Consider the following 55,565-nt stretch of genomic DNA (forward strand, 5'->3'; position numbering starts at 1 on the left):
ATCCGCCCGCCGAGCGGCTCTGCCAGCATGGCTCCACGAGTACAACCACCACCGGCCCCACACCGCACTCGGCAGGTCAGCACCCATCACCAGGTTGACCAACCTCACCGATCAGTACAGCTAGGTCAGCTGCGGGCGAACGTGTCGGTCGACACGCGCGCCCGCAGCCCCGTCGACACCGCCGCACGGCGGTAGGCGTCCAGGGCCTCTTCGGCGAGCCCAACGCCCTCGAGGAGGTCGGCGAGGTCGAACCACATCTGTGCAGCACTCTGGTCGGCGCCGATGGCCGAGAGCCGGTGCACGGCCTGCTGGTAGGCGAGCGCGGCCTGGTCCGTCGAACCCTCTGCCGCGTGGGTGCGGCCCTGGAGGGTGAGCGCCTCGGCCTCGGCCAGCGGAGCGTGCCCGCCGGCGGTGGTGTGCACCTGCGCGATCAGCTCGCGGCTGGCGGCCAGGTCGCCGGCCAGGAAGGCCACCCGGGCGAGCCCGAGCAGGGTCCATGCCCGGTCGACGGGAGTGGCGCTGCTCCACTCCATCTCGGCGGCCGCCTGCTCGAGGTTGTGCCGCGCCTCGACGAGGTCGGGCGGGTCCAGCTCCAGCTGCAACCGGCCGACCTCGGTGCGCAGCCGCGCGAGGTTGCGGGTGTCCTGGCCCTCGCTGAGCAGCGCCAGGGCGCGCTCCGCGAGCGGCACGGCGGCCGAGACGTCGCCGCGGTTGGCCTGCATCACGCTGGCGTTCCAGTAGGCCGAGGCCCGGGCCATGGACGAGCCGAGGGACTCGGCGCGGGCGATGGCCTTGCGGCACAGGCGTACGGCGTGCGCGGTGTCGCCACGCTCGAAGTGGGCGGCGGCCACGGTGACCGCGAGCTGGACGGCTTCGTCGCAGCCGTCGAGCCCGGTCTCCTCGACGCGCGCCATCACCCGCTGTCCCCACTCGATGGCGCGGCCCAGGTCGCCGGTCTCGCGGTAGATCCGGCTCAGGGCGATGCCGGCCTTGATCTGGGTCAGCCCGTCGATCGACCGGTCGTCGATCAACGACTCGAGCTCGAGGACGGCGTCGTCGTGCTGGTTGGTCGCCTCGAGGGCGCGCGCGTGGAGGAGCCGTGCGCGCTCGCGCAGGCCGTCGACGCGCGCCACGGCCAGGTGGTCGAGCGCCAGGTGGTCGAGCGCGTGCTGCAGGTGCTTGCCGGCGTCCTCGGTCTGGCCGGACTCCAGGGACAGCTCGGCGTAGTCGAGCGCCAGGCGGATCTCGTCGACCTCGCGGCGGTCCGCCTGGCCCAGCAGTGACTCCACCGACACCCCGAGCCGGAGCGCGAGGGCCTGGAGCGCGGGCGGGGTGGGCCGTCGGTGCCCGCTCTCGATGCGGGAGAGGTAGGCGACGGACATGACGTCCTTCGCCACCGCACCCTGGGTGAGACCACGAGCCTGCCGGGCAGATCGCAACCGGAGGCCGAGCTCTCCCCGGTCGATCTGCCCGAGCAGCTCGGCGAGACGTGAGTCCATCGGCCCATTGTGGGTCACGTTTGCCACCGACGTGTCGATTTCAGGCAACTGTATTTTCAGGGGTTTCGGTTTGGGGGTTTGGCCTGCGGGTCAGGTGCCGCTGTTGATCATGCCGGCACCGACGGTGACGCCTGTGGCCTCGTCGATGAGGATGAACGAACCCGTCGTCCGGTTCTTGGAGTAGGGGTCGCACAGCAGCGGCACCGTGGTGCGGAGCTGGACGCGACCGATCTCGTTGAGCCCGAGCTCGCCGGCCTCCTGGTCGCGGTGCAGCGAGTTGACGTCGAGGCGGTACTGGATGTCCTTGACCATCGCGCGACCCGTGCGGGTGGTGTGCTTGATGGCCAGCTTCTGGCGCGGACGCAGCGGCTCGTTGGTCATCCAGCAGATCATCGCGTCGATGTCCTGGCTGGGCTTGGGGGCGTTCTTGGGCCGGGCGATCATGTCGCCGCGCGAGACGTCGACGTCGTCCTCGAGGTGCACGGTCACCGACATCGGCGGGAACGCCTCGGAGATCTCGGTGTCGAAGAGCTCCACGCGCGAGATGGTCGACGTCATGCCGCTGGGCAGGACGACGACCTCGTCGCCCTTCTTCAGCACGCCACCGGCCACCTGACCGGCGTAGCCGCGGTAGTCGTGGTAGGCGTCGGACTTGGGACGGATGACGTACTGCACCGGGAAGCGGGTGTCGACGAGGTCGCGGTCGGAGGCGACGTGGACGTGCTCGAGGTGGTGCATCAGCGTCGGCCCGGAGTACCACGGCGTGTTCTCGGAGCGGTTGACGACGTTGTCGCCCTGGAGCGCCGAGATCGGGATGACCTCGAGGTCCGGGATGTTGAGCTTCGTCGCGAAGGAGCTGAACTCCTTGTGGATCTTCTCGTAGACCTCCTCCGACCAGTCGACGAGGTCCATCTTGTTGATCGCCAGCACGAGGTGCGGCACGCGCAGCAGCGAGAGCAGCACGGCGTGACGGCGCGACTGCTCGGTGAGGCCCTGGCGGGCGTCGACGAGCACGAGGCCGAGGTCGGCGGTGGAGGCACCGGTGACCATGTTGCGGGTGTACTGGATGTGGCCCGGGGTGTCGGCGATGATGAACTTGCGGGTCGGCGTCGCGAAGTAGCGGTAGGCCACGTCGATGGTGATGCCCTGCTCGCGCTCGGAGCGCAGCCCGTCGGTCAGCAGCGCCAGGTCGGTGTAGTCGTAGCCCTTGGACTGGCTGGTCGACTCGACCGCCTCGAGCTGGTCCTCGAAGATCGACTTGGAGTCGAGCAGCAGGCGCCCGATGAGAGTCGACTTGCCGTCGTCGACCGAGCCGGCGGTCGCGAACCTGAGCAGGTCCATCTCGTCGGGGTTGTGGGACTCGGTGCTGGCCATCAGAAGTAGCCTTCCTTCTTGCGGTCTTCCATGGCGGCCTCGGAGAACCGGTCGTCGCCGCGGGTGGCGCCGCGCTCGGTCACGCGGGCAATGGCGATCTCGTCGATGATGGCCGCGGTGTCGGTCGCGACGGACTCGACGCAGCCGGTCTGGGTGCGGTCACCCACGGTGCGGAACCGGACCATCTTGGTCTCGACGGTCTCGCCGCTCTTGGCCTGGATCTCCGGGCCGATCGACAGCAGCATGCCGTCGCGCTCGACGACCTCGCGCTCGTGGGCGAAGTAGATCGAGGGGATCTCGATCTGCTCGCGGTGGATGTAGTGCCAGATGTCGAGCTCGGTCCAGTTGGACAGCGGGAAGATCCGCATGTGCTCGCCGGCGTGGATGCGCCCGTTGTAGAGGCTCCACAGCTCGGGGCGCTGCATCTTGGGGTCCCACTGGCCGAAGTCGTCGCGGTGGGAGTAGACGCGCTCCTTGGCGCGGGCCTTCTCCTCGTCGCGGCGACCGCCACCGAAGGCGGCGGTGAAGCCGTTCTCCTCGATGGCGTTGAGCAGCGCGCCGATCTGCTGGCGGTTGCGGCTGGTCTTGCCGTCGTCGACGACGTGACCGGCGGCGATGGCGTCCTCGACGGAGGCGATGATCATCCGCGCGCCGAGCCGCTCGACCCACGAGTCGCGGGTGGAGAGCACCTCGTCGAAGTCCAGGCCGGTGTCGACCTGGAGGAGCGGGAACGGGAGCTTGGCCGGGAAGAACGCCTTCTCCGCGAGGCGGAGCATGACGATGGAGTCCTTGCCACCGGAGAACATCAGGACCGGCTTCTCGAACTCGGCGGCGACCTCACGGAAGATGTGGATCGACTCTGCCTCGAGCTGGTCCAGCTGACTCAGCTGGTAGTCGACGTGGGTGTTGGTCATGGCGCAGCAGGGGCCTCTCTAGGGACAGCAGCCATCATCGTAGCGACGGCGGTCGCCTCGGAGAATTCGCACACCCGCCTCGCGTCGGACAGACTCGCCCGAATGAGCCGCACCTCTCCACTCGTCCCCTGCTCACGACCGGGCCAGCGACTGCTGTCCGGCCTCCTCGCGCTGGCCTTCGTCACGGCCGCCTGCTCCTCCACCGAGGACGCCGGGACGCCGTCGTACGAGCCGAGCGACGCCGTGGAGGTGCAGGTGCTGCCCCAGATGGCTGCCACCGGTGAGGACGTCGAGGCCGCCGACGACGCCGCGTGGGTCGTGGACGCGACGGTCGCGGACGCCGAGGAAGGCACCGCCGTCACCCTCTACGCCACAACCGCGGACGACGGCTGGGAGGCCGTCTCAGAGGGAGAGACCGACGAGGACGGTGCGGTGGCCCTGACCACGCGGACCGCCGGCCGGCTGCAGGTGGTGGTGGGCGAGGGCGACGACGCGATCGGCGCCGAGGCCTCGACCGACGACGCCCCGGAGGCGACGTTCACCGACGACTTCGACGAGGACACCGTCGACGAGGCCGACGGCAGCTGGACCAGCCGCACCCAGGGCCACATCGGAGTGCGCACCTGCTCGCGGGCCGACCCCAGCGGCGCCGAGGTCGGCGACGGCGTGCTCGTGCTGAGCGTGCTGGAGGACCCCGACAAGGACCTGTGCCAGCCCAACGGCAAGCGCAAGAAGTTCCCCTTCCGGCTCAACGGCCACGTCGGCACCGAGGGTCGCTATGGCTTCACCTACGGCTTCGCGGCCGCGCGGATCAAGACGCAGTCGGCCCGCGGCCAGCACGCCGCCTTCTGGATGCAGGCGGTCGGCGGCCAGTCGGCGGGCGGCGCGAAGAAGGGCGGCGCCGAGATCGACGTCATGGAGTACTTCGGCGACGACCACCCCCAGGGCGGTCTGACGAGCTTCACCTACTTCCTCGACGAGGACGGCGAGAAGCAAACCGTCGGCGGCTGGCTGCCCGACGTCAAGGAGTACGACGACGACTGGGCCAGCGCGTACCACGTCTACTCCGTCGAGTGGACTCCCGACGAGTACGTCTTCCGGATCGACGGCCAGGTCACCCAGCGCCTCGAGGGCGAGACCTCGGGACGCGAGGAGTTCCTCATCCTGAGCCTGCTCTCCTCCGACTACGAGCTGCCGCGCTTCAACGGCGAGCTGCCCGAGCAGATGGAGGTCGACTGGGCGCGGGTGTGGGAGACCGGTCCGGCTTCGTGACGGCGCCGGTGCGCCTCCTCAACCCGCGACCGGCGAGTCCAGCACGAGGGTGATCGGGCCGTCGTTGACGCTCTCGACCCGCATGTCGGCCCCGAACCGGCCACGCTCGACGTGGGCGCCGAGCCGCTCGAGCTCGGCGCACACGGCGTCGTAGAGGGGCTCGCTCACCGGGCCGGGCGCCGCCGCCTGCCAGGTGGGCCGGCGGCCCTTGCGTGCGTCGCCGTACAGCGTGAACTGGCTGACCACCAGCACCGGCGCACCGACGTCGCTCGCGCTCTGCTCGTCGCGCAGGAGCCGCAGGTCCCAGACCTTGCGTGCCGTCCAGGCGACCTCGGTCGGGCCGTCGTCGTGGGTGACGCCGAGGTAGACGAGCAGGCCGGGTCGGTCGAGCTGCCCGACCACCTCGCCGTCGACCCGGACGCTGGCGGACAGGACCCGCTGGATGACGGCACGCATGGTGCAAGGATGCCGCCATGTCCACCAGCACTCCCGCCGACGCCCTCCTGGTCACGGTCGCCCCCACCGGCGCCGAGACCGCCAAGGCCGACTGCCCGCAGCTCCCCACCACCCCCGAGGAGATCGCGCGCACCGCAGCCGAGTGCGAGGCTGCCGGCGCGGCGATGATCCACCTCCACGTCCGCGACACCTCGCACCAGCCCACGCTCGACCAGCCCCTGCTCCGCGAGTGGGTCGACGCCGTGCGCTCGTCCTCGTCCCTGGTCGTGCAGCTCTCCACCGGCGGATCCGTGCACGACCCGCTGGACGAGCGGCTCAAGGTGCTCGACGCCGCGCCGGACTCCTGCTCGCTGACGATGGGCACGACCAACTTCGGTGACGACGTCTTCCTCAACCCCTGGCCCTTCGTGAAGGACCTCTACCAGCTCGCCCTCGAGCGCGGCGTGGCCCCGGAGTTCGAGCTCTTCGACCTCGGCCAGGTGCACGCGCTCGGTCGCCTGGTCCGGGAGTACGGCGTGCCGGCCGGTGGCAAGGTGCACGTCGACTTCGTGATGGGCGTCCCCGGCGGCATGCCGGGCACCGCCCCCGCCCTCGTGGCGGGCGTCTCGGCCCTCCCGCCGGAGGTGACGTCGTGGTCGGCGACCGGCATCGGCCGCTCGACCCTCGCCGTGGCGATGGCATCCCTGTCGATGGGCGGCCACCTGCGCGTGGGCATGGAGGACGTGCTCACCATCAGTCGCGGCGTGCCGGTCGAGTCCAACGCCCAGCTCGTCTCACGCGCGGTCGACCTGGGGCGGATCGCGCAACGTACGCCGATGACGCCGCCGCAGTGCCGGGAGCTGCTCGGCCTGGCCTGAGGCCTGTGGGGAGCCGCTTCACCTCTCGCGCGTCGGCTCCGCGAGTCCGGATCGAGCGAGGTCGTGCTCGCCACCCTGCTCGTGACCGGACCTACCCGCCCACCCAGCTGGACCACGAGGGATGGTCGCGCTGGGTTCCCGGCGACGACCTCGAGCTCCGGGACACACGCGCCTGGATCGCCTGCCTCGCCGTCGCCACGCACGCCGCACGCGCGGGGTGACGAGACCTGACCGCTGCCCGCAAGGACTCGTGCAGACAAACACGGGGCCTCGCCCGGTCGATCGAAAGTTCTCGCGCGAGCCCCGAGCCGTCATGTGCCGCGTGCACGCAAGTTCTCGATCGCAGGCCGGGGGTCTGCGGCCTGCGTGCACCACACCTTGCGGCCTCAGGAGCCGTCGATCTTCTTCATCCCGACCACGCCCGGTTGATAGGAGGGGTCCTCGAGCTCGGCGATGGTCGGGGAGCCGAACATCGGCAGCCCTTGCCGCTTGCGCAGGAAGCCCCACACGATCGGCAGCACCAGCAGCACGGCGATGCCGACGCCCGCGATGAGCATCGGGTGGGTCTCGTCGTCGCCGGCGCCGAGCGGCGCCCAGCCGGCCTTGTCGAGCAGCGCCACGCCGCTCATCGTCAGCACGACGACGATGCCGCGGCGGATGAAGGACTGCGGCACGCGCGGGGCGATGGCCGAGCCGAGCAGGGTGCCGGGGACGGAGCCGATCACGAGGGGGACGAGGATGCCCCAGTCGAGGCCGTGGAGGGCGATGTTGGAGATGGCGGCGGCCAGGACGAGCGGGACGGCCTGGACGAGGTCGGTGCCGACGAGCTTCACCGCGGAGAGGCCGGGGTAGAGCATGAGCAGCGCGATCATGATGACCGACCCCGAGCCGACGCTGGTGATGCCAACCAGCAGGCCACCGAGCGCGCCGACGAGGATGGTCGGGACGGGGCGGATGGTCGGGTGCTCGTCGGGGTGGTGACCGCCGCGCACGCGCAGCAGGTTGAGGTAGAGACGCAGGGCGTACGTCGCTGCCGCGAGCAGCAGCGCGAAGCCGATGCAGAGCTTGAGGGTGTCGTCGATGTCCTCGGGGTCGACCACCCACGAGACGAGGTGCGGCCCGAGGAGCGCCATCGGGATCGACCCGATCATCAGCCAGCCGGCGAGCTGCATGTTGGGCGAGCCCTCGCGCTTGTGCACGATCGCGCCGCCGGTCTTGTAGATCGCGGCCGCGGTGAGGTCGGCGGTCACGACCGTGGCGGCCTCGCCGACGCCGAGGAAGATCAGGGCCGGGGTCATGAGGGCGCCGCCGCCCATGCCGGTCAGGCCGACCACGACGCCGACGAAGAAGCCGGCCGCGAGGATCGAGAAGAACGTGACGGTGAGGAACTCGAGCATCAGCGGTCTCCCACGAGTCGTGGCACGATCAGGCGCAGCATGTCGGTGATTGTGCCGGTTGCCTTCCGGGCCGCCGCCTTCCCGCGCCGGTAGGGGTCCGCCACGTCGTGCTCCGGGGCCGCGGGCGTACGCCGTTGGCCCGCGGCGACCACGAGGTCGGCCCCGGTCAGGTCGGGGATCTCGGCGATGGTGGCGGCGAACTGCCCGAGCGTGAACACCTGGCGGTGCAGCTGGGGGAAGTCGTCGAGGATGTGCTGACGGTGCGCCTGCTGCGCGGTCAGCACCAGGTCTGCGTCGGCGAGCAGGGAGGAGTCGAGGTGCCGGCTGCGGAAGGCGTCGTACGACAGCCCCGGGGGCAGGGTCGGGACCATGTCGGGGTTCATCCGCTGGCCCTGACGTGCGTGCGTGCCGGCGCTGCTGAAGACCACGCCCGTCGACCCGGCGAGGTCGCGCGCGATCAGCTCCATGGCGGGCGAGCGACAGATGTTGGCGGTGCACACGAAGAGCACCCGCAGCGGCTCGGTCATGCGGTGGCGGTGCCGCGCCGGGCGAGGTGGAGGAAGCCGGCCTCGTCGAGCGCGACCAGCACGTCGTCGAGCGCGTCCTCGATCGTGCGACCCGTGGTGTCGACGCGCACGGCCGGGTCGTCCGGCTCCTCGTAGGGCGAGGAGATGCCGGTGAACTCGGGGATCTCGCCGGCCCGCGCCTTGGCGTACAGGCCCTTGCGGTCGCGGCGCTCGCACTCCTCGAGCGGGGTCGCGACGTGAATGAGGAAGAACGCGCCGCCGGCGTCCTCGACCATCTCCTGCACCTGCTCGCGCGTCTCGGCGAAGGGCGCGATGGGCGAGCAGACCGCGACACCGCCGTGGCGGGCGATCTCGGCGGCCACCCACCCGATGCGGCGGATGTTGGTCTCGCGGTCGGCCTTGGAGAAGGTCAGCCCGGCCGAGAGGTGCCGGCGTACGACGTCGCCGTCCAGGCTGGTCACGGAGCGGCCGCCCTGCTCGAGCAGCAGGTCCATCAGGGCGCGGGCGAGCGTGGACTTGCCGCTGCCGGACAGGCCGGTGAAGAACAGCACGAGCCCCTGTGACTCGGGCTCCGGCCGGTCCGCGGCAACGATCGCGGCGACGGCCTCGGGGAAGTCCCCGCCGATGGTCGGGTCGCCCAGCGCATGGACCGGGTCGGGCCCGGCGTAGGTCGCGACCACCTGCGCGCCCAGCTCGTGGTCGACGTCGGCGTCACCGTGGGAGGGGAGGGGTACGGCGACGACGCCGGCGTCGTCGAGCAGGTCGGCGGCGGCGAGCGACGCCCGCACCAGCGCCACGGGGGAGAGCGAGGCGGTGCCGGTGCCCATGAGGGCCACCAGGACCACGCGACCGAGGCCGCGGAGCTCGTCGAGCTCGGCGTGGGTCAGGGCGTCGACCACCGGGACGAACGTGGCCCCCGCGTGCTGCTCGCGCACCTGCGCCGGCGTGAGGTGCAGGCGGCGGAACGGGCCGTACTGGGCGTGGGTCAGCGGCTCGAGCGTCCCGTCGGCCGCGACCCGGGCCAGCGGCAGGCCCTCGGGGTCCACCAGCTCGGCCTCGTCCACCCCCTCGGGCAGGTCGAGCGTCACCGCGCTCCCGGGCTCGTTGAAGCGGGTGAGCGGCGCATAGGCCCCGGAGACGAGGAGCTCCAGGTCGTCGAGCTCGGTCGGCGTGGGGCAGTGCTGGATCACCGGCTCATCTTGGCAGACACACCGGCTGGGTAGCCTGCCCGCATGTCTGCCCCGTCCCGCCCTGGCCTGCCCGTCGTCGCCGAGATCGTCCGCTCCGGATTCGTCGAGGGCCACCACTACGGCTCGATCGTGGCGCTGGCCGCGGACGGCTCGGTCGACTGGTCGGTCGGTGAGGTCGTCGCCCCGGTGCTGCCGCGCTCGAGCAACAAGCCGATCCAGGCGCTGGCGATGGTCGAGCTCGGCCTCGACCTCCCGCCGGACCTGCTGGCGCTGGCGTGCGCGTCCCACTCCGGGGAGCCGTTCCACGTCGAGGGCGTACGCCGCACCCTGGCGTCGGCGGGGCTGGACGAGTCGGCCCTGCAGACGCCGCCGGACTACCCGCTCGACGACGCGGCCCGCGAGGCGGTGATCCGCGAGGGGGGCGCGAAGTCCTCGATCCTGATGAACTGCTCGGGCAAGCACGCGGCCATGCTGGCGACCTGCGTCGCCCGGAGCTGGGACACCGACTCCTACCTCGAGGCCCAGCACCCGCTGCAGGTCGCCATCCTCGAGACCTTCGCCCGACTCACGGGCGAGCCGGTGACGACCGTCGCGATCGACGGTTGCGGAGCGCCGCTGCTGTCCACCTCGCTGACCGGGCTGGCCCGGGCGTTCTCCTCTCTGGCCACCGCCACCGACGGACCCGAGCAGCGGGTCGCCGAGGCGATCCGCCGGCACCCCGAGCACGTCAGCGGCACGACCAGGGACGAGCTCACGCTGCACCGGGCGATCCCGGGCCTGATCGGCAAGGCCGGCGCGGAGTCCTGCTACGCCGTGGCACTCCCCGACGGCCGTGCCTGGGCGCTCAAGACCGACGACGGTGCGCCCCGCGTCCGTCCCGTCCTGATGGCCGAGGCCCTGCGGCGCTCCGGCGTGCTGACCGAGGCCGGCGTCGATGCGGAGGCGGTCGAGCGCACGGGCCGACTCGAGCTGCTCGGTGGCGGCACGCCGGTCGGAGAGATCCGTGCTGCCTTCTAGCTAGCACCTACAACAGGCGTAAAATCGGTGGTTGTGAAGCCTGTCACGTGCCGAGCGTTTGCGTTTTGCTAACTCGTGTTAGCACAATGGAGACATGGCCAAGGACAAGAGCACCAAGGCGAGCAAGGCAGTCGCCGGTTCCCTGGGCTCCTTGGGCTCCCTGGGTGACTACCTCAAGGAGCAGCGTCTCGCCGCCCAGCTCTCGCTGCGCCAGTTGGCCGACCAGGTCGGTGTCAGCAACCCCTACCTGAGCCAGATCGAGCGCGGCCTGCGCAAGCCCTCCGCCGAGGTGCTCCAGCAGCTCGCGCGGGCGCTGCGGGTCTCCGCAGAGCAGCTCTACGTCCGCGCCGGCATCGTCCACCCGGACTCCGGACAGGTCGGCTCCGTCGAGCTGGCCGTCCTCGCCGACGCGGGACTCACCGAGCGGCAGAAGCAGTCGCTGCTGGACGTCTACGCCTCGTTCCTCGCGCTCAACGAGCGCGACACCCCGACCCAGACCTGACAGCACACCCCACCAGAAGGAGCACGACATGGCCACCGCCAAGTTCGACATCAAGACCGAAGCCCTCAAGCCCGTCCTCGCCGGTGTCGGCGTGACCGACCTCGCGGTCGAGGTCGTCCGCGACGCCGTGGCCGACGTGCAGAAGCGCGTCGCCGCCGCCCAGAAGCGCGTCGCCGCCGCCCAGAAGCGCGCCACCCGCACCGCCGCCGACCCGAAGGCCGTCGTGAACGCCCGCGTCGACGCCCTCGCCAAGGACGCCCAGGCCCGTCGCGCCGCCGTCGAGGCTCGCGTCGCCGAGCTGCAGGCCGAGGCCAAGGCCTACCCCGCCAAGGTCTCCACGCTGGTCGACGAGAACGTCGCCGCCGCCAACGCCGCCTACACCGAGCTGGTCAAGCGCGGCGAGTCCCTCGTGGGCCGCATCCGCCGCCAGGAGTCGACCACCGCCACGGTGAAGTCCGCCAGGACCACGGTCGCCAAGGCCAAGACCACCGCGACCCAGGCCAAGAAGGCTGCCGACGCCAACGTCGCTGCCGCCGACAAGACCGCCGCCACCAAGGTCGCCCCGAAGCCGAAGCCGACCGCCAAGAAGGCCACGCAGATGGCTGCCGGCAAGAAGGCCGCCGCCACCACCGCCCGCAAGACCGCGGCCAAGAAGTCGGCCACCGCCCAGAGCAGCGCCAAGGCCACCGCGACCGCCGCCACCAAGACCGCGACCACCGCGGTCAAGGCCGCCGCCGACGCCGCCGAGAAGGTCGGCGACTGAAGAGCCGACGCACCGGACGCGGAGCAGCTGACCCTGTTCTGAGCTGGACCAGGACCCCCGTCCCCTCCGGACGGGGGTCCTGTTCGTCTGCGTCCCTTACTCTGGAGCAGTGAACATGTACGCGCTGCAGGGCAATCTCATGCTCGTCGTGCTCGTGGTGCTGCTCGCGATCAAGGGATTCGCGTTCGTCAACGCGATGACCTACTCGTCCGAGGCCTACGACGCCGCGGGCAAGCTCACCAAGCCGGCCTGGTGCGCGATCACCGGTCTGGGCTTCGCGGCCCAGCTGATCCTCATCGGCTCGCCGCTGGGGCTCATCAACCTGGTCGCCACCATCGCCTCGCTCGTCTACCTCGCCGACGTACGACCCGCGCTGGCCGAGGTGACCTCGCGCCGCTAGGCCAGGTAGCGCTCGAGCGCGACCAGCGCGTCCTCGGGCTCGAAGCCCGTGGCCCGGATCTTGTCCAGCGACATCGCGGAGCCGAGCGGTCGCGGCGCGAACGGGTTGCCCTTTTCCAGCACCCCTTCGGCGTACGCCGTCGTGCTGGTGCCGGAGACGTCGTCGGCGCTGCGACCCGAGCGCTCGAAGACCGCCTGCGCGATCTCGCGCCACGACATCGCCGGGCCGGCGTTGGTGACGTTGTAGGTGCCGAACGCGGCTCCCGAGTCGAGCAGGTGGCGGGTCGCACGCACCAGCTCCTCGGTGAAGGTCAGCCGACCGACCTGGTCGTCGACCACGCTCGGGGACACGCCCTTCTCCGCCAGTGACTGCATGGTGCGGACGAAGTTCTTGCCCTCGCCGATCACCCAGGACGTGCGCAGCAGGTAGTGGCGCGGGGCGAGGCCGACGGCGACGTCGCCCGCGGCCTTGGACTGGGCGTAGACACCCAGCGGCGACAGGGGCTCGTCCTCGGTGTGGCCGGGATCGAGCGGTGCGGTGCCGTCGAAGACGTAGTCCGAGGAGTAGTGCACGAGCGTGAAGCCGTGCTCGCGGGCGAGGCCCGCGAGGATCGCGGGCCCGGTCGCGTTCGTGGACCAGGCGGCGACCCGGCCCTCGGCGGTCTCCGCGGCGTCGACCGCGGTGTAGGCGGCCGCGTTGAGCACGACGGCGTACTCCTGCCACGGGAAGCCCGCGACGGCGTCAGCGTCGGACACGTCGAGCTCCGCGCGGGTGCGGGTGTCGGCCTCGGGGAACGCGGCCGCGAACGCCCGGCCGAGCTGGCCGCCGGCGCCGAGCACGAGGGTCTTCTTGGGCTTCATCGGCACGACGTGGCCCAGGCGCGGGGTGGCGAGGTCCTTCTCGGAGATCTCGGCCTCGTCGAGCGGGATCGGCCACGGGATGGCCGACGTCTCGTCGCGCAGGTTGAGCGCGGGGTAGGTCACGCCGGGGCGCCAGTGGTCGTTGACGAGGTAGGTGTAGGCGGTGCCGTCCTCGAGCGCCTGGTAGGAGTTGCCGACGCCCCGCGGGACGAAGACGGCGATGGACGGGTCGACCTCGATGTGGAAGGTCGCGCCGAAGCTCTCGCCCTCGCGCATGTCGACCCAGGCCCCGAAGATCCGACCGGTGGCGACCGAGATGAACTTGTCCCACGGCTCGGTGTGGATCCCGCGGGTCGCGCCGCGCGAGGCGTTGAAGGAGATGTTGTTCTGCACGGGGCCGAAGTCGGGCAGCCCGAGGGCGACCATCTTCTCGCGCTGCCAGTTCTCCTTGAACCAGCCGCGCGCGTCGCCGTGCACCGGCATCCGGACGACGAGCAGCCCGGGGATCGAGGTGGTCTCGACGCTCAGGTCGGCCATCACTGGCCCTTCTGGGCGTACGTCGCCTCGGTCGCCTCCTTGTGGGGGCGCCACCAGTCCTCGTGCTGCTGGTACCACGCGATGGTGTCGGCGAGGCCGGACTCGAAGTCCTGGAACTGCGGCTGCCAACCCAGCTCCTGGCGCAGCTTGCCGGACTCGATGGCGTAGCGCAGGTCGTGGCCGGCGCGGTCGGTGACGTGGTCGAAGGCGTCGGCGGGCTGGCCCATGAGGGTCAGGATGAGGCGGACGACCTCGAGGTTGTTCTTCTCGCCGTCCGCGCCGATCAGGTAGGTCTCGCCGATGCGGCCCTTCTCCAGGATCGTGAGCACCGCGGAGGAGTGGTCCTCGGCGTGGATCCAGTCGCGGACGTTCTCGCCGGAGCCGTAGAGCTTGGGGCGGATGCCGTCGATGACGTTGGTGATCTGGCGCGGGATGAACTTCTCGATGTGCTGCCAGGGGCCGTAGTTGTTGGAGCAGTTGGACACCGTCGCCCGCACGCCGAAGCTGCGCACCCACGCGCGCACGAGGTGGTCGGAGCCGGCCTTGGAGGCGGAGTAGGGCGACGACGGGTTGTAGGGCGTGTCCTCGGTGAAGCGCTTGGGGTCGTCGAGCTCGAGGTCGCCGTAGACCTCGTCGGTCGAGACGTGGTGCAGCCGCTTGTCGTGCTTGCGCACGGCCTCGAGGATCGTGTAGGTGCCCAGGATGTTGGTGCGGATGAACGGGCTCGGGTCGTTGAGCGAGTTGTCGTTGTGGGACTCGGCCGCGTAGTGGACGACGGCGTCGTGCGCCGCCACCAGCGGGTCGACGGTGTCCTCGTCGGCGATGTCGCCGACGACGAGCTGCACCCGGTCCTCGGGCAGCCCGGCCAGCGACTCCTTGGAGGCGGCGTAGGTCAGCTTGTCGAGCACCGTGACCTTCAGGTCCGTGTGGTCGACGAGGTGGTGCACGAAGTTCGACCCGATGAACCCCGCGCCTCCGGTCACAAGAAGGCGTTCCATGGCGGGGAGTCTAGGGCGAGGAGGTCGCCGCGGTGGAGCCGGTGAGGCTGAAGCTCGGCTGGGTGACCAGGCCCGGATCGACGTACGACGCCACGCCGCGGCCCGTCCGCGTCCAGCCCTCGGGCAGCTCGGAGACGTCGTAGCCCTTCGGCCACCGGACCGTGACGGTGAGCTCCTCGGGGATGACGAGGCCCTGCGGCGTGGCGTCGAGTCGGTAGGTCAGCGTGCCGTCACCGGGTGCGGTCGCGGCGGCAGGGACGTCGTACTCCAGGACCGCCTCCTGGGTCTCGCCCGGCGGCAGGGTGAGGCGGAGGAGCTTGTAGGGGCGGCCGTAGTAGTCGAAGACGCCGGTACCCAGCGTCTTGCCGGCGGTGGTGGCGCTGGAGATCGTGACGCCGTCGGGCAGGAAGACGCCGAGGGTCATGCCGTTCCAGCGGGTGCGGCTGCTGCCCCCGCGGGGATCGCCGTAGAGCTGGTCGGCGTACGGCGGCGAGTCGTTATGCACGCTGATGGTGAGCCGGACCGAGGCGGAGCCGTCCTCGCGCAGCCTGACCCGGCTGGTCAGCGTGCGCCGCTGCCAGTAGTCGGCCTTGCTGGCGTTGGTGTTCTGGTTGAAGACCGCGAGGTAGTCGTGGTCGGTGTCGGAGAGCTGGCCGGCCAGCCCGATGTCGGCCACGGCGGCCTGCAGGTCGGGGTCGCGCATCCAGAGGGCGAAGTGACGGCCCCGGGCGGAGTCGCGCAGCGAGGTGATCTTGTCGACGCCGTCGCCGGGTGAGAGGAGCCGCTCGGCGAAGACCGGCACGACGGCGAGGTTGAGGTCGTGGCGGGCCGCGTTGTCCGGGAAGGCGTCGTAGTCGCCGACCATCTTCTGGGTGAAGTTGCTCGCGTCGAGCTGGCCGTAGACCGGCGCCTCGACGGGCCCGGTGATCCGCAGCAGGTCGGCCAGGGCGATGACGTCGACCGCGACCAGGCCGTCGACCTCCTGACCGGTCCGGCGCTCCCAGCCGCGCAGGAGCTCCTCGCCGGAGACCGACCAGTCGGGGGCGAACGTCGCCGTGGAGAGCCGGAGCTTGCCGTTGTGGAAGGGGTTTCCCTCGACGCGGGTCCACCGTCCCACCCGGTAGAGATCGGGGTCCGAGGTGTCCCGCGCCTCGCCCATCGTGAGCCTGCCGTCGGCCACGTCCATGGGCACGACCGTCAGCGGCGCGCCGCCGGAGAAGCGCTGCTCGCTCGGGTTGAGCAGGGCGAGCAGGTAGGTCCGGTCCTCGTCGGCCCCGAACAGGCTGGGCAGCACCTCGGCGAGCGGCTTCGCCCGCCGCGCGCTCGCCGCCAGCGGGCCCAGGACGGCCGTGGCCTCGTCGCGCGCCTCGGCCAGCCGGGTGCCGACGCCGAGGGAGGAGTCGTTGACCTGGCCGAGCTCGAGCTGCGCGGAGTCGAGGTTGACGCTGACCTCGTCGACCGCGCCCACGAGCTTCTGGAGGGTCGGCACGTCGACGGAGCGGTCGCCGAACAGGGTGGCCCGCTTGCCGTTGACGGCCGGCCACGTGTCGACCGCGACCTCGGCGGCCGTGGTCAGGTGGTCGAGGGCGTTGCCGAGGTGGCGTACGTCCGAGACGGGCTCACCGACGATCGGCACCAGGCCCCAGATGTCGCCGCCGATGCCCTGCATCGCGTCCTGCACCTGGTCGGCGTGGCGTCGCGCGCTCTGCACGCTCGTCTCGGCAGCGTCGACGTCACCGGCCGCGAGCGACGTCCGCGCCGCCTCCAGGTCGGTGCGCGCGCCCTCCGCCTGGCCGGGCGCCTTGAGGAACGGGATCGCCAGCAGGGCGAGCCCCAGCAGCAGCAGGACGAAGGCGCCGATGACGGTCGCGGGCCGGATCAGCCGTCGCGTGGACGTGCGACGGGAGGGCGGCATGGGCCCATGGTGTCAAACCGGGCCGAACTGCGTGGTGCAAATCCCCGGGCCCCTAGGGTGGCCCCCATGCGCGGAATCATCCTGGCCGGTGGCACCGGCTCCCGGCTGCACCCGATCACCCAGGGCATCAGCAAGCAGCTGGTCCCGGTCTACGACAAGCCGATGATCTACTACCCGCTGTCCACGTTGATGCTCGCCGGCATCCGGGACGTCCTGATCATCACCACGCCCCACGAGGCCGAGGGCTTCCACCGGCTGCTCGGTGACGGCTCGCAGTTCGGCATCGACCTGACCTTCGCCGTGCAGCCCAGCCCCGACGGGCTCGCGCAGGCGTTCCTCATCGGCGCCGACCACATCGGCGGCGAGCGCTCGGCGCTGGTGCTGGGCGACAACATCTTCTACGGCTCCGGCCTCGGCTCGCAGCTGCTGCGCTTCTCCGAGCTCGACGGTGCCGCGGTGTTCGGCTACCACGTCGCCGATCCGCGGGCCTACGGCGTCGTGGAGTTCGACGACCAGGGCCGTGCGCTGTCGCTGGAGGAGAAGCCCGAGCACCCCAAGAGCGACTTCGCGGTGCCGGGCCTCTACTTCTACGACAACGACGTGGTCCAGTACGCCGCCGAGCTGAAGCCGTCGGCGCGCGGCGAGCTCGAGATCACCGACCTCAACCGCCGCTACCTCGAGGAGGGGCGCCTCCACGTCGAGGTGCTGCCCCGCGGGACCGCCTGGCTCGACACCGGCACCTTCGACTCGCTCAACGACGCCTCCAACTTCGTCCGCACCATCGAGGGCCGGCAGGGCTTCAAGGTGGGCGCGCCGGAGGAGGTCGCGTGGCGGATGGGGTGGATGACCGACGACGAGCTCGTCGCGCGGGCCGAGCCGCTGCTCAAGAGCGGGTACGGCGAGTACCTGCTGGGGCTGCTGCAGCACGGCTGATCAGCCGAGGTCGGCGGCCACCATGCGCGCGACGATCTCCTCGAAGGTCACGGTGGGCGCCCAGCCGAGCAGCTCGCGGGCCCGGGAGGCGTCGCCGACGAGCTCGGTCGGGTCAGCGGGGCGGAAGAACGCCGCGTCCTGCCGGACCAGCGGCTCCCAGTCGGTCACGCCGGCGGCCGCGAACGCCGCGGCCACGAACTCGCGCACGGAGTGCGCGCGCCCGGTCGCGATGACGTAGTCGGCGGGCTCGTCGGCCCGCGCCGCGCGGACCATCGCGTCGACGTAGTCGGGGGCCCAGCCCCAGTCGCGGCGCGCATCGAGGTTGCCCAGGACGAGCTCGTCGGCGCGGCCCTCGGCGATCGCGGCGACGGTGGAGGTGATCTTGCGGGTCACGAACCGCTCGTGGCGCCGCGGCGACTCGTGGTTGTAGAGGATCACGCTCGAGACGTGGACGTCGCGGTGCCGGAAGACGCCCGCGGACAGGTGTGCGAAGGCCTTCGCGGCGCCGTACGGGTTCACCGGGCGGATGGCCGTGCCCTCCGTCTGGGGCGACTCGGCCGGCTCGCCGAAGATCTCGGCGCTGGAGGCCTGCACGAAGCGGACGTCGCCGACGAGCCGGGCCGACTCCATCAGGGCGACCGCGGCCTGACCGTTGACGTGGGCCGTGCGGTCCGGCTCCTCCCACGACTGGGCGACCGAGCTGATCGCGGCGAGGTTGTAGATCTCCTGCGGCGCGATCTCGTGGACCAGCCTGCGGGTCGTCCCGAGGTCGCCGAGGTCGCCGGTGTGGAGCACCACCTCGTCGGGGCAGTACGACGGCTGTCCGTCGGCGGAGAACGCGAGGGCGTGCACCTCCATGCCGTCCGCCACGAGGCGTTCGGCGAGATAGGTGCCGTCCTGCCCGCCGATGCCCGTGATGAAGGCGCGAGCCGTCACCAGCCCGCCTTGACCGCCGCGATGTCGCTGTCGACCATCATCGCCACGAGCTCGGGGAACGAGACCGTCGGCGTCCAGCCCAGCTTGTCCTTGGCCTTCGTCGCGTCGCCGATGAGCAGCTCGACCTCGGCCGGGCGCATGAAGCGCGGGTCCTGGGTGACGTGCTTGGTCCAGTCGTCGATGCCGACGTGGGTGAACGCGAGGTCGAGGAAGTCGCGGATCGAGTGCGTCTCGCCGGTGGCGATGACGTAGTCGTCGGCCTCGTCCTGCTGGAGCATCCGCCACATCGCCTCGACGTAGTCGCCGGCGTAGCCCCAGTCACGCTGAGCGTCGAGGTTGCCGAGCGCCATCGAGTCCTGCTGACCGAGGTGGATCCGGGCGACCGCCTGGCTGATCTTGCGGGTGACGAACTCGGGCCCGCGGCGCGGCGACTCATGGTTGAAGAGGATGCCCGAGGAGGCGTGCATGCCGTAGGACTCGCGGTAGTTGATGGTCATGTAGTGGCCGTAGACCTTGCTCACGCCGTAGGGCGAGCGGGGCCACAGCAGGGTGCTCTCCGACTGGGGCACCTGCTGCACCTTGCCGAACATCTCCGAGCTCGACGCCTGGTAGAAGCGGATGCGGTCGGCGGCGTCGCCGGCGTGGAGGCGTACGGCCTCGAGGATGTTGAGCACGCCCATGCCGGTCACGTCGCTGGTGACGAAGGCGTTCTCCCAGGAGTAGGCGACGAACGAGATGGCGCCGAGGTTGTAGACCTCGTCGGGCTCGGAGTCGCGCAGCGCACGCATCAGGCTGGACAGGTCGGTGAGGTCACCGTTGTGCAGGGTGACGTCGGGGACGACCTTCTGGACGAGCTCGCGGCGGGGGTTGTTCTGGCCGCGGATCAGGCCGTGGACGTCGTACCCCTTCTCGAGCAGCAGCTCGGCGAGGTAGAGGCCGTCCTGGCCGGTGATTCCGGTGATGAGAGCACTGGGCATGGCCGCATTCTGTCAGGAGGCCCGGTCGTTAGGGTGAGGCGCATGAAGATCCTCGTCAGCGGCGGTGCCGGCTACATCGGCTCGCACACCGTCATCCAGCTCGTCGCGGCCGGCCACGACGTGGTCATCGTCGACAACTTCAGCAACGCCCACCCGACGGTGCTGGGCCGGATGGAGTCGCTGACCGGCACCAGCCTGCCGACGCACTCCTTCGACCTCTGCGACTACGACAAGACCGAGCACCTGTTCGCGTCCGAGGACTTCGACGCCGTCATCCACTTCGCCGGCTACAAGGCCGTCGGCGAGAGCGTCGAGAAGCCGCTCGACTACTACGAGAACAACCTGGGCTCCACGTTCTCCCTGGTCCGCGCGATGCAGAAGCACGACGTCGACAAGCTCGTCTTCTCCTCCAGCGCCACGGTCTACGGCACCGACCAGGCGGGGGCGACCGAGGACCGGCGCACCTTCGCCACCAACCCCTACGGCTGGACCAAGGTGATGCAGGAGCAGATCCTGCGCGACGTCGCCGCCGCGGCGCCGCAGATGCGCTTCGCCCTGCTGCGCTACTTCAACCCGGTCGGTGCGCACGAGTCCGGCACCATCGGCGAGGACCCCTCCGGCACCCCCAACAACCTGATGCCCTTCCTCGCCCAGGTCGCGGTCGGCAAGCGCGAGAAGCTCGCCGTCTTCGGTGACGACTACGACACCGTCGACGGCACCGGGGTGCGCGACTACATCCACGTGGAGGACCTCGCCGCCGGCCACGTGGCCGCCCTTGAGGCCCTCACCACGACCACCGAGGGCGTCAACATCTGGAACCTCGGCTCGGGTCGCGGCACCAGCGTCCTCGAGCTCCTGCACGCCTTCGAGCGTGCGGTCGGGCGCGAGATCCCCTACGAGGTGGTGGCCCGCCGCCCCGGCGACGTGGCGTCGTCGTACGCCGACCCGGCCAAGGCCAACGCCGAGCTGGGCTGGAGCACCCAGAAGTCCGTCGACGACATGTGCGCCGACACGTGGCGCTGGCAGTCGCAGAACCCGCAGGGGTACGCCGGGTGATCCTGCACGGTCTCCTCGTCTCGGCCCTGCTCTGCGCGGGCCTGGGTCTCGACACGCTCGGTGCGCTCGCGGCCCACCCGGCGGCGACGCGGGTCGCGCCGCTGGTTGAGCAGGGCGAGGGACGAGGCCGTGTCGAGACCGAGGCACCCCTGGCCGGGCGCACGATCGTCATCGATCCCGGCCACCAGCTCGGCAACCACAACTTCCCGGCGCAGATCAACGCGCCGGTGCCGGCGGGCGGCTTCACCAAGCCGTGCAACACCACGGGGACCGCGACCAACGGCGGCTACCCGGAGGCGACCTTCGCGTGGCAGGTCTCGCGCCGGGTCGCCGCGCGGCTCCGCGAGCTCGGCGCGACCGTGAGCCTCACCCGGCACAGCAACCGCGAGGACCGCTGGGGCCCGTGTGTCGACGTGCGCGGGCGCGCGGGCAACCCGTCGACCGGCTCAGGACGGCGCGCCGCCGGCGCCGACCTCAAGCTCTCCATCCATGCCGACGGGTCGTACGCCGCGGGGGCGCGCGGCTTCCACGTGATTGCCCCGGCCGACCGGGCGCCGTGGACCGACGACATCGCGAGGTCCTCCATGCGGCTGGCGACGGCGGTCAGGGCCGGGCTGCAGGCGAAGCGCTTCGTCACCGCCAACTACATCGCAGGAGGCGACGGCCTCGACGTCCGCTCCGACCTCGGCACCCTCAACCTCTCCGACGTCCCGACCGTCATGGTCGAGCTGGGCAACATGCGCAGCGCGGCCGAGGCGCGCGTGATGACCTCGCCCGCGGGGCGGGCGCGCTACGCCCGGGGGCTGGTCTCGGGCGTGCGGGCGTTCCTGCGCTGAGGCACGGCCCGCTCAGCGGACCTCGAGCTCCGCGAGCCCGCGCAGCACGACGCGGAGGTGGGCGACCTCGTGGGTGCGCACCAGGTGCGTGCCGCCGAGCGCGGCGATGACGGCGTAGAAGCCCTCGGCCTTGCGGAACTCGTCGCCGAACAGCTCGTAGGTGTGCGGCACGGCGTTGCAGATCGGGACCCCGAGTGGCCGCAGCCGGAAGCCCTGCGCCAGCACGCGCGACTGGTGGCGCGCGCGTGTGGGCGGGTCGACGAGGTTGCCGTAGTAGAAGCCCATGCCCGGGTCGATGACGACCTTGTCGACGCCGAGCGACCGGGCGTGCGCGATCCTCGGCGCGAAGTGGTCGAGCAGCACCGGGATCGGGTCGGCATCTGGGGGCACGTCGGCGATGTCGCGGACGTTGGCGGTCTCGCCGAAGCACATCACCACGGCGGCGTCGTACTCCGCGGCGAGCCGGAGCATCTCGTCCTCGTGCTCGCGGCCGGTCATGTTGAGGATCCGGGCACCGGCGTCGAGGGACGCGCGGACGACGGCGGGCTCGTAGGTCTCGACGGAGACGATCGCCTCGGCAGCGAGCCCCTTGACGGCCGGGACGAGCGTCGCGATCTGATCGTCGGCGGAGACCCGGGCCGCCCTCGCGTTGCTCGACTCGGCACCGAGGTCGATGATCGCGGCGCCCTGGGCGGCCTGGATCCGACCCATCCGGACGGCGTCGGCGGGGCTGGTCGCCACGCTCTCGCGGTAGGTCGAGTCGCGCGAGAGGTTGATGCAGCCCATGAGGGTCGCCGGTCCGTCGCCGATGGACACGGGGCCGAGCGGACCATCCAGCACGACGGGGGCGACGGGGCTGCTCCACGCGTCGCCGTGGGCGTCCTGCAGGGCCGCCAGATCCGCAAGGGTGATCACGCCAGCCAGCGTAGGGGGGAGGATGAAGCGTGAGCGAACGACTCGAGCTGCGGCGCCTGGCCGACCTGTCCGACGACGAGCTGGCGCGGGCCTACGACCCGCAGGGCGAACCCTGGCTGCGGGTGAACTTCGTGAGCACCGCCGACGGTGCGGCGCAGGGCTCCGACGGGGTCAGCAAGAGCATCAACAACCCGGCCGACAAGCGGGTCTTCGACACCCTCCGCGAGCGGGCCGACTGCCTCGTGGTCGGGGCCGGGACGCTCCGCGCCGAGGGGTACGACGTCCCGCGGCTGCCGCTGGTGGTCGTGAGCCGTTCGGCACAGCTGCCGCCGACGCTGCGCGACGCACCGCGCGGCCGCGTCCTGATGGCGACGGCCGCCTCGGCCGACGGACTGGCCGAGGTGCGCGAGCAGCTCGGCGAGGAGAACGTGCTGGTGCTGGGTGAGGACGAGATCGACCTGGCGACCCTCAAGGGCGAGCTGGCGGACCGGGGCTGGGTCGACCAGCTGTGCGAGGGCGGACCGTCGCTCTTCGCCGACCTGCTCGCGGCCGGCGTCGTCGACGAGCTGTGCTGGACGATCGTGCCGCGCCTGACCGGCGGCAACGCCGTACGCATCGCCACCGGGGCCGAGGTCGACGTGCCGCTGCGCCCCGCCCTGCTGCTCGAGCAGGACGGGACGCTGCTGGGTCGCTGGCTCGTGGAGCCGGCTCAGGGGGCCGGGTAGTCCACGACGTAGCTCGGCACGCCGGGCGCGGTGCTGTCGACGCGCGCTCCGGTGTCGTTGACGACGTGCTCGATGCTGCCGGCCTCGAGGTTGACCGTGAGGACGTGGTGCAGGCGTACGCCGGCCCGGTCCGGCACCTCGAACCCGCGCGCCGTGGTGATCGACGGGTCGTTGCGGTTGAAGACGTAGACCCCGCCGCCGTAGAGCTGGTGGCGGCGGACGCGCGGACCGACGAGGTAGCCGGTCCAGCCGAGGGTGCCGTCGGGGCGGGTCCAGGCGGCCTGCGTGGGTGGGTCGTAGGGGAGCTCGTTCTGGTAGAGCACGACGTGGCCGTCCTTACCGTTCCAGATGGTGTTGTGCTGCTGGAAGTGCTCGACGAACAACCCGGTGGCGTGCACCCGCGCGCCGTTGACGACGAGGCCGACACGGCCGACGTGCGGCCCGCCGACGGGAAGTAGACGTCGTTGAGCGTGGTGCTGGGCGTCGTCGGCCGGTGGTGGTCGTGCCGCACCGAGCGTGACCCCCGCGACCACCACGCCGTCGGCGTGGTCGTCGACCACCAGCGGCACCGCGCCACCGACCGCGGTCAGGGTGGCCTGCCCCAGGCCGAGGACGACGGTGTCGTCGCGACGGATCACCAGGCTGTGATCGATGTCGTAGACCCCCGGCGTGAGCAGGAGGTTCTTGCCGCGGGCCAGCTGCGAGGCGAGGAGCCGGGCGGAGTCGGTCGAACGGGCGATGTGGAACTGCGAAAGCGGCAGGCTGCGGCCGGCAGCGGAGCCGGTGGTCCAGTCGGTGCCCCGCGAGTCGGTGCGCGCATCCGGCACCCGGACGCGCCACGCGCCGCGCGCGTCGACGTGGAGGAAGGGCTTCTCGCGGCTGACCGGGGTGGCGTCGAGCGTGGTGTGGGGCTCGGTGGGGAAGGTGGCCTCGGAGGGAGCGCCGACGGTCCCGGCGAAGACCTGGTCTACACGCCGTTGGACCAGGAGCCGACCTCGCTGTTGCGCGTGAGCCACTGCTGCTGGGAGCCGTTGACGACCGTCCCGGCACGCGAGTCGGCGAGGTAGCCGTCGCTGGCGAGCTGCGGCCCCTCGGTGCAGTAGTCCATCAGCGACAGGGTGCCGCCGCGGATGTCGACGCGGCGCAGCGAGGAGGCCTGCGAGGTCGCCCAGAAGTTCGCGGAGGCGCGGCAGCCGTCCTGGCCGGTGCCGTTGACGGCGATCGTCAGGTTGGACAGCGAGTGCCAGAAGTTGTTGAGCGCCACGCAGTAGGGCTGCGTCGGGCCGTCGGTCAGGCAGCGGTTGTAGACCTCGACCTTGCCGTTGACCACCACGTCGGAGGGGCTGGCGCCCAGGTCGGCGACCTCGGTGTAGTAGCCGACCTTGATCTGCAGCGGCTCCGCGTCCGTGCCGTAGGTGCCGGGCAGGAACAGCAGGCTCCAGCGCTGGTCGGACATCTCGGCGTCGGCCTGCTGCGGCCAGATCTCGTCGGCGCGCTGACGGATGCTCGCGACGGACATCGACGGGTCGAAGACCTCGACGCGGTCACCGAGGTCGGGCGCGGCGACGGGGGGTGGGGTGCGATGGGACCGCCGCCGCCGGGGCCGGCGGGGTGGGCGGGGTGGGCGAGAGGCCGACGACGGCCAGGACGACGGCGGTCAGCGCGGCGCGCAACGGCGTACGACGACGCACTGTGCCACCCGGGGGTGACGAGCGCCACACCCCGTCCGACAGCTGTCTAGCCGTCGACCGCCTCGAGCAGGGCCCGGGAGAAGGCCGGGATGTCGTCGGGGTTGCGGCTGGTGATCAGGTTGCCGTCGACGACGACCTGCTCGTCGACCCACTCGCCGCCGCTGTTGCGGATGTCGGTCTGCAGGCTCGGCCAGCTGGTGACCCGCTTGCCCCGCACGCGATCGGCCTCGATCAGCGTCCACGGGGCGTGGCAGATGGCGGCGACCGGCTTGCCCGAGTCGACGAAGTCGCGGACGAACGAGACGGCCGTCTCGTCGGTGCGCAGGGCGTCGGGGTTGGCGACGCCGCCCGGCAGGACCAGGGCGTCGTAGTCGGCGACCGCGACGTCGCTGACGCGGCGGTCGACGCGCTGGGTGGAGGACTTGTCGAGGTGCTGGAAGAGCTGGACCTCGCCCTCGTCGAGGGACACGAGCTCGGCCGTGTGGCCGGCGTCGACGGCTGCCTTCCACGGCTTGGTCAGCTCGACCTCCTCGACACCCTCGGCGGCGGTCAGGAATGCGATGCGCTTGGACATGTCTCCACCGTCGCTCGCAGGTGGTGGCGAGGCAACACACGCAGGGGTGAGGTCTTTACCTTCTTGCAACCACCGGGTACCCGGTGGTTGCCGAGGTTCTCACCCGCTGCAACGGTCAGGAACCCGATGGAAGGGACTGGAACCTACGCCCCGCGGGGGCGACGCGACTCCAGCAGCTTTCGTACGCGGCGCGCGAGGAGGTCGGGTGCCGCGAGGTCAGCCCACGTGACGCGGATGCACACCCACCCGGTGAGCTGGCAGATGAGCTCCTCACGCTGCTTCTCCCGCAGGAGGAACTCGTCGAGCGTCTCGCCCTCACGGCGGTACTTCGTGTACTTCTCCTTGCCGTCGAACTCCACGAAGACGCCGAAGTCCTCCCACGCGAAGTCGACACGCCCCACCAGGTGTCCGTGCTCGTCGTACACCGTGACCTGGGGCGTCGGTCGTGGGAGGTGCCGGCGCCAGCAGAAGTAGTGGAACCTCGACTCTCCGGCGGACTCGATCCTCGGATCGCAGAGCCGGAGCACGAGACCGGTCGCGAGGCTGTGGGGCCAGTAGCGAGCGCTCTTCGCCCAGTCGGCGAACTCCTGTTCCGAGGTGGCGCCTGAGTGGAGAAGTCCGTTGACGACGACGAGGCTCCGTTCGACGTCCGTGATGGTGGTGATCTCCACGCAGGTGCGGGCCGCGATGGAGACGGGAATGCCGTTGCGGACGGTGACGTCCTCGGCGGGCAGGGCCCCGCAGTGCTGGATCCAGTCGTCACGTCGGCGGCCCGCCCTTCCGTCGCGACGCGTGGTGTGGGCGACGTCGAGCGAGAGGTCCCACACGGGGGCACCCCACTCGATGGCAGCGGACACGTGCGTGGCCGTCGTGCCGGGATGAGCGGTGAGCATCACCCCGCGCGTGAGCAGGCGGTGGCGGTCGGCCCGACTCAGGGAACGCCACGCCTCGCCGTCGACGTACTGCCCTCTGCGGATGCGCACGAGCGTGCCGTCCCGGACCAGAGCCGTGACGTGTCGGTCCGACATGCCCTCGGCGAGCAGGGTGGCCCTGCAAGACACCACCGGTAGTTCGACGAGTTCCGGAGACTTCTGCATCTCGGGATGGTTGCCGGCGAGGAGAGGCCCCAACCCTGCGCATCGGGCCCTGTGGACAACGGCTGGGCGCGTCCGATCCGGCAGCCCTTTCGGCGCGCTTGTCGACCGTTGCAACGGGCAGGAAGCGCGCGAACCACCGGGTACCCGGTGGTTGCGACGAGGAGAGCCCCCGTCAGGCGATCGCGCCGGCGTTGTCCTTGGCGAGCGAGCGCGAGATCACCATCCGCTGGATCTGGTTGGTGCCCTCGAAGATCTGCATCACCTTGGCCTCGCGCATGTAGCGCTCGACGGGGAAGTCGCGGGTGTAGCCGTAGCCGCCGAGGACCTGGACGGCGTCGGTGGTCACCTTCATGGCGTTGTCGGTCGCGACCAGCTTGGCGACGGAGGCCTCGCGGGAGAAGGGGAGCCCGGCGTCGCGGAGGCGGGCGGCGTGCAGCATCGTGGCGCGCGCGGAGACGACGGCGGCCTCCATGTCGGCGAGCACGAAGGCCAGGCCCTGGTGGTCGATGATCTTGGAGCCGAAGGTCTCGCGCTCACGGGCGTAGGCCACCGCAGAGTCGAGAGCCCCCTGGGCCAGCCCGATCGCGACTGCGGCGATGCCGAGGCGCCCGGAGTCGAGACCGGCGAGCGCGATGCGCAGGCCCTCGCCCTCGGCACCAAGGCGGCGCGAGGCGTCGACGCGTACGTCGTCGAAGCGCATCGTGGCGGTCGCCGAGCCGGTGAGGCCCATCTTGCGCTCCGGCGGGTCGGCGGACAGCCCCTCGCTGGCGGCCGGCACGAGGAAGCAGGAGATCCCGTTGCGGTCGTCGGAGGTGCGGGCCATCACCTTGTAGAAGTCGGCGTGGCCGCCGTGGGTGGTCCAGGCCTTGGCGCCGTTGAGGACGTAGGAGTCGCCGTCGCGCCGGGCCGTCGTACGCATGGCGGCGGGGTCGGAGCCGGCGTGCGGCTCGGAGAGGCAGTAGGCCCCGAGCAGGTCGCCGCTGAGCATGTCGGGCAACCACTCGGCCTTCTGCTCCTCGGTGCCGAAGTAGGCCAGACCGAAGCAGGACAGCGCGTGCACGGAGACGCCGACGCCGACCGAGGCCCACACCGAGCCGATCTCCTCCAGCACCTGGAGGTAGACCTCGTAGGGCTGGTCACCGCCGCCGAACTCCTCGGGGTAGGGGAGCGACAGCAGTCCCGCCTGGCCGAGCATGCCGAAGACCTCGCGCGGGAACGTCTCGGTGGCCTCCGCCTCCGCCGAGCGGGGGGCGAGCTCCTTGGTCGCGATCGCGCGCGTCAGCGCGAGCAGGTCGCGGGCCTCGTCGGTGGGCAGCTGGCGGCGGGCAGTCATGATCCGCACGTTACCGGCGTCTGCCGTGTGCACCCCAGCCGCGGCGAGGGTCAGGCCGGCGGGCGCACCAGGCCCTGCTCGGCCATCACGGCCAGGGCCTCGGCCACGAGGCCGGAGGCTCCGGGGTGCTCGCCCCAGAGCGCCTGCGCCTGCGCCACCAGCTCGTCGGGGGTGCTGGGGGTCGCCAGGGCCAGCCACACCACCACGCCGAGACCGGCGAGCACGTGGACCCGGTCACCCACCATCAGCACCAGCTCGTCGCCGTACTCCTCCGCGTCGGTCCACGGCGCGCGCGACCAGGCACCCGCCACCGGACCGACGACGGCGTCGGCGCCGAACGGGTGGTGGAGGTGCTCGACCGCCGGCTGAGGCTCTCGGTCGAGGAGCCCGACCATGTCGTCGACGCGGTCCGCGAACTCGACGTAGTCCAGCCCCCACACGCCCCCGCACGAGTCGATCGCGGTCGCCAGCCGGTGGATCGGGTGCTCGACCTGGACGAGGGTGGAGGTCTGCTCGACCATCTCGACGATCGCGCGCGGGGTGGGGACGGGGACGAGCCCGGCGTCGCCCGCGCCCCTGCGCAGCAGCACGATCCGGTGGAGGTGCGTGCGTCCGGGGGGCCGACGCAGGTCGAGGTCGTCGGGGGAGATCGACTGCTTGAGGCGCGGTGCCTCGAGGTCGGTGATGATCGACAGCGGCTTGGGGTGGGGGTGGACCACGAGCGCCTCGTCGATGGACACGGTCTCGTCGGAGAGGTAGCCCAGCCGAGCGGCCAGCAACGAGATCGCGGTGGTCTTCCCCGACCCGGACGGGCCGATGACTGCCAGCGCCCGCCCCTGGTCGTCGGCGACGGCCCCCGCGTGCAGGTTGATGCGGCGACCGGCCGTGGCGTCGAGGGCCGCCAGCGTGACGAGGGACGTGATCGCGTAGTCGCGCACGACCTGCTCCTCGGACGCGATGCCCGTGAGGTCGACGACGGTGGTGGACACGCGGTCGGTGACGGCGCGGCTCCACTGGCGACGCAGACGTACGGCGTCGGCACCGGTCACCGGGATGCCGACCGCCACCCCGAGGGCCTCGACCACGACCTCCGGCGTCGCTCCCTCGCTGCCCACGGCGACCACTCTAGGGTGGGATCGTGGCCGGGTTGCGCGATCGCCGTGTCGTGGCGGCCCTCGTCGCGGCGTACGGCGTCGCACTGGGCGTGCTCGTCCTCGGGCCGTGGGGGTGGGCGCTCAACCGGCTCACGGTGGCCCTCTACGTGCAGTTCCGCTACGACTGGCCGATCGCCCCCGACTGGGCCGTGCCGGAGCACTACGGGGTGCTGCTCAACGTCCTGCTCTTCGTGCCCGTGGGCGTCCTCGTCGCGCTGGTCACCGGCCGGGCGTGGTGGTGGGTGACGGTAGTCGCGGCGCTCGGGTCCGGGCTGGTCGAGCTGGTGCAGGGGCTGTGGCTGGCGCGCGTCAGCAGCTTGACCGACGTCCTGGCCAACACCCTCGGGGCCCTGGTCGGCGCGGCGGCGGTCAGTCTTCTCGCACGACCCGGATCGCGACGAGCTGGTCGATCAGGGTCTCGACGTCCTCGGTGACCTCGGCCAGGGTCGAGCCCGACATCGCGGCGGCGGCGGCCGTGAGCTCCTCCATGGTCCCGCCCTCGGCGAGGGCCAGCCACACCACGCACCCGGACCCCTCGAGCAGGATCGGCGGCCCACCCGGCACGCGGGTGAGGTAGGCCGTCGGCTCGCTGCCGCCGTCGAGGTCCTCCTGGCTGACCCAGGCGACGTCGTCGGCGATGCGGTAGCGGTGGATCATGAGCGCTTCACCCGCTTGGACAGCTCCTGGGCGGCCTTGCGCAGCCGCTGCCCCTGGCGGGCGCGGACCTCCTCGCGGGTGGGTGGCCTGCCCAGCTCCATCCGCAGGTGGTCGCGGTTGACCCGCATGGCCGCGGTGACCAGGTCGGCCTTGGCCCGCGCGGTCGGTGCTGCGGCGAGGCGGGCCCGCCACTCGTCCATCCGGCTGCCGCCTTCGGCGAAGTGGCGCCACAGCGCGTACGTCGGGTGGTCGCGGTGCAGGTCGAGCTCGCCGATGCCGGCCGCGAGGGCGACCTCGGCGTCGAGCTCGGCGGCCAGGGCGCGGACCTCGGCCTGCTCGGCCGGCTCGGCCGCGGTCCAGGCGTGGTCGACGTCTGTGCCCTTGGCCGAGCGGGCCGCGTGCAGCACGAGGACCAGCCGCTGCGCCGTCCGGTTGGGCACCCGGCAGGTCCAGTGGGCGATGGAGCGCTCGATGGCGCCGCGTGAGAGCACGTCGAAGGCCTGTTCCGCGTCGACCCCGATGCCCGGCCAGCTCACGTGGACGTCGACCCATCCCCAGTCGTCGTGCCACCAGTTGGCCGCGTGGGCGAACACTGAGCCCGTGGCGAAGTCGGTGCGCTGCTCCCACCCGATCGACTCGAGCGCGGCGATCAGCCGGGACAGGTGGCTGGGGCGCACCAGCACGTCGACATCGCTGGACTGGCGCCCCTCGGCACGCAGGCCCGGGAGCACGGCCGGCCCCTTGAGGTGCAGGAGCTCGATGTTGCGCTCCTCGGCGAGCTTCTGGACCACGGCGTGGGCGAGGTGCACGCGCGCGGAGATGGGCGCCGTCGGGACGTCTGCCTCGTCGCTCATGGGACCATCGTGCCAGCGTGTCGGCCGAAGCGGACCGCGAGCGGGGGACACGCCCTACACTCGCGCCATGACGTTCGGGGACTTCGTCCGGCTGAGCCGCGCCTATGTGTGGGTGCTCATCGGCTGCACGATCCTCGGTGCGCTCCTGATGATCGCCAAGACGACCCGCGAGCCGGTGCTCTACTCGGCCACCTCGTCCGGCCTCGTCCGCGTCGGCAACGCGGCGTCGGCCGGTGAGGAGCAGGGCAATGCGCAGCTCGCGGAGGACAAGGCGAACCTGTATGCCTTCCTCGTCTCCAAGACCCCGGTCGCCGCGCGGGTCGTCGACGACCTCGGGCTCGACGTGCCGCCGAGCGCCATCGCGGGCCGGTTCTCGGCGTCCGTGGACGCGGAGGTCAACGCCCTCACCGTCACGGCCATCGGCACCACGCCGGAGGAGGCACGCGACCTCGCGAACGCAGTGGTGGATGCCGTCGTGGTCGTGGCACAGGAGATCGAGACCGGCGAGGACAACCCCAAGCAGGCGCCGCTGACGCGGATCATCCCGCTCGAGGAGGCGCAGCTCCCCGGAGCGCCCTTCACGCCGGACTACCGCGGGGCGGCCATGAAGGGCGCCATCGGTGGCCTGGGCCTGGCCTACGCCGTCCTCGTCGCCCGCCGCCTCATCGACCGGCGGATCAGGACCACCAAGCACGTCGAGGAGGCCACCGGTGCCTCGGTGCTGGGGGTGATCCCGAAGGAGGACGCGCTCGGTCGCAGCCACCGTGGGGTGCGCGGCGACCTCGGTCGAGCGGCGGAGTCCTTCCGCCAGCTGCGCACCAACCTCCGCTTCGTCGACGTCGACAACGAACCCCGCAAGATCGTGGTCACCTCGGCTCTCGCGGGCGAGGGCAAGTCCACCGTGTCCTCCAACATCGCGCGCCTGGTCGCCCAGGCCGGCACGCCCGTCCTGCTGGTCGACGCCGACCTCCGCCGACCGATGATCGCGACGACGTTCGAGATCGACGGCGCGGTCGGCCTCACCCAGGCCCTCGCCGGCGACGTCGAGATCCGTGACGTCATCGTCGAGTCGGGCATGGCCAACCTGAGCCTCCTGCCGGCCGGGCGGATCCCGCCCAACCCCAGCGAGCTGCTCGGGTCGCTGCGGATGAAGCAGTTCATCGACGAGCTCGCGCAGGACTACCTCGTGATCCTGGACGCGCCGCCCCTGCTGCCGGTCACCGACGCGGGTCTGCTGTCGGCGTTCTGCGACGGGGCGCTGCTGGTCCAGGCGGCCGGGAAGACCCAGATCGACCAGAGCCAGAACTGCCGCCGGATCCTCGACCAGGTCGGCAGCCGGCTGCTCGGCGTCGTCCTCAACAAGGCGCCGGTCAAGGGCGCCAGCGCGATCGCCTACGGCGGTGCCTACGGCGGTGCCTACGGCGGCTACGGCGGCTACAAGGCCGAGAACGCCTCGCGCGAGGCCTACTCGACGGCCGGCAAGGGTCGGCGCCGGGGGGCGAAGGCCGACAAGGCCACGAGGGCCGAGAAGGCCGAGAAGGCCGAGAAGGCCGAGAAGGCCGAGAAGGCCGAGAGGGCCGAGAGGGCCGAGAGGGCCGAGAAGGCCAGCAGGTCCTGATCGGACCGGCGGTCGGTCGCGGTCAGTAGGCCCCGCGACTGGCCACCACGGCGGTGACCGTGCGCGCGAGGATCAGCACGTCCTGGACCATCGACCAGTTGTCGACGTAGTAGAGGTCGAGCCGGACCGTGTCCTCCCAGGACAGGTCCGACCTGCCCGAGACCTGCCACAGGCCGGTCATGCCGGGCAGCACGTTGAGCCGGCGCAGCATGTCGTCCTCGTACTGCTCCACCTCCGACGGCAGCGGCGGTCGGGGCCCCACCAGGCTCATGTCGCCACGTACGACGTTCCAGAGCTGGGGCAGCTCGTCGAGCGAGAAGCGGCGGATGAGCCTGCCCGGACGGGTCACCCGGGGGTCGTCGGTGCTCTTGAAGAGCACGTGGTCGCGCGCCTCCAGGGTGGCGAGCTGATCCTCGGCGTCGACCGACATGGATCGCAGTTTGAGGCAGGTGAACTCGACGCCCTCGCGACCCACGCGGCTCTGCCGGAACAGGGCCGGCCCACCGTCGTGACGCCTGACCCAGATCATCAGCCCGAGCAGCAGCGGCCAGATCAGGGCGAGGATGAGGAGCGACCCGATGACGTCGAAGGCGCGCTTGGCGTCGTTGGTCGCCAGCTGCGAGCGGGAACGTCCCAGGTGCATCAGGGGCAGGCCGGCGACGGGCCGGATCCGGATGCGCTCGCTGGAGACGTCGGTGACGTTGGGGGCGACGATGATCTGGACGTTGGCGTGGTCCTCGAGCTCCCAGGCGAGGCGCCGCAGCTGCGTGGAGGAGGTCACGGCACCGGCGGTGAAGAAGACGATGTCGGGTCCGTGCTCGTCGACGACGGCCCGCACCTCGTCGATCAGCCCCAGCACGGAGATCCCGGCCGAGGTCTGCTCCAGCCCGGCGTACTCCCGCGGGACCAGGCAGCCCATCACCTGGTAGCCGAGCCACGACTCGCGGGCCAGGACCTTGTGGATCTCGCCGATGTAGCCGGGGGCGCCCACGAGCAGCACCCGCTCGTTGAAGTGCCCGGCCACCCGGAGCCGCTGGATGATGCGCCGGGAGAACAGCCGCCCGATGACCAGCAGCAGCACGCCCAGGGGGAAGAACAGCACGAAGAACCCGCGGGAGAGGGGGTACTGCATGAGGAACGCCATCGTGGCGACGAGGGCCGCGGTGAAGAAGGACGCGTTGACGACGAGCTTGAACTCCTCGGTGCCGGCCCCGAAGACGTGGAGCTCGTAGGTGCCGAAGAAGGCCAGCATGACCAGCCAGGTGGCCACGAAGAAGACGCTGGCGAGGGCCGTGTTCTCCAGGACGTCGCCCGCGGTGGGGAAGATCGACAGCGTCACCCGGAACCGGATGGCCAGCACGGTCGCGGCCGCGATCATGACGAGATCGACTGCGCCGATCAGCCAGGGCAGCAGCTTGATGCCGTCGGGTCGCACGTCAGGTCGACCTTCCTGCGTCGAGCACGATCGAACGGATCCTTTCGATGAAGCGGGCCTCCCCGAAGTCCTCGGCCCGCGCCGTCAGTCTGTCACCGTCCCAGCCGTGATGGTCGGAAACAGCGAGCGCGGCGCTGATGTCCTCCGGGGTCGGCCGGTCGAAGAAGATCCCGGTCTCGCCCTCGAGGACGGTCTCGAGGAAGCCGCCGCCGCGCAGGGCCACGGCCGGCACGCCGAACGCCGCGGCCTCGAGCGGCGCCAGGCCGAAGTCCTCGTGGCTGGCGGCGACGAGCACGCCGGCGTCGGCGTACGCCGCGCGCAGCTGCCCGTCGCTCAGCCCGCCGAGCAGCCGCACGTTGTCGGGGAGGGTGGCGCGCAGTCGTGCCTCCTCCGGGCCGCGGCCGACCACGACGAGGCGCCGGCCGGTGCCGCGCACGGCCTCGATCACGGCATCGACGTTCTTGTAGGGCAGGAGCCGGGAGACGACGAGGGCGTAGCCGGGGTCCCAGCCGGCGAGCTCCGGGATCGCCTCACGCGGCGCGGCGGCGTCCATCCCGTGCGGCGGCGGCAGGAGCTCGGCGGCCCGGCCGTACGTCGTCGCGATCCGCTGCTGGACGACGCGGCTGTTGGCGAGGTAGACGTCGACCTGTCCGGCCTGACGGCGGTCCCAGCGCTTGAGGAAGGGCCGCAACGCCAGCAGCGGGGGGCCGAGGGGGGAGCGCCAGGCCGTGCCGCCGAGGTACTCGTCGGTCTGGTAGAGCCACCGGGCCGGGTTGTGGCAGTAGACGACCGTGCGCCCCGGGGTGGCGAAGCCGTGCGCCCAGCCGCTGCTGGAGGCGACGACGACGTCGGCGTCGACGCGCATCCGGGACGCGGCCGGGGCGAGCAGGGGCAGGGCCAGGCGGTGGTCCCGGCGCAGGGCCTCGACGCGGTTGAGCGGTGAGGTGCGGACGTCGGCGTGGGCGAACTCCGGGTAGGTCCCCTCGGGGTCGTAGAGCGTGGTGTGCACGGCGGCCTCGGGGAAGGCCTTCATCAGGGTGAGCACGACCCGCTCCGCGCCACCGCGCTGGGTCAGGTAGTCGTGGGCGATCGCCACCGTCGGTCGGCTCACGTGGTCCCCAGCTCCTCGAGCAACCGCTGGACGCGCAGCCGACCGGCCCCCGGGGAGTAGTGGTCCTCCCAGCGTCGGCGTGCGCGGTCGGTCACGTCGCGCACCTCCTCGGGGGTGGCGGCGAGGGCTCGCTCGACGACCCGCGCCAGGTCCGTGGCATCGCCGCTGGGGGCGATCCAGGGGTGGTCGGGACCGGCGACCTCGGGGAGCGCGCCGGCGTCCGACACGACGAACGGGATGCCTGCGGCCATCGCCTCGGCGACGACGAGGCCGAACGACTCGGCGACCCTGCTGGGGAAGACGGCGAGGTCGACCTGTGAGAAGAGCTCCTCGGGGGACACGCGACCCAGCCGGAGGACGCTGCTGCCGAGCGCTGCGAGGGACTCGATGACGGGGAGTCGCTGGTCCTCCGGGACCCAGCGGTCGTCCCCGGCGACGACGAGGCGCAGGTCGGCCGGTGCCCCGGAGATCGCCTGCGCCAGGAGGTCCAGGCCCTTGTCGGTGGACAGGCGGCCCAGGAACCCGACCGACGTGCGGCCGGTCGGCAGTGGGAGCCGGGCGACCTCGTCCGTCCAGTTCGCACAGACCGTCGATCCCCGAACGCCGGACGACAGGAACGCCGACGGGGTGAGGATGCGTTCGCTTCGGGCCGTTGCCACCCTCAGCGCCACCCGCTGGGCCCGGGAGCGTGGCAGCTGGTGCAGGTGCACGACGCGGCGCGCCCGGCCGGCCGTCGCGAGAGCCGGAACCAGCCCGTGGCACCACAGGAGGCCAGTGCGCTCGGCACGGTCCCACGCGCGGAGCCGGACCAGGTGGTCGCGCCGGCCGTCGGCACGGATCGCCACCACGTCGGCCCCGAGGGCGGTGGCGGCATCGAGGACCTCGGTGGGGGCGTCGGGAGCCACGACCGTCACCGGGTGCCCGAGCGCCAGGAGCGCCTCGGCGTGCCGCAGCAGCATCTGCTCACCGCCGCCGAGGTCGGGGTTGTTGGCGGCGAGGTGGATCCGTTCAGCCATCGGGCGTGCTCTCGGGCTCGGGGTGCAGGGCACGGCCGAGGGCGAGCGCGACGGCCACGGCCATCGGGGTGTCGAGCAGCACCTCGCCGAGGGTGATGGCCATGACGGCCACGCCGATGAGGCTGGCCTGCGCCCCCGCCGCGGCCATGTCGCCGGCACGCGATCGCTTCGCGAGGCGGAGGAAGGCGAACGCGATGAGCGCGAGCACGAGAAGCAGTGCGCCCCAGCCGCCTTCCTGCCGGACGGCGAGATAGCTGTTGTGGAAGAAGAACTCCAGGTCGCGGATGTTGACCCGGGCCGTGCCCGGGCCGTGGCCGAACCACGGCGCGTCGGCGAGCTGGACCCGCTCCTGGGCGATGATGCGGTCGCGCAGAGCGTCGCTGCCGGAGCGGTCCGAGAAGGGACCCAACGTGGTCAGGCTCTTGGGGATGTTGTTGACGATCCAGACCATTCCGGCCGCCAGGGCTGCGCCGCTGACGGGGCCGAGGCGGCGCCCGAGCAGCACCCAGACCAGTGCGAACGCGCCGGCCAGCAGTCCGGTGCGCGAGTAGCACAGCAGCAGACCGGCGACGATCGGGGCGGCCACGGCCAGCCGCACCTTGGTGCGGTCGTCGCAGAAGAAGACCGCGAGGACGCCGAGGACGGCGAGGAAGTAGGCACCGGCGTTGGGGTCCGACAGGTAGCCGGTCAGACGCCCGGAGTACGAGCTGGCGCCGAGACCGACGACGCCGAGCCCGATCACGGCGATCAGTCCGGCGGCCAGCCCGGCACCGACGGAGCGGGTCGAGAGCCTGCCCGTGCCTCCGGCCCAGATGAGCCCGGCCAGGATCGAGACGTGACCCACCCGGCGCGTCCAGTCGACGTGGTTGGCGAGGCCGGAGTAGATGAGCAGCACCAGCACTGCCCCGAGCAGCAGCACGACGGCGCTGGGCAGCCTGGCCCCGCCGCGGGCGGGACGGAGCACGCACAACCCGACGAGCGCCGCCATAGCGAACTCGTTGAGCGGGAAGCCACTCACCTCGACCGACCGCAGGGGCAGGATCGCCATCAGCACGAAGTCGGTGATCCGGATCTCCCGGGCCGCCTCGTCCGCGCGGTCGACCGTGCGGTCCGACAGGTTCCACGGCGAGTCGATGCGGGCCATCAGCGCGCGCCCGTCGAGGCGTACGTCTGGGCGATGCGCGCACACATGTCGGCCACGCTGGGCCATCGGGTCAGGCCCGAGCGAGCGGCCGGGTCGAGGCCCTGCGCCGACAGGGCAGCGGCCACGGCGCGAGCGTCCTCGGCGTCCACCAGCGACGTGCTCGGCAGGATCTCGGGGTTGCCGCCGACGTCGCTGGCGACGACGCCCATCCCGCGGCCGGCGGCGTCGAGGAGGGCGTAGGAGCAGTTCTCCCAGACCGAGAGCATGGCGAGCACGTCGTGCTCGGCCATCGCTCGGTCGGGGTCGACGAAGCCCGGCAGGGCGACGGTGTCGGCCAGGCCGAGGCGTGCGACCTGCGCTCGCAACGCTCCCTCCTCCGGTCCCTTCCCGGCCAGGGTGAGCCGTGCCTCCGGGTGGGAGTGGTGGAGCTTGGCGAAGCCGTCGACCAGGGCCGGCAGGCGCTTCTCGGGCGAGAGGCGCGCGAGGGACAGGATCCGGAGGCCGGCTGCTGATGGGGCCGCCGCCGGGTCCACGTCCACGCCGTTGGGGACCACCACGACCTGGCGTCGTGGGTGCCACTTCTCCCGCATCGCGTCCGCGGTGGCTCGGCTGACTGCGATCGCCGCGTCGAAGCGCCGCAGCCGAGCGGTGTGCGCCGCCGCCATCAGGCGGGTCTTGGCGTCCGAGCGGTGGTAGACGACGTCGTCGCGGGCGATGCCGTGCTCGGTCGTCACCAGCCGCGGCCCCCGTCCCGCCGCGAGGGCGACGACGATGTCGGCGTACGCCAGGTGGCTGTGCACGACGGCCGGCTGCTCGCGGCGTACGACGTCGCGCAGCGTGGTGACCGACGCACGCAGCCCGTGGTCGGGACCGAACGGGCCCTCGACGACGTCGGCGCCGAGCTCGCGCAGCCGCGCGGGCAGGTCGCCGGGCGGGGTGAGGACCACCAGCCGCCAGCCCGGGATCCCGGCGCGGGCGACGTCGAGCACGTGGCGCGCCACCCCGGCCAGGTCGCTGACCGGCACCACCCACAGGGCGGTGGGTGCGGTCAGAACCATTGCTCCAACCGCTCGAGGGCGATCCAGAAGCCCTCGCCGTCGTTGACGTGTCCCTGCCAGATCTCGGGGATGAAGCTCACGCCCGGTGACATCGCGTCGAGCTGTCCGGCGAGCACCGCCCAGTCGATCTCGCCGTCACCGACCTGGACGCCCTCGCCGTCGACGCCCGTCGCGTCGACCAGGTGCAGGTGCTCGGTGTGGGGCGCCAGCAGGTCGGTCGCCTCGGCGAACGACATCCCGAGGTAGTTGGCCGAGAGCTTGGAGTGGGACACGTCGAAGCAGAGCCGACGGGCGTAGCGCTCGGCGAACGCGGCGGTGTCGCGCGGGTCGACGAAGAGGTTGCAGTAGAGCTGGCCGCCCATGTACCACGGGTAGGGCGGCAGGGTCTGGGCGCACAGGCGCACGCCCGAGTCGTCGATGCGGGCCAGGCCCGCGGCCACCCGGGCGTACATCGCCTCGCGCTCGGCCGGGGAGACGAAGGCGTCGGTGGTGAAGCCGCCGAGGCTGGCGACGATGACCGGGCCTTCGACATCCGCCTTGTCGTCGGCCCCCCGGGTGAAGTGCTGCTGCATCTCGCGGGTCGTGTCGACGACGCGCTGGAGCTCGCGGATCGAGCGCTCCCAGTGGTCGTCGTCCTCGGAGGCGAGGTTGAGCAGGAAGTCGCCGGCGAACAGGTCGGGGGAGTGCGTGGTGAAGCCCATCGGCAGGCCGTCGGGGTAGGCGCCGAACACCTCGGCCACGGGCAGGTCGAGGTCCTTGTAGGAGAAGTGGAACTCGAGGAAGTCCGGGGTCGTGTCCCGCGTCATCGCCTCGATGTCGTGGTAGCGCGTCGCGAGGCCCCACGGGCGCCGGAAGTCGTAGGCCCGCCCGCGCGGTGCCGCATCACCCAGGTCGGTGGCGTAGAAGAAGTCGCCGGGGTCGAGTGCGCGGGTCGTCGTACGCCCGACGAGCTTGTCGTAGGCGTTGGGCTGCAGCCCGCGGCCGGGGCTCTTGATGTCGATGTCGGCGTCGGTGAGGAGCTGGCCCACCTCGATCCGCCGGGTCGCGACCAGGGACTTGGCGAGGTTGACGCGGTTCATCATCTCGCCGGTGGAGACCGCGCGGGGCGCGGAGGTGCCCAGCGCCTCCTCGACCTCGCGGACGCGCTGGACCATCTCCTTGAACTCGCCCGGCAGCAGGCTGACCTTGTGGTCGTTGCCCTCGAGGTCGCGGTCGACGGTGAAGTGCTTCTCGATGATGCGGGCGCCCAGGGCGACGGCGGCGAGGGCGATGTGGAAGCCGCGCTCGTGGCCGGAGTAGCCGACGGGTGCCTGGGTGAGCTCGGCCAGCCGGGTCAGGTAGGCGAGGTTGACGTCCTTGAAGGGCGCCGGGTAGGTCGACTGGCAGTGCAGGAACGCGTGGGCGACGCCGGTGCTGCGGATCAGCTCGACGGTCTCGCGGATCTCGCCCTCGGTGGACATGCCGGTCGAGATGACCATCGGGGTGCCGCTCGCGGCCATGTGCCGCAGCAGCGCGTGGTTGGTCATGTCGGCCGACGCGACCTTGAGCGACGGCACGCCGTAGTCGACGAGGCGGTCCACGCTGACCGGGTCCCAGGCGGTGCACATGACGTCGACGCCGACGTCGCGGCAGTGGTCGAAGACCTCGAAGAGCTGGTCGGCCTCGAGGTTGTACTTCGCGAGCAGGTCGAGGGTGTACTGCGGGCCGAGGTCCTCGCCGCCGGAGCCCGAGGAGCCCTGGCGGTAGAGGGACTCCATGTCGCGGAGCTGGAACTTCACGAGGTTGGCGCCGGACTCGACGGAGAGGTCGACCAGCTGCTTGGCCAGGGACACGTCGCCCTGGTGGTTGATGCCGATCTCCGAGATCAGCAGCGTGGGCGCGTCCGGGCCGACGACGTGGCGGCCGATGCGGAGCTCGTCGGCGCGGTTGATCGCGACCGCGACGAGGTGACCGCGCTCGTCGACCAGGGCGACGTGGTCGATGCCGGAGCCGAAGGCGTGGGAGATCTCCGCCGGGCTGCTGCCGATGGGCAGGCTGCGGGGCGAGGTGTTGGCGGCCTCGATGGCCGGGACGTCGACGCTGAGGCTGGCGGCGCCGCTCACCCAGCGGCGGAAGTCGCCGTCGGACAGCACACCGTCGAGGTGGCCGTGGGAGTCGACGAGGAAGATGACGCGAGCCTTGTTGGCGGTGATCTTCTCCAGGGCGCGCAGGACCGGGTCGCCGGAGTAGACGACGTACGGCGTGAGGTCACGCTCGATGATCAACGCGGGGGCCTTCCGTGGGCGTGCGAACTGGACAACCGTAGCCAGCCAACTCCTTCGGCGTGGGGAGTCCGGTCAACGGGCCGTCAGCAACCGGACGGCCAGCGCGACGTCGAGCTCGGTGTCGATGTCGATGCCCTCGTCCTCGGCCATCACGAAGAGCCCGATCGTGCCGCCGAGGCGGTTGTCGTGCTGCTCGTAGACCTCGGTGCGGGTGAGGTAGAGCGAGCCCGTCTCGCGGTAGCGCCGGGTCTCGTCCGTCAGGTCCTGGCGCCGTGGCCGCGCGGCGACGTCGTACGCCGCTGTCGGCGGGTTGCCGGCCCGCCAGATGAACGGCGGCTGCTCGACGACCCCGACCATCGAGTCGACACCGGTGGCGGCGAACTCGGACAGGGCGCGAGCCAGCGTGCCGTCGTGGCGCACGGGCGAGGTCGCCTGCAGCAGCATGACGGCGTCGGGCCGGCATTGCTCGCGGCTCACCTGCTCGATCGCGTGGCGCACGACCGGCTCGGTGGGGGTGGTGTCCTGGGCGAGCTCGTCGGGTCGCAGCCAGGGCACCCGGGCGCCGGCCGCCCGGGCGACCTCGGCGATCTCCTCGTCGTCGGTGGAGACCAGCACGTCGAGGTCGGGCACGGCGAGTGCCTGCTCGATCGTCCAGGCGATGAGGGGCTTGCCGCCCACGTCGAGGAGGTTCTTGCGCGGCACGCCCTTGGAGCCGCCGCGAGCGGGGATCACGCAGAGGACGCTCATCGGACGGACTCCCGCAGCACCTCGGCGATGCGGCGCGCCGGCTCGACGAGTGGCCGCAGGGGCGGCGGCGTCGGGGTGCTTCCGGAGCGGTGCATGCCATAACGCTCCCAGAACTCGCCGAGCCACGCGGGTGGGGCCGGAAAGTCGACCCACGCGTCGCGACCGCGCGCCGCCGCCTCGAGCACGCCGGTCGAGAAGACGCTCACGATCGGAGCGGCGAGGTCGACGAGCGGGACGGCGGAGGTGTCGACGGTGATGCCGGCACGGCGGTAGGTCGCCAGGACGGCGCGCGACGTGAGGTCACGCTCGGAGGGGTGCGGGCGGTAGACGGCGCCGTGCTCCCGGCAGGTGGCCAGGGCGGCATGGGCGAGGCGCGCCCGCGAGATCTCCGCGGCGTGCCCCTGCCCGAGGTAGACGAGCGGGGACGGCGACGCGGGTCGAGCATGGGCGGCGTCGAGACCTTTGCCGGCCACCCACAGCAGCTGGCTCCCGACCGTCGTCACCGTGACGTCCTGCCTGCCGGCGGTCCAGAACGCTGCGTCCGCGTCGCTCCACGCCAGCAGGTGCGCGGCGCGCGGCAGGGGCGGGGCGAAGGGGGTCAGCGCGCCGTGCTGCGAGACGAGGAAGGGCACGCCGAGGTCCTCGGCCACGTCGAAGGCGGCGGCGCCGATCTCGGTGTAGTGGCCCGCTGCCAGGACGGCCCGGGGTTCGACGAGCGCGGGGAGCTCCGCCAGCGCGACGGTGCGCCGGGTGTGACCGGCGTACGACGACGGGGGCTGCCAGCCGACGGGGGCGACGATCGCGGTGAGGTCGCCCGGCAGGTGGGCGAGGGGCGCCACGACGGCCCGGTCGACGCTGGCGTGCGTGGCCTCGACCGCCACGAGGATGTCGGCCCCGGCGTCCGGCGCGAGGAGGTCGACGTACGTCGCGGCCGGCGGGCGCAGTCGGCTGCGCGCCGAGCGGGCGGCGCCGCGGACGGGGTGGCGGCTCTCGTGCCACCGGCGCCACGCGACGAGGTCGCCGGGATGCTTCAGGCCGTGTCCCATGCGTCCTCCAGGACGGCGACCCGGTGGTCGAAGGTGTGCTCCGCGAGCGTGCGGGCACGAGCGGCTTCGCGGACCCGGTGGGTCCACGCGGCGTCGGCCACCGCCCGCTGGCAGAGATCGGTGAGCTCCTCGGGAGTGGTCCAGGGGAGCACCTCGGTGCCCGGCTCGTAGAGGCCCTCCAGGTCGGTCCGGTCGATCAGCTGGACGCCGCCGACCCCGGCCGCCTCGAACGTGCGCATCGTGAACCCGTCCTGGTCGCCGTGGAGGTTGAGCGTGGCCGCGGAGGACGCCATCACGTCGTACGCCGCCGCGCGCGCGAGGTCGCGGCCGGCCGGCACTCCGGGGGTGCCCAGCCGCCAGGTGCGCAGCCGGTCAACGGGATGGCTCGACCAGTCGCGTCCGTAGGCGCGGACGGGGACGCCGTGGTCGTGGAGGACGGTCAGCACCTGCTCGCGCACGGGGTAGCGCGCGCCGATGAGGGTGACGACCGGAGTGTGGCGGGTCGTGGGTGACGCCACCAGTCGGTGGTCGTAGGCGAGCGGGAGGTGACGGGAATCGAGGGCAGCCGCGTCGAAGTCGACGTCATCGAGCGCCGAGTAGGTCGCGATCGGTCCGATGCGGGCGAGGCGCTCGGTCGTCCAACGGGTGCGGCGCACCTCGTCGTAGAGCCAGGTGATGCGGGGGATGCCGTCGAGGGCGTCCCAGAACGGCTGCTCGAGGGTGTCGCCCTTGACGACGACCACGGCTTGCGGGTGGCTGTGCTCCGCCGCCGCGAGCGCGCCTGCGGTCTCCTCCTGCGCCAGGCGCCGCAGGGATCCGGCTCCGAGCCTGCGCGGAAGCTGGTGGCGCACCTGGTGCCACGCCCGTCCGGCGACGCCCTCGTGGGCGTCGTAGACGTGGGTCGAGACCTCGTGACCGCGCGCGGTGAGCGCAGCGGCGATCGCCGAGTGGTAGCCGTGGAAGCCCGGGCTGACCAGCAGCACCTTCACCGGCTCATGCCCCGACAGGTCGTGCGGGGATGCCGACGACGGTCTGACCCGGTGCCACGTCCTTGGTGACCACTGCGTGGGCGCCCACCGTGGCGCCGTCGCCGATCGTCACGCCGCCGAGGACGACGGAGCGCTGGCCGAGGAAGACGCGGTCGCCGATGACGATCGGACCGGACCCGTGCACCCGGTGGCGGTCGTCGCGGTCGTGGTCGGAGGACCCGACGAAGACCCCGTCGGCGATGACGCAGTCGGAGCCGATCGTCACCGGGTCCAGCGCGTGCACGTGGACGCCGTGGCCGAGGTAGGTGCGGTCGCCGATACGCAGCTCGCCGCCGTCAGGCTCGCTGGCCAGCCAGGCTCCCTCGAAGACGGAGCAACCGGAGCCGAGGTGGATGCGCTCGACACCCTGGAGCCTGTGGGGGCGGACGATGACGGTGCCCTCGCCGAGGCTGCCGAAGGCTCGGCGGTAGAGCACGCGGGTCACGGCCTGTCCCGACCGCCAGCGCAGGCTCGGCCGGAGCTGGGCCAGGCTGCGCGCGAGAGTCACAGCGGTCACTCTAGTGATCTGGTCGACTTCACGGAGCAGGACAGCCGAGCCGCCTGGACTGGACGACCTTGCCCGCCTCGTACGCGATGAGGGTGGCCCACCGTCGGCGATCGTCTGCCGAGCCCCGCCACGGGAACTGCTTGAGGAGCAGCAGCTCGTGGTGGATCCGGCGCAGCGCCGACTTGGGCACGACCTCGGGAGGACGGAACTTCTCGTAGAGGGTGGCCGTGCCGCGACCCGAGTTGTACTGCTGGCGCAGGACACCGCGCAGGTCCGTGCGGATGCGGTAGTGGAGCAGGGCCTCCGGCACGTAGGTGAACCGGTAGCCGAGGTCCCAGGCGCGCCAGGCGAAGTCGATCTCCTCGGCGCCGGCCGGGAAGCCCTCGTCGTAGCCGCCCACTCGCTCCCAGACCTCACGATGCATCGCCGTGTTGCCGCCGAGACCGTAGGTGCGGCCGCCCCAGGTCTCGTACAGGCCGGTGCTGATCGAGTCGATCGGCACCCAGCCGGAGGAAGGGCCCGAGAGGGTCACTGTCTCGGCCGGGCCGCTGGCCAGCGGGCTTCCGTCGAGCGCCCGGTGAAGGGCCGCCACCCACCGTGGATCGACGGCGTCGTCCGCGTCGCAGACGAGGATGCGGTCAGTGGCGGCGTGCTGGATGCCCACGTTGCGGGCGACGGACACGCCGCGGCCGCGAGACGCGTCGACGATCCGAATGTCCGGCAACGCGTCGGTCCATCCGGCGACCACGTCGGCCAGGTCGTCCGTGGAGCCGTTGTCCGCAACGACGACCTCGAAGCTCGGTGCATCGCGCTGCGCGGCAAGGGCCCGCAGCTGGTGGTGGATCACGTGTGCCGCGTTGTAGGTCGGGATGACCACGGAGCAGGCGAGTCGCACCGTCCCAGCCTAGAGAGTCCCGGCGTGGGTCACACTGGCACCGTGCATCCCACGTATGCCCTTCGGCAGCTCAAGCACGCGGCGTTCGTGCAGCGCAAGCGGGCACGTAGGGCGTATCGGCACGGCAAGTTCGCCGTGGCCACGGCGGCATTCAGGGACATGGAGAGGATCCACCCCTACGCCTATCGACCCGAGCGCTACTCCGACACGTTCCTGGCCACCGACGTCGAGGTGCGCGGCACGAGCGCGTTCCCGCGCCAGGTGTTCGCGCTGTGGACAGGGAGCAACCCCATGTCCGAGAACCGGTCGAGGAACCTGGAGGCCATCAAGGAGAGCATCGGTCTCCCGCTGGAGCTCGTGACGCCGGCGACCCTCCACCGATGGCTCGTTCCCGGGCATCCGCTCCACCCGGCGTACGAACAGTTGTCCCTGATCCATCGATCCGACTACCTCCGTGGGTACCTCATGCATCACCATGGCGGCGCGTACGTCGACATCAAGCTGCCACTCGCTTCCTGGGAGCCCGCCTGGCGGCAGATGGCAGACGATCCGGCTGCATGGGTGACGAGCTACCGGGCCGATCATGCCGACTGGATCGGAAAGCTCCCAGGGCGCCTGGGCCGCGACCTGTTGGTCCGCTACAGGCTGATGTTCGGGAAGGGTGGCTTCATGATGAGGTCGTACACGCCCATCACTGCTTCGTGGGTCGAGCAGATGCACCGTGTGCTCGACTCGCGGCTCGACGCCCTGTCGGAGCATCCTGGCGGCGTGTTCGGGGACGCCGGCGGATATCCGCTCGGCTGGACTGATCTTCTCGGGCGCATCCTCGACCCCCTCACCCTCAAGTACGCAGATCACGTGCGGTTCGACGAGCGACTGCTGCTCGACTTCCACGACTACCGGTGACGTGTCGGAGCCGCCGGATCGCATCATGCCTCGCGGCCGGCCGGCGTGTGCTACCCATCTACTTGTGACGGCACTGGACTATGCGCGACGGCTCAAGCACAGGGGCTTGGTGGCGCGCAAGCGGGCCCGCACCGGTTACGTCCGTGCCAGAGACTCGGCCTTCAGGTTGTATGACCGCCACGTTCCGTACCAGTTCGACATCGACCGACACCGGGACTCGTGGGGCAACCTCCCACGGATGTACTTCCTCGACCGCGAGCCTCCCCCGGGGACCGAGACCGACCGTACGGTCCCTGACGTCATCTACAGCTTCTGGACCGGGGACAATCAGATGGGTCCGGCTCGGCAACAGGGCATCGAGTCCATCGTCGCGCACAACCCCGACCTCGCGCACGTGCTCGTGACGCCGGACAACCTGACCGAGTTCGTGCTTCCGCAGCACCCTCTCCACCCGGCGTACGCACACCTCTCGCTGGTTCACCGCGCGGACTACCTCCGGGCCTACTTCATGCATCACTACGGCGGCGGGTACTCGGACATCAAGCAGACCGATCACGGGTGGCGACATGCATGGCAGACGCTGTCGGACAGTCCAGAGCTGTGGGCGATCGGCTACCCGGAGGTCAGCTCGGCCAGCTGCGGAGGGCGAGACCTCAAGCTGGGTCCTGACGTCCGGCGTCGATTCAACTCGCTCATCGGCTACGCGGCCTTCGTCTTCCGCCCCAACAGCCCCTTCACGGCGGAGTGGCTTCGCGAGGTCGAGCGACGGCTGGACTTCTATTCCCAGCAGCTGGTCCTGGCTCCGGGCAACACGTGGGGTGACAACCCCGGATACCCGATCGGTTGGATCGAGCTCGGGTCGGACCTCTTCCACCCCCTGCAACTGAAGTACCTCACCCACATCGGGCAAGACCCGGCCTTGCTGCCACACCTCGATGATCATCGGTAGGGCGTGTGGTGCGAGGTGAGTCACGCGAGCCCGCGACTCTCCGTCCCATCGAGGGAACCCAGCCGCACCAGGTGATCGAACGTTGCGTTGCTCTTGCGGACCTCGTCGAAGGTGCCAGAGCTGGCAACCACGCCGCTCTCCATGAACACCAGCCGATCGCAGTGACGGACAGTCGACAGCCGGTGCGCGACGACGACGACGGTCATCGAGCCGTGAAGGCCCTCGATCGTGTCGGTGATGCTGCGCTCCGTCTGGTTGTCCAGCGCCGAGGTCGCCTCGTCGAGAACGAGCAACGACGGGTTGCGGTAGAGGGCTCGGGCGATGCCTATGCGTTGACGTTGGCCACCCGAGAGCCGCATCCCCCGCTCTCCGGCTGCTGTGTCGAGGCCGTGAGGGAGGTCGGCGATCAGGTCGTTGAGCTGGGCACGGTCGATGGCCGCCTGTAGCCGCACCGGATCGACGTCCTCGTCGAAGGCGATGTTGGCGCGGATGCTCGTGTCTAGGAGGGTGACCTCCTGGGGTACGACGGCCAGCTGCTTCTGCCACGCGGGGAGGTTGTCGAAGACCGAGACGCCACCGGCGGTGAGCTGTCCGGAGCGGGGGGTGTGGAGCCCCAGCAGCACGTCGACCAGCGTGCTCTTGCCCGCACCGCTCATGCCGATGACGGCAAGTGACGTGCCGAACGGGATATCGAGGTCAACTCCGGCCAGAACGTCCATGTCCGGGCGGTCAGGATAGGCAAAGCGGAGGTCACGCACCGCGATGTCGCCCCTGGGCACGACCTCCGTGACGACTTGTGCGGTCTCCTCCGAGCGGCTCTGTCGCATCGCTCGACTCACCGTGACCAGGTGCTCGAGGGGAGCGCGTGCGTAGCGCACTCCTGACAGCGCACTGATCAAGCGGACCGAGCTGGGCAGCACACGGGTGCCGGCCGCGACGAAGAGTCCGAGGAGGACCAGCCCGTCCTCGGCGCTGCCCCCGGTGGTGGCCACGGCTGCGAGGACACCGATGCCCAGGACGAACACGATCTCGAGGAAGTAGGACGGCAGGGAGGTGAGGACCGCGGCGTGGACATCGGCATCGGCGCCTTCGGCACTCTTGGTGCGGAACTCGTCGACGAAGGACTGGTGCGCCCGCCGCAGCCGGATCTCCTTCACCGCGGTCAACGACTGGAGGCTCGACGTCGACACTGCCTGGGACGCGACGCGGGTGCGTTCGCCGGCGGCCTGGATCCTGGGGCGGATCACCCGCTGGACGACGAAGGCCGCGACGCCGAAGTAGGTGGCCGCTGCGAGGGCGATGGCCGGCGAGATCACGAGGAGGGAGCCGAAGATGAAGACGATGGTGAACACTTCTGTGAGGGCCGACAGGGCTGAGGACAACCCGCCGGTGTAGCCCATGGAGACGGCGCCCTGGATCGCCCACAGCTTGTCGCCGGTGTTCTGCCGGAGGTGCCACCAGTACGGTGCCGTCAGGTAGCCCTCCAGCATGCCCGTCGAGATGCTGACGTTCTGTCTCGCCATGAAGCGGAGCTGCCAGCGGCGGACGAGCAGTGCCGCGACGTCCTTGACCACGAAGGTGCCGAAGATGATCAGGGCGAGCACCAGTACGAGCCCACGCGGGCTGGGGTTGCCCAGGAGGTCGCTCACCCACCCCACGGCACCGGAGTCGAGCGGCTGTCCGGTGACGTACTGCATCATCGGCAGCATCGCGACGACGCCCACCATGTCGAGCACGGCGAGGAGCGCCGAGAGCACGATGGAAAGCACCAGCCGTCGTCGGGTCGGATGGTCGATCAGCTCCCCCGTCCCAGGTGGGAAGCCGAGCAGTCCAGCCAAGCGGCGAAGGGGGGTTCCGGTCAGGCTCAGCACCAGCACAGTCTGCCGGTTGGCTTGCAGGGACGCGGGTCTCTGCACATTTACGTGCGTCCCGTCATCGGGGCGAGGGGCACGTCACCCCACCCGGCGGCGTCCGATGGCGCGAAGATGAGCAGCAGTCGCATGACGCAGCCTGCTGCGGCCGGGGGAGATGCGGAGGCACTGCCGCAGCGCGTGTCGGACCTGCGGGCTCCCGTTCCCGGACTTGAGCTGGTCGACCGCGAGGTGGAAGACGATGGGCTCGAGCCACACGTCGATGTCGCTCTCCTGGCCAAGGTGCTTGCGCAGCATGTGCAGACGCTCCACTCCGCGCTGCAGGTCGGTGTGCTCGTCCAGGCGCGAGGTGAGGGAGCTCGCGACGCGACGCCACGTCACCAGAGGTCGGTCCACGTAGACGAATGCATGCCTGCGAGCGAGTCGGAGCCACATGTCGCTGTAGGCGACGGCCGCGTCGGGTGCTGTGTCCAGAGCCGCGAGCTGCGCCGCCAACCTGTCGGGCCCATGACGTCGTCAGCCGCCAGAAAGGCGACGAAGGGGGTTCGGATCAGGTCCAGCGCCTCGTTGAACGTGGCGCAGATGCCGCGTCTGCTGTCGTGGAAGACGGTACGAGCCTCGAGGCCCAGGTCGGCCAAGGCCCGGTTGATGACCTCGACGCTGTCGTCACTTGACGCGTCGTCGTTCACGACCAGCTCGAACGAGTCGAGCGACTGGGAAGCAACGGAGGCGAGTGCCTCCCGCACGTAGGGGGGCATGGTTGTACGCCGCCAGCACGAGGGTCACGACCGGCTCGGTGGAGTCCGTCACCGGGCACACTGTGCCACGCCCCAGTCCGGACCTCGGGCCACGCGCAGATGTGCCCGAGGCGGCTGACACATCGCGGGTGTGGGCTCCGTGAGCCACTGACACCGCATCGCGCCGATGCAAGGATGGTCACGTGATCCGGTTCATGGCGCCTGACCTTCCGACGCCCAGTGGCGGGGTCAAGGTCATCTACCGCTACGTCGAGCACCTGTGTGCCCTCGGCCACGACGCGCGCGTCTGGCACGGGACGCCGGGCTTCGCCTACGAGTCCTGGGGGTCCCCTGCCCCGGTAGACACCGGCACGGAGCTCGAGTTCGCTGCGGGTGACGTGCTCGTGATGCCCGAGACCGGCGGGTCGAAGTGGAGCTTCCTCAGTCAGGGCCAGCCCGTCGTGATGCTCTGCCAGGGCATGGACTTCGTCTTCGCCAACTCCGACTTCCTGGTCGACGAGCCGGGCGCCTACCCCGGCTGGCCCCAGGCCACGGCAGCCATCGCCGTCTCCGATGCCATCCACACCTTCCTGGACCGAGCGTGCGAGGACGGGTTCCCGATCCACGACGTACCGGTCCAGATCGAGGACTGGTTCCAGCCGGCCGTCAAGGAGAAGCGGATCGCGCTGATGCCGCGCCGCCGCCGCGAGGACCTGCTCGGCGCCGTGCAGCTCGTCCGCCGCTCCGGTCAGCTCGGGGACTGGGAGATCGTGCTGATCGACGAGATGACGCAGCAGCAGGTTGCCGAGGAGCTCGGCCGGGCGGCGATCTTCCTGTTCGGCGCCGAGCGCGAGGGCGTCGGCCTGCCTGGCGCCGAGGCCATGGCCTCGGGTTGCTACGTCGTGGGTTTCACCGGCGACGGCGCCAAGGAGTACATGCTTCCTGAGCACTCGTCGGTCATCGCCGACTCGGACGTCGTCGACATGTGCGACCGCACGCTGGAGGCGATGCGCTGGTTCGAGGAGCAGCCGGCCGTCATCGCGGAGCGCGCTCGACGTGGCCACGACTGGGTGCGGTCGCGGCACAACGCTGACCTGGTACGCGCGAGGCTCGGGACGACGTTCGCCGCCCTCACCGCTCCGGGATCCCCCTCGCGGCTGCCCGACGACGTCGTGCTGAGCCACTACCAGGCGCACGCACCAGCGTCTGACCCCTACAACCGCGCCCGCGTCGCCGTGCGCAGCGCGGGACGCCGGGTGCTGGATCGGCTCGAAGACCGCGGCCGATGACAGTCGCGACCAGGGCACGCGCACTCGCAGCCGGAGCAGCGTCACCTGCATTGACGGCGCTGCGGGGTCGCCTGGGATCGCAGGTGGTGAACTGGACGCCAGAGTTCATGGGGTTCGGCAACCAGCTCTACCTGTGGGCCTGGGCGCACGCGCGTCGTCACGAGAAGGTCCCACACCGAGTGCTCATCGTGGAACGCAGCCGTTACTGGTTGCCCCACTTCCCCGCCGTGCGCCCCTACCTCGTCGAGGCCGCGGACGTCTCCTTCTGGGACAGCCGCGACCACTTCTATGCCTTCAAGGAGCAGCAGTCGGGAGACCCTCGGGGCTTCACCGACGAGTCGCGCGCGGCGTTCGTGCGTGACTGGGTGCTCACGAGCCCGGCGCTGCAGGGAGCCGAACGGGGACCACTGGCGGATGACGACGTGATGACCCTCAACCTCCGCCGCGGAGACTTCTACGACAACCCGTGGCACCGACCTGAGTACGCCTTCGACGTCGAGGCCTATGTCAGGCTGGTCGTTCCGCGCGCCATCGAGCAGGACGGTCCGGTGAAACGCATCCACGTCGTCTCCGACGACCCGGCCTGGTGCCGGTCCCATCTCGGTTGGCTCACGGCGTACGCCGACGAGGTGACCGAGCCCCGCGAGGGAGCCGAACCGATCGATCACCTCCGCGACGTCGTCTCGTCGCGCCGCCTGGTCATTGCCAACGGGACGTTCTCGTTGTGGGGCGCGGCGATCTCGCGGGTCCTGTTCGACGCACCCCAGGCGACGGTCTGGGCACCGGCCTTCTTCCAGCGTCGCTACGGCCCTGGCCGGTGCGTGGAGTACGACCAGAACTGGAGCTTCGTCGACGAGCTGCCTGGCGGTTGGCAACCAGCGTGGGTCGTGGATGGACTCGATCGCGACCCGGCGAGGGATGGCAGCAGCTAGCATCCGGGCAATGGAGACCAGCACGCCTCAACGACCTGCCCCAGCTGGATTCTCTGCTTCCGGCCTGCTTCGTCACCTCGTGCGACTGTCGTACGGAATGGTGAAGACGGCGCTGGACTCGTTGCGCCACCGGCGGCTCGTCACCACCCGGTGGGTGCCTTCGGAGAACCGCTGGCACTACCACTGGCCGGAGGGACGTGTCGCGGACGAGGGGCGGTGGAAGGACGCGCAGGGTTGGGCCACGCGTGGCTTCTACTACGGCATGGACGACCTGCTCTTCCGTCGCTTCCGTCCCAGCTCGGGTGACGTGGTCTTCGACGTCGGTGCCGGGGACGGCGGGGAGACCTTCTATCTCGCGAACATGGTCGGCACGGAGGGACGCGTGATCTCGGTGGAGGCAGCGCCGAGCCCCTTCCGGCGGCTCGAGGACCTCGTCACCCGGAACGCGTGGTCGCAGGTGACGCCGTTGCAGGTCGCACTCACGTCGACGCCAGGCACGGTGTCGATCAGCGACGATCCCGAGCAGTGGGTCGCCGGCAACATCTTCGAGTCCGCAGGGTCCGTGGACGTCGAGGCCCGCACGTTCGACGACATCTGCGAGAGCCTGGGTGTCGAAAGCGTCGACTGGGTGAAGATGAACATCGAAGGCGCCGAGAAGGACGCCCTGCGGGGGATGGAACGGATGGCTCCACACATCCGGAACTTCACCATCTCGTGCCACGACTTCCTCGGCACCGACTGGGGGCGCTCCAAGAACGAGGTCCTGGCCTGGTTGGAGGCGCACGGGTTCACCGCGGAGATGCGCGGTGACGGCGACTTCGTCCAACAGCTCTACGTGTACGCCTGGAGATGAGACACCCCTGATGCACTGGCGCGCGCAGGGCCGCGGACCGACTGCAGGACCGCTGGATCCGGCGGGGTCCGCGCACCGTCCTGTGGACGCAGCCCACCGCGCACCTCGGCAACTTCCTCTACGACTGGATGCACGCCTTCGAGATGCGGCGACAGGGCATGGACATGGTGTGCCTGCGGACTCCGCCGATGGACCGCTGGCTCCCCGTCTTCGGTCACCGCGCGGCCGAGCTCGTGGTCGAGCCGGGCGACGTACGCCTCACGGATCGCCGCGAACGGGGCCTGCACAACGAGTTCGGACCGCACTACGACGAGCACGTCCTGGCGAGGTTCATCGAGGGATTCCTCGAGCCCAGCGGGATCCTGGACCCCGGTCGCGTCCCCGAGGCGCTGCGGGTCACGGATCGTGACGTGGTGGTCAACGTGCGCCGCGGCGATTACGTCACCAACGAGGCGAACTGGCGCAGCTACGGTTTCGACGTCGACGACTACCTGAGGTCCGCCCTCGCTCGCAGCGTCGACGTCGGCGGCCCGATCAGGCGCATCCTCGTGGTGTCGGACGGCATTGACTGGTGCGAGGCCCACCTCGGCTGGCTCACGGACTTCTGCGAGGTGCTCGACTTCGAGGACACCGGCCAGCCCCCCGAGGTGCATCTCGCCGTACTGGCCCACGCGCCCCGCCTGGTGCTCGCCAACTCGACCTTCTCCTACTGGGGCGGCTACCTCAGTGCGTGGCGCTCCAGCCGGCCCGAGCAGGTCGTCGCGCCGTGGTTCCACGTCCGCACCGCTCGTGACGGCGCGGCGTGGCAGCTCGACCCGCGATGGAGCATCGTGAAGGACATCCCCACGGGATGGGCCTTGCCGTCCTGACGTTCGTCAGTGCGACGCAACGGCCTTCGCGACGATCTCCATCGGGTCGTCGTAGTCCATCAGCACCGTGACGATCGAGTCGCCGGTCGTCTTGTGGTGGTCGGAGAACTCCAGCCTGATCCCCAGATCGCGGAACTTCGCCTGCGCCTCTTCGCCGAGGTAGTCCTTGGCGCCGGTGCCGGAGAGGTACGACGTCGCCCCCACCATCCGCAGCTGCTCCAGCACTCGGTCAGCGGCCTTCTCCTGTGGCGGGTCGGTCACGACGACCTCGGTCGTGATGCCGAGGTAGTCGCGCATCCCGAGGATCAGCTGGTGGTTGATGTCCGCCAGGTTGTGGGAGTCGACCGCGTGAATCATGGAGAGGACGTCGCCGCTGCGGTCCTTCCAGTGCCGAGCGCTGCGGTAGCGGCCGGTGATCGAGGACTCCAGGTGGTCCTGCCAGCCTGGCTTCACGATGGTCTCGTTGATCGGGATCAGGTGCGGCTTGGTCTCCAGCGGCAGGGTCACCCAGGAGTCGCGCATGGTCACGCGGCGCTGCACCCAGTGCTTCTGCAGCTGGTCGTGGACCGCCAGGACGAACCGGTCGGAGTTGAGCATCTTGAACCAGAACCCCGGCCACGGCAGCAGGTCGGGCTGGTGGATCGCCACCCTCACTTGCGCACGGTCCTGACGAGGGCGTACTGCTCGGCGTAGGGGACGAGGCGCACCTGACCGAGGGCGCCGGCGATCTGGCGCACGCTGTTGATCGGGTGCACCTCGGTCGGGATCTCGGACTGGTAGGCCTGGCAGGCCGCCTCCTTCGCGGTGATGTGCTCCTCGGTCAACGCCTCGAACACGTTCCACCGCAGGTCGGTCGGGTAGAGGTTCACGTCGTAGACCGCGATGTCGTAGACGTAGACGCTCGGCGGGAACCAATGGTCCAGCGACATCGAGACGCGGCACGAGCGCATGCCGGCCTCGTAGACCGCGATGTGGTCCTGGTGCAGCGAGGGATAGGGGAGGTAGAGCTCCTCCGGCTTGAGCTCGGCCATGATCGCGTCGATCGCGCCGACCATCTCGGTCATGTGCTGCGGCGTCTGACCGTCCGGGAAGCCGAGCTGCCGGGACTCGTCGGCGCCGAGGATCTTCATCGCCTCGGCGTGCTCGCGCGCACGCACCTCGCCGCTGTCCGTCATGACCACGACCACGCACTCGTCCGGGTGCTTGGCCATCAGGCCGCCGCACCCCATGGCCTCGTCGTCCATGTGGGGGGCCAGGATCAGCCGCTTCATCAAAGCTCCTTCGTCGCGGACGGTCGCGAGTCTAGGTGGGTCGCACGGTCTGGGAGGATGAACCCGTGACCCGACCCCGCGTGGTGCTGATCAGCATGTACGTCGGGCACGAGGGAGTGCCCCACGCAGGAGGCCGCTACCTCCTCGAGCTCCAGCGCCTCCTAGACGCCGAGACCGAGCTGACGATGCTCACTGTCGGCAACCGGCTCAACCACGAGGCGAGCACGAAGCCCGGCGTGCCGCGGCGGCTGCTGCTGCTCGGACACGAGGCCGGGCTCGGAGTTGCCGGCAGGGCACTCAACCGAGCGACCGTGATCCTTGACTCCAGGCTCCGCCTCGGGCGCGACCCCGGCCTGCCGTTCCTTCCCTTCGTGCTCGGCTTGATGAGGTCACGGGAGGCGCGCGAGGCGATCCGCGGGGCCGATGTCATCGACCTCCAGTACTCCGAGTCCATCCGGCTGGTCCGGCTCCTGCGACGCCTCAACCCGGACGCCCGGATCACTGGCACCTTCCACGACGTGATGAGCCAGTCGTTCAGCCGCGAACCTCAGGACACCTCTGATGCACGCCGCTACTGGCAGGGGGTCACCCAGCGCTCGCGCCAGCACGAAGCCGCGATGGTCGCTCGACTCGACGACGTGCTGGTCTTCAGCCGCAAGGACGCCGAGCTGCTCGGCAACCCGCCCCATACTGTCGTACGTCCGCCGCTGTCGGCAGGTGCCGAGCCCCCGCACCGGCCCGCGAGCGCCCCGGTGGTGGTCGTCGTGTCCTACCTGGCCCGCGACGAGAACAACAAAGCCGCGCTGTGGACCCTCGACCACGTCTGGCCCCGGGTGCTCGACGGGCGACCGGACGCCAGGCTCCGCCTGGTCGGCGGTGGCGCGAGCGAGGAGCTGCGCGCGCGGGTGGCCTCCCTCCCGCCGGGCACCGGTGTCGAGCTGGCCGGCTTCGTCGACGACCTCGACGCCGAGTACGACGCCGCCGCCGTGGCGCTCGTACCGGTCCTCCAGGGGGCGGGCGTGAAGTTCAAGACCGTCGAGGCGCTGTGCCACGGCGTACCCGTGGTGACCACGACGGTCGGGGCCGAGGGCATCGACGGCGACGACCTCTACGCGGGCATGAGCGACGAGCCCGATGCGCTGGCCGACGCCCTGGTGGCCGTGCTCGAGGAGCCGGCAGCGGCACAGGAGCGGTCCGACAGGGTCCAGGGCTGGGCGCAGCGGGTCTACGGACTCGAGACGTTCGCGGCCACCATCCGCGCGACCTGGGTCAGGTGAGTCCGCGGGCCCGACATGCCTCGGCGATGTCGGCCCACATCATCCGGGCGCTGAAGCGCGTCTCCGCACTCAGGCGGGCAGCAGCTCCGAGGCGTTCGCGCTGGCCCTCGTCCTCGCGCAGCTCGACGAGCAGCGTGCGCCAGCCCTCGACGTCCGCCACGTCCACCAGGCGGCCGGTCGCCCCGTCCTCGAAGTAGTCCCTCATCGCTCGCGTCCCGGTCACGGCCACGCAGGCGCCGCTGGCAGCAGCCTCGAGCGCGACACTCTGGCCCGTCGGGTAGGCGAGGTCGCGCGTCGGGACCGCGACAACGCGCGCCCGCTGCAGGAGCGTGCGGTAATGCTCGAGCGGGACGACGCCCAGCATCCTCACGTTGTCGGGCACGTCCAGGCCTGCGACGTTCTCCGGCCTGCAGACCAGGTGGAGCACGAGATCGGTCCCGCGCACGGCCTCGAAGAGGGTCTCGTAGTCGCGGCCGCGGTCCTGCCCGACCGCGAGCAGGTCGATGTCTCGCTCGCCCGTGCCCG

Annotated in this window: 58 protein-coding genes (1 of these 58 running past the window's edge); 20 read left to right on the plus strand and 38 right to left on the minus strand. The window is 71.0% G+C overall.

The window, feature by feature from the left end; genetic code table 11:
* Positions 1-124 (plus strand): integrase core domain-containing protein (locus tag JWN97_RS14210; protein ID WP_297623942.1); only part of this gene is annotated, 124 nt, incomplete at its 5' end.
* Position 125: 1 nt separating this feature from the next.
* On the opposite strand, the gene JWN97_RS14215 is transcribed toward JWN97_RS14210, so the two are convergent.
* The 3 genes from JWN97_RS14215 to cysD all read right to left on the minus strand — a co-directional run bounded on the left by JWN97_RS14215 (position 126) and on the right by cysD (position 3,787).
* The gene (locus tag JWN97_RS14215) at positions 126-1,499 is read right to left on the minus strand and encodes a helix-turn-helix domain-containing protein (protein ID WP_297623755.1); all 1,374 of its coding nucleotides are present in this window, start codon (positions 1,497-1,499) and stop codon (positions 126-128) included.
* 90 nt (positions 1,500-1,589) lie between these two features.
* Positions 1,590-2,873, minus strand: coding sequence for a GTP-binding protein (locus tag JWN97_RS14220; protein ID WP_297623758.1), 1,284 nt, complete (start codon positions 2,871-2,873; stop codon positions 1,590-1,592).
* Positions 2,873-3,787 carry a sulfate adenylyltransferase subunit CysD gene (gene cysD, locus JWN97_RS14225; protein WP_297623761.1) on the minus strand — a complete coding sequence of 305 codons (915 nt, stop codon included), beginning with the start codon at positions 3,785-3,787 and terminating at the stop codon, positions 2,873-2,875. Before cysD ends, JWN97_RS14220 begins: the two co-directional genes overlap by 1 nt.
* Positions 3,788-3,889: 102 nt before the next feature.
* Here cysD and JWN97_RS14230 point away from each other — a divergent pair, with 102 nt between their 5' ends.
* Positions 3,890-5,059: a glycoside hydrolase family 16 protein gene (locus JWN97_RS14230; RefSeq protein WP_297623764.1), complete on the plus strand. Its 1,170-nt coding sequence runs from the start codon at positions 3,890-3,892 to the stop codon at positions 5,057-5,059.
* Between the two features lie 18 nt (positions 5,060-5,077).
* Here JWN97_RS14230 and dtd read toward each other — a convergent pair whose 3' ends face one another.
* A complete protein-coding gene (dtd, locus tag JWN97_RS14235; RefSeq protein WP_297623766.1) occupies positions 5,078-5,515 on the minus strand; it encodes a D-aminoacyl-tRNA deacylase in 438 nt (145 codons plus the stop codon).
* Between the two features lie 17 nt (positions 5,516-5,532).
* Here dtd and JWN97_RS14240 point away from each other — a divergent pair, with 17 nt between their 5' ends.
* On the plus strand, positions 5,533-6,372 hold the full coding sequence (locus tag JWN97_RS14240) for a 3-keto-5-aminohexanoate cleavage protein (RefSeq protein ID WP_297623769.1): 840 nt from the start codon (positions 5,533-5,535) through the stop codon (positions 6,370-6,372).
* A gap of 386 nt (positions 6,373-6,758) precedes the next feature.
* Here JWN97_RS14240 and JWN97_RS14245 read toward each other — a convergent pair whose 3' ends face one another.
* Genes JWN97_RS14245 through cysC form a run of 3 tightly spaced genes read right to left on the minus strand, consistent with a single transcriptional unit; the run spans position 6,759 to position 9,486 of the window.
* A complete protein-coding gene (locus tag JWN97_RS14245) occupies positions 6,759-7,769 on the minus strand; it encodes a sulfite exporter TauE/SafE family protein (protein WP_297623772.1) in 1,011 nt (336 codons plus the stop codon).
* Positions 7,769-8,296 carry a hypothetical protein gene (locus JWN97_RS14250; RefSeq protein WP_297623774.1) on the minus strand — a complete coding sequence of 176 codons (528 nt, stop codon included), beginning with the start codon at positions 8,294-8,296 and terminating at the stop codon, positions 7,769-7,771. Before JWN97_RS14250 ends, JWN97_RS14245 begins: the two co-directional genes overlap by 1 nt.
* Positions 8,293-9,486 (minus strand): adenylyl-sulfate kinase, encoded by a 1,194-nt coding sequence (gene cysC, locus JWN97_RS14255; protein ID WP_297623777.1) that lies wholly within the window; start codon positions 9,484-9,486, stop codon positions 8,293-8,295. The genes JWN97_RS14250 and cysC overlap by 4 nt, the downstream gene beginning before the upstream one ends.
* Before the next feature lie 42 nt (positions 9,487-9,528).
* Here cysC and JWN97_RS14260 point away from each other — a divergent pair, with 42 nt between their 5' ends.
* The 4 genes from JWN97_RS14260 to JWN97_RS14275 all read left to right on the plus strand — a co-directional run bounded on the left by JWN97_RS14260 (position 9,529) and on the right by JWN97_RS14275 (position 12,168).
* Positions 9,529-10,503, plus strand: a complete 975-nt coding sequence (locus tag JWN97_RS14260; RefSeq protein ID WP_297623780.1) for an asparaginase — start codon at positions 9,529-9,531, stop codon at positions 10,501-10,503.
* A 94-nt stretch (positions 10,504-10,597) separates the two neighbouring features.
* A complete protein-coding gene (locus JWN97_RS14265) occupies positions 10,598-11,005 on the plus strand; it encodes a helix-turn-helix transcriptional regulator (RefSeq protein ID WP_297623782.1) in 408 nt (135 codons plus the stop codon).
* Positions 11,006-11,033: 28 nt separating this feature from the next.
* Positions 11,034-11,768, plus strand: a complete 735-nt coding sequence (locus tag JWN97_RS14270; protein WP_297623785.1) for a hypothetical protein — start codon at positions 11,034-11,036, stop codon at positions 11,766-11,768.
* Between the two features lie 115 nt (positions 11,769-11,883).
* Positions 11,884-12,168, plus strand: a complete 285-nt coding sequence (locus JWN97_RS14275) for a DUF2516 family protein (RefSeq protein ID WP_297623945.1) — start codon at positions 11,884-11,886, stop codon at positions 12,166-12,168.
* On the opposite strand, the gene JWN97_RS14280 is transcribed toward JWN97_RS14275, so the two are convergent.
* From JWN97_RS14280 to JWN97_RS14290, 3 genes are read right to left on the minus strand one after another with little or no spacing between them, the layout of a single operon-like run.
* Positions 12,165-13,565, minus strand: a complete 1,401-nt coding sequence (locus JWN97_RS14280) for a bifunctional dTDP-4-dehydrorhamnose 3,5-epimerase family protein/NAD(P)-dependent oxidoreductase (RefSeq protein ID WP_297623788.1) — start codon at positions 13,563-13,565, stop codon at positions 12,165-12,167. The genes JWN97_RS14275 and JWN97_RS14280 overlap by 4 nt on opposite strands.
* A complete protein-coding gene (gene rfbB / locus JWN97_RS14285) occupies positions 13,565-14,563 on the minus strand; it encodes a dTDP-glucose 4,6-dehydratase (RefSeq protein WP_297623791.1) in 999 nt (332 codons plus the stop codon). Before rfbB ends, JWN97_RS14280 begins: the two co-directional genes overlap by 1 nt.
* Before the next feature lie 10 nt (positions 14,564-14,573).
* Positions 14,574-16,478, minus strand: coding sequence for a DUF4012 domain-containing protein (locus JWN97_RS14290; protein WP_297623794.1), 1,905 nt, complete (start codon positions 16,476-16,478; stop codon positions 14,574-14,576).
* A 66-nt stretch (positions 16,479-16,544) separates the two neighbouring features.
* Here JWN97_RS14290 and rfbA point away from each other — a divergent pair, with 66 nt between their 5' ends.
* On the plus strand, positions 16,545-17,411 hold the full coding sequence (rfbA, locus tag JWN97_RS14295) for a glucose-1-phosphate thymidylyltransferase RfbA (RefSeq protein WP_297623797.1): 867 nt from the start codon (positions 16,545-16,547) through the stop codon (positions 17,409-17,411).
* On the opposite strand, the gene JWN97_RS14300 is transcribed toward rfbA, so the two are convergent.
* A complete protein-coding gene (locus tag JWN97_RS14300) occupies positions 17,412-18,347 on the minus strand; it encodes a GDP-mannose 4,6-dehydratase (protein WP_297623800.1) in 936 nt (311 codons plus the stop codon). It lies immediately after the preceding gene.
* The gene (gene gmd, locus JWN97_RS14305; protein ID WP_297623803.1) at positions 18,344-19,324 is read right to left on the minus strand and encodes a GDP-mannose 4,6-dehydratase; all 981 of its coding nucleotides are present in this window, start codon (positions 19,322-19,324) and stop codon (positions 18,344-18,346) included. Before gmd ends, JWN97_RS14300 begins: the two co-directional genes overlap by 4 nt.
* Before the next feature lie 42 nt (positions 19,325-19,366).
* On the opposite strand from gmd, the gene galE reads away from it, so the two are divergent.
* Both galE and JWN97_RS14315 read left to right on the plus strand, forming a co-directional pair.
* Positions 19,367-20,380, plus strand: coding sequence for a UDP-glucose 4-epimerase GalE (gene galE, locus JWN97_RS14310; protein WP_297623806.1), 1,014 nt, complete (start codon positions 19,367-19,369; stop codon positions 20,378-20,380).
* Positions 20,377-21,216: an N-acetylmuramoyl-L-alanine amidase gene (locus JWN97_RS14315; protein ID WP_297623809.1), complete on the plus strand. Its 840-nt coding sequence runs from the start codon at positions 20,377-20,379 to the stop codon at positions 21,214-21,216. Before galE ends, JWN97_RS14315 begins: the two co-directional genes overlap by 4 nt.
* A gap of 12 nt (positions 21,217-21,228) precedes the next feature.
* Here the strand turns inward: JWN97_RS14315 and JWN97_RS14320 are convergent, their stop codons facing one another.
* Positions 21,229-22,131 (minus strand): dihydropteroate synthase, encoded by a 903-nt coding sequence (locus tag JWN97_RS14320; RefSeq protein ID WP_297623812.1) that lies wholly within the window; start codon positions 22,129-22,131, stop codon positions 21,229-21,231.
* A gap of 29 nt (positions 22,132-22,160) precedes the next feature.
* Here JWN97_RS14320 and JWN97_RS14325 point away from each other — a divergent pair, with 29 nt between their 5' ends.
* Entirely contained in the window at positions 22,161-22,856 is a 696-nt protein-coding gene (locus JWN97_RS14325) for a dihydrofolate reductase family protein (protein ID WP_297623815.1), read from the plus strand.
* Here the strand turns inward: JWN97_RS14325 and JWN97_RS14330 are convergent.
* From JWN97_RS14330 to JWN97_RS14355, 6 genes are all read right to left on the minus strand, one after another.
* Positions 22,841-23,872: a hypothetical protein gene (locus JWN97_RS14330; RefSeq protein WP_297623818.1), complete on the minus strand. Its 1,032-nt coding sequence runs from the start codon at positions 23,870-23,872 to the stop codon at positions 22,841-22,843. The genes JWN97_RS14325 and JWN97_RS14330 overlap by 16 nt on opposite strands.
* The gene (locus tag JWN97_RS14335; RefSeq protein WP_297623821.1) at positions 23,824-24,375 is read right to left on the minus strand and encodes a hypothetical protein; all 552 of its coding nucleotides are present in this window, start codon (positions 24,373-24,375) and stop codon (positions 23,824-23,826) included. The genes JWN97_RS14330 and JWN97_RS14335 overlap by 49 nt, the downstream gene beginning before the upstream one ends.
* Positions 24,376-24,593: 218 nt before the next feature.
* A complete protein-coding gene (locus tag JWN97_RS14340; protein ID WP_297623823.1) occupies positions 24,594-25,121 on the minus strand; it encodes a type 1 glutamine amidotransferase domain-containing protein in 528 nt (175 codons plus the stop codon).
* Between the two features lie 143 nt (positions 25,122-25,264).
* Positions 25,265-26,149 carry a hypothetical protein gene (locus JWN97_RS14345; protein WP_297623826.1) on the minus strand — a complete coding sequence of 295 codons (885 nt, stop codon included), beginning with the start codon at positions 26,147-26,149 and terminating at the stop codon, positions 25,265-25,267.
* A gap of 241 nt (positions 26,150-26,390) precedes the next feature.
* On the minus strand, positions 26,391-27,551 hold the full coding sequence (locus JWN97_RS14350; RefSeq protein WP_297623830.1) for an acyl-CoA dehydrogenase family protein: 1,161 nt from the start codon (positions 27,549-27,551) through the stop codon (positions 26,391-26,393).
* 50 nt (positions 27,552-27,601) lie between these two features.
* Entirely contained in the window at positions 27,602-28,666 is a 1,065-nt protein-coding gene (locus tag JWN97_RS14355) for a hypothetical protein (RefSeq protein WP_297623832.1), read from the minus strand.
* Positions 28,667-28,689: 23 nt separating this feature from the next.
* Between JWN97_RS14355 and JWN97_RS14360 the strand changes: the two genes are divergently transcribed.
* Entirely contained in the window at positions 28,690-29,139 is a 450-nt protein-coding gene (locus JWN97_RS14360) for a VanZ family protein (RefSeq protein WP_297623835.1), read from the plus strand.
* Here JWN97_RS14360 and JWN97_RS14365 read toward each other — a convergent pair.
* Complete coding sequence (locus JWN97_RS14365) at positions 29,075-29,362, minus strand: PqqD family peptide modification chaperone (protein WP_297623838.1); 288 nt, start codon at positions 29,360-29,362, stop codon at positions 29,075-29,077. The genes JWN97_RS14360 and JWN97_RS14365 overlap by 65 nt on opposite strands.
* Positions 29,359-30,216: a nucleotidyltransferase family protein gene (locus tag JWN97_RS14370; RefSeq protein WP_297623841.1), complete on the minus strand. Its 858-nt coding sequence runs from the start codon at positions 30,214-30,216 to the stop codon at positions 29,359-29,361. Before JWN97_RS14370 ends, JWN97_RS14365 begins: the two co-directional genes overlap by 4 nt.
* Positions 30,217-30,283: 67 nt before the next feature.
* On the opposite strand from JWN97_RS14370, the gene JWN97_RS14375 reads away from it, so the two are divergent.
* Positions 30,284-31,834, plus strand: coding sequence for a polysaccharide biosynthesis tyrosine autokinase (locus tag JWN97_RS14375; RefSeq protein ID WP_297623844.1), 1,551 nt, complete (start codon positions 30,284-30,286; stop codon positions 31,832-31,834).
* A gap of 22 nt (positions 31,835-31,856) precedes the next feature.
* Here JWN97_RS14375 and JWN97_RS14380 read toward each other — a convergent pair whose 3' ends face one another.
* The 11 genes from JWN97_RS14380 to JWN97_RS14430 form a co-directional block, all read right to left on the minus strand.
* Complete coding sequence (locus JWN97_RS14380; RefSeq protein ID WP_297623847.1) at positions 31,857-33,269, minus strand: sugar transferase; 1,413 nt, start codon at positions 33,267-33,269, stop codon at positions 31,857-31,859.
* Between the two features lies 1 nt (position 33,270).
* Positions 33,271-34,380: a glycosyltransferase gene (locus JWN97_RS14385; RefSeq protein WP_297623850.1), complete on the minus strand. Its 1,110-nt coding sequence runs from the start codon at positions 34,378-34,380 to the stop codon at positions 33,271-33,273.
* A complete protein-coding gene (locus JWN97_RS14390; RefSeq protein ID WP_297623852.1) occupies positions 34,377-35,396 on the minus strand; it encodes a glycosyltransferase family 4 protein in 1,020 nt (339 codons plus the stop codon). Before JWN97_RS14390 ends, JWN97_RS14385 begins: the two co-directional genes overlap by 4 nt.
* Positions 35,389-36,540, minus strand: a complete 1,152-nt coding sequence (locus JWN97_RS14395) for an O-antigen ligase family protein (RefSeq protein ID WP_297623855.1) — start codon at positions 36,538-36,540, stop codon at positions 35,389-35,391. The genes JWN97_RS14390 and JWN97_RS14395 overlap by 8 nt, the downstream gene beginning before the upstream one ends.
* Entirely contained in the window at positions 36,540-37,598 is a 1,059-nt protein-coding gene (locus JWN97_RS14400) for a glycosyltransferase (RefSeq protein ID WP_297623858.1), read from the minus strand. Before JWN97_RS14400 ends, JWN97_RS14395 begins: the two co-directional genes overlap by 1 nt.
* Complete coding sequence (locus JWN97_RS14405; RefSeq protein WP_297623862.1) at positions 37,589-39,862, minus strand: N-acetylneuraminate synthase family protein; 2,274 nt, start codon at positions 39,860-39,862, stop codon at positions 37,589-37,591. Before JWN97_RS14405 ends, JWN97_RS14400 begins: the two co-directional genes overlap by 10 nt.
* 72 nt (positions 39,863-39,934) lie before the next feature.
* A complete protein-coding gene (locus JWN97_RS14410; RefSeq protein WP_297623864.1) occupies positions 39,935-40,609 on the minus strand; it encodes an acylneuraminate cytidylyltransferase family protein in 675 nt (224 codons plus the stop codon).
* Positions 40,606-41,655 carry a prephenate dehydrogenase gene (locus JWN97_RS14415; RefSeq protein ID WP_297623867.1) on the minus strand — a complete coding sequence of 350 codons (1,050 nt, stop codon included), beginning with the start codon at positions 41,653-41,655 and terminating at the stop codon, positions 40,606-40,608. The genes JWN97_RS14410 and JWN97_RS14415 overlap by 4 nt, the downstream gene beginning before the upstream one ends.
* Complete coding sequence (locus tag JWN97_RS14420; protein ID WP_297623870.1) at positions 41,640-42,644, minus strand: glycosyltransferase; 1,005 nt, start codon at positions 42,642-42,644, stop codon at positions 41,640-41,642. The genes JWN97_RS14415 and JWN97_RS14420 overlap by 16 nt, the downstream gene beginning before the upstream one ends.
* Before the next feature lie 4 nt (positions 42,645-42,648).
* Entirely contained in the window at positions 42,649-43,191 is a 543-nt protein-coding gene (locus JWN97_RS14425; RefSeq protein ID WP_297623873.1) for an acyltransferase, read from the minus strand.
* A 28-nt stretch (positions 43,192-43,219) separates the two neighbouring features.
* Positions 43,220-44,086, minus strand: a complete 867-nt coding sequence (locus JWN97_RS14430; protein ID WP_297623876.1) for a glycosyltransferase — start codon at positions 44,084-44,086, stop codon at positions 43,220-43,222.
* An 87-nt stretch (positions 44,087-44,173) separates the two neighbouring features.
* On the opposite strand from JWN97_RS14430, the gene JWN97_RS14435 reads away from it, so the two are divergent.
* Complete coding sequence (locus tag JWN97_RS14435) at positions 44,174-44,992, plus strand: hypothetical protein (RefSeq protein ID WP_297623880.1); 819 nt, start codon at positions 44,174-44,176, stop codon at positions 44,990-44,992.
* A 64-nt stretch (positions 44,993-45,056) separates the two neighbouring features.
* The gene (locus JWN97_RS14440; protein WP_297623883.1) at positions 45,057-45,941 is read left to right on the plus strand and encodes a glycosyltransferase; all 885 of its coding nucleotides are present in this window, start codon (positions 45,057-45,059) and stop codon (positions 45,939-45,941) included.
* 20 nt (positions 45,942-45,961) lie between these two features.
* Here the strand turns inward: JWN97_RS14440 and JWN97_RS14445 are convergent, their stop codons facing one another.
* From JWN97_RS14445 to JWN97_RS14455, 3 genes are all read right to left on the minus strand, one after another.
* Entirely contained in the window at positions 45,962-47,710 is a 1,749-nt protein-coding gene (locus JWN97_RS14445) for an ABC transporter ATP-binding protein (protein WP_297623886.1), read from the minus strand.
* 183 nt (positions 47,711-47,893) lie between these two features.
* Entirely contained in the window at positions 47,894-48,208 is a 315-nt protein-coding gene (locus tag JWN97_RS14450) for a hypothetical protein (protein ID WP_297623889.1), read from the minus strand.
* Complete coding sequence (locus JWN97_RS14455; protein WP_297623892.1) at positions 48,190-48,570, minus strand: glycosyltransferase family A protein; 381 nt, start codon at positions 48,568-48,570, stop codon at positions 48,190-48,192. Before JWN97_RS14455 ends, JWN97_RS14450 begins: the two co-directional genes overlap by 19 nt.
* 182 nt (positions 48,571-48,752) lie before the next feature.
* Between JWN97_RS14455 and JWN97_RS14460 the strand changes: the two genes are divergently transcribed.
* The 4 genes from JWN97_RS14460 to JWN97_RS14475 all read left to right on the plus strand — a co-directional run bounded on the left by JWN97_RS14460 (position 48,753) and on the right by JWN97_RS14475 (position 52,492).
* Entirely contained in the window at positions 48,753-49,838 is a 1,086-nt protein-coding gene (locus JWN97_RS14460; RefSeq protein WP_297623895.1) for a glycosyltransferase, read from the plus strand.
* Between the two features lie 86 nt (positions 49,839-49,924).
* Positions 49,925-50,770 carry an alpha-1,2-fucosyltransferase gene (locus JWN97_RS14465; RefSeq protein ID WP_297623898.1) on the plus strand — a complete coding sequence of 282 codons (846 nt, stop codon included), beginning with the start codon at positions 49,925-49,927 and terminating at the stop codon, positions 50,768-50,770.
* A 79-nt stretch (positions 50,771-50,849) separates the two neighbouring features.
* A complete protein-coding gene (locus tag JWN97_RS14470) occupies positions 50,850-51,623 on the plus strand; it encodes an FkbM family methyltransferase (protein ID WP_297623900.1) in 774 nt (257 codons plus the stop codon).
* 188 nt (positions 51,624-51,811) lie between these two features.
* Positions 51,812-52,492 (plus strand): alpha-1,2-fucosyltransferase, encoded by a 681-nt coding sequence (locus JWN97_RS14475; RefSeq protein WP_297623904.1) that lies wholly within the window; start codon positions 51,812-51,814, stop codon positions 52,490-52,492.
* A 6-nt stretch (positions 52,493-52,498) separates the two neighbouring features.
* On the opposite strand, the gene JWN97_RS14480 is transcribed toward JWN97_RS14475, so the two are convergent.
* Together JWN97_RS14480 and JWN97_RS14485 are read right to left on the minus strand one after the other, a co-directional pair.
* Positions 52,499-53,146 (minus strand): WbqC family protein, encoded by a 648-nt coding sequence (locus tag JWN97_RS14480; RefSeq protein WP_297623907.1) that lies wholly within the window; start codon positions 53,144-53,146, stop codon positions 52,499-52,501.
* Entirely contained in the window at positions 53,143-53,763 is a 621-nt protein-coding gene (locus JWN97_RS14485) for a PIG-L deacetylase family protein (protein WP_297623910.1), read from the minus strand. The genes JWN97_RS14480 and JWN97_RS14485 overlap by 4 nt, the downstream gene beginning before the upstream one ends.
* A gap of 65 nt (positions 53,764-53,828) precedes the next feature.
* On the opposite strand from JWN97_RS14485, the gene JWN97_RS14490 reads away from it, so the two are divergent.
* Positions 53,829-55,040 (plus strand): glycosyltransferase, encoded by a 1,212-nt coding sequence (locus JWN97_RS14490; RefSeq protein WP_297623912.1) that lies wholly within the window; start codon positions 53,829-53,831, stop codon positions 55,038-55,040.
* Here the strand turns inward: JWN97_RS14490 and JWN97_RS14495 are convergent.
* Positions 55,033-55,565 carry the 3' portion of a glycosyltransferase family 4 protein gene (locus tag JWN97_RS14495; protein ID WP_297623915.1) on the minus strand. The gene runs 532 nt beyond the window's last position, so the window shows 533 of its 1,065 coding nt (coding positions 533-1,065); its start codon lies off the right edge, out of view; its stop codon occupies positions 55,033-55,035. The two genes, JWN97_RS14490 and JWN97_RS14495, sit on opposite strands and share 8 nt — an antisense overlap.

Origin of the sequence: Nocardioides sp. (genome assembly GCF_025965415.1) — a bacterium.
Taxonomy (GTDB): Bacteria; Actinomycetota; Actinomycetes; order Propionibacteriales; family Nocardioidaceae; genus Nocardioides.

Bases quoted from the DNA above. Each gene is read 5' to 3' on its own strand.
- JWN97_RS14215 (WP_297623755.1), bottom strand. From the start codon at position 1,499: ATGGACTCACGTCTCGCCGAGCTGCTCGGGCAGATCGACCGGGGAGAG.
- JWN97_RS14220 (WP_297623758.1), bottom strand. From the start codon at position 2,873: ATGGCCAGCACCGAGTCCCACAACCCCGACGAGATGGACCTGCTCAGG.
- cysD (WP_297623761.1), bottom strand. From the start codon at position 3,787: ATGACCAACACCCACGTCGACTACCAGCTGAGTCAGCTGGACCAGCTC.
- JWN97_RS14230 (WP_297623764.1), top strand. From the start codon at position 3,890: ATGAGCCGCACCTCTCCACTCGTCCCCTGCTCACGACCGGGCCAGCGA.
- dtd (WP_297623766.1), bottom strand. From the start codon at position 5,515: ATGCGTGCCGTCATCCAGCGGGTCCTGTCCGCCAGCGTCCGGGTCGAC.
- JWN97_RS14240 (WP_297623769.1), top strand. From the start codon at position 5,533: ATGTCCACCAGCACTCCCGCCGACGCCCTCCTGGTCACGGTCGCCCCC.
- JWN97_RS14245 (WP_297623772.1), bottom strand. From the start codon at position 7,769: ATGCTCGAGTTCCTCACCGTCACGTTCTTCTCGATCCTCGCGGCCGGC.
- JWN97_RS14250 (WP_297623774.1), bottom strand. From the start codon at position 8,296: ATGACCGAGCCGCTGCGGGTGCTCTTCGTGTGCACCGCCAACATCTGT.
- JWN97_RS14260 (WP_297623780.1), top strand. From the start codon at position 9,529: ATGTCTGCCCCGTCCCGCCCTGGCCTGCCCGTCGTCGCCGAGATCGTC.
- JWN97_RS14265 (WP_297623782.1), top strand. From the start codon at position 10,598: ATGGCCAAGGACAAGAGCACCAAGGCGAGCAAGGCAGTCGCCGGTTCC.
- JWN97_RS14270 (WP_297623785.1), top strand. From the start codon at position 11,034: ATGGCCACCGCCAAGTTCGACATCAAGACCGAAGCCCTCAAGCCCGTC.
- JWN97_RS14275 (WP_297623945.1), top strand. From the start codon at position 11,884: ATGTACGCGCTGCAGGGCAATCTCATGCTCGTCGTGCTCGTGGTGCTG.
- JWN97_RS14280 (WP_297623788.1), bottom strand. From the start codon at position 13,565: ATGGCCGACCTGAGCGTCGAGACCACCTCGATCCCCGGGCTGCTCGTC.
- rfbB (WP_297623791.1), bottom strand. From the start codon at position 14,563: ATGGAACGCCTTCTTGTGACCGGAGGCGCGGGGTTCATCGGGTCGAAC.
- JWN97_RS14290 (WP_297623794.1), bottom strand. From the start codon at position 16,478: ATGCCGCCCTCCCGTCGCACGTCCACGCGACGGCTGATCCGGCCCGCG.
- rfbA (WP_297623797.1), top strand. From the start codon at position 16,545: ATGCGCGGAATCATCCTGGCCGGTGGCACCGGCTCCCGGCTGCACCCG.
- gmd (WP_297623803.1), bottom strand. From the start codon at position 19,324: ATGCCCAGTGCTCTCATCACCGGAATCACCGGCCAGGACGGCCTCTAC.
- galE (WP_297623806.1), top strand. From the start codon at position 19,367: ATGAAGATCCTCGTCAGCGGCGGTGCCGGCTACATCGGCTCGCACACC.
- JWN97_RS14335 (WP_297623821.1), bottom strand. From the start codon at position 24,375: ATGTCCGTCGCGAGCATCCGTCAGCGCGCCGACGAGATCTGGCCGCAG.
- JWN97_RS14340 (WP_297623823.1), bottom strand. From the start codon at position 25,121: ATGTCCAAGCGCATCGCATTCCTGACCGCCGCCGAGGGTGTCGAGGAG.
- JWN97_RS14345 (WP_297623826.1), bottom strand. From the start codon at position 26,149: ATGTCGGACCGACACGTCACGGCTCTGGTCCGGGACGGCACGCTCGTG.
- JWN97_RS14350 (WP_297623830.1), bottom strand. From the start codon at position 27,551: ATGACTGCCCGCCGCCAGCTGCCCACCGACGAGGCCCGCGACCTGCTC.
- JWN97_RS14365 (WP_297623838.1), bottom strand. From the start codon at position 29,362: ATGATCCACCGCTACCGCATCGCCGACGACGTCGCCTGGGTCAGCCAG.
- JWN97_RS14370 (WP_297623841.1), bottom strand. From the start codon at position 30,216: ATGAGCGACGAGGCAGACGTCCCGACGGCGCCCATCTCCGCGCGCGTG.
- JWN97_RS14375 (WP_297623844.1), top strand. From the start codon at position 30,284: ATGACGTTCGGGGACTTCGTCCGGCTGAGCCGCGCCTATGTGTGGGTG.
- JWN97_RS14390 (WP_297623852.1), bottom strand. From the start codon at position 35,396: ATGGCTGAACGGATCCACCTCGCCGCCAACAACCCCGACCTCGGCGGC.
- JWN97_RS14395 (WP_297623855.1), bottom strand. From the start codon at position 36,540: ATGGCCCGCATCGACTCGCCGTGGAACCTGTCGGACCGCACGGTCGAC.
- JWN97_RS14400 (WP_297623858.1), bottom strand. From the start codon at position 37,598: ATGGTTCTGACCGCACCCACCGCCCTGTGGGTGGTGCCGGTCAGCGAC.
- JWN97_RS14410 (WP_297623864.1), bottom strand. From the start codon at position 40,609: ATGAGCGTCCTCTGCGTGATCCCCGCTCGCGGCGGCTCCAAGGGCGTG.
- JWN97_RS14415 (WP_297623867.1), bottom strand. From the start codon at position 41,655: ATGGGACACGGCCTGAAGCATCCCGGCGACCTCGTCGCGTGGCGCCGG.
- JWN97_RS14455 (WP_297623892.1), bottom strand. From the start codon at position 48,570: ATGCCCCCCTACGTGCGGGAGGCACTCGCCTCCGTTGCTTCCCAGTCG.
- JWN97_RS14475 (WP_297623904.1), top strand. From the start codon at position 51,812: ATGGACCGCTGGCTCCCCGTCTTCGGTCACCGCGCGGCCGAGCTCGTG.
- JWN97_RS14485 (WP_297623910.1), bottom strand. From the start codon at position 53,763: ATGAAGCGGCTGATCCTGGCCCCCCACATGGACGACGAGGCCATGGGG.